35 protein-coding genes and 2 pseudogenes (2 of these 37 cut by a window edge) are annotated in these 57,671 nt (G+C 53.9%); 23 read left to right on the top strand and 14 right to left on the bottom strand.

From position 1 onward, the window contains the following. Both BLT38_RS08580 and BLT38_RS08585 read left to right on the top strand, forming a co-directional pair. Nucleotides 1-866, top strand: partial view of a DUF2252 domain-containing protein gene (locus BLT38_RS08580; RefSeq protein ID WP_083344790.1) — the 3' portion only. The gene continues 544 nt to the left of window position 1, outside the view; only the last 866 of its 1,410 coding nucleotides appear in the window; its start codon lies beyond the left edge, outside the window; it ends in the stop codon at nucleotides 864-866. 44 nt (nucleotides 867-910) lie between these two features. Further along, on the top strand, nucleotides 911-1,675 hold the full coding sequence (locus BLT38_RS08585) for a hypothetical protein (protein WP_083344791.1): 765 nt from the start codon (nucleotides 911-913) through the stop codon (nucleotides 1,673-1,675). Nucleotides 1,676-1,689: 14 nt separating this feature from the next. Here the strand turns inward: BLT38_RS08585 and BLT38_RS08590 are convergent, their stop codons facing one another. Continuing rightward, nucleotides 1,690-2,925 carry a hypothetical protein gene (locus BLT38_RS08590; protein ID WP_083344792.1) on the bottom strand — a complete coding sequence of 412 codons (1,236 nt, stop codon included), beginning with the start codon at nucleotides 2,923-2,925 and terminating at the stop codon, nucleotides 1,690-1,692. Between the two features lie 230 nt (nucleotides 2,926-3,155). Beyond that, nucleotides 3,156-5,915 carry an MGH1-like glycoside hydrolase domain-containing protein gene (locus BLT38_RS08595; RefSeq protein ID WP_083344793.1) on the bottom strand — a complete coding sequence of 920 codons (2,760 nt, stop codon included), beginning with the start codon at nucleotides 5,913-5,915 and terminating at the stop codon, nucleotides 3,156-3,158. Between the two features lie 146 nt (nucleotides 5,916-6,061). On the opposite strand from BLT38_RS08595, the gene BLT38_RS08600 reads away from it, so the two are divergent. The 12 genes from BLT38_RS08600 (at nucleotide 6,062) to BLT38_RS08655 (ending at nucleotide 21,614) form a co-directional block, all read left to right on the top strand. Beyond that, nucleotides 6,062-7,006 (top strand): transporter, encoded by a 945-nt coding sequence (locus BLT38_RS08600; protein WP_083344794.1) that lies wholly within the window; start codon nucleotides 6,062-6,064, stop codon nucleotides 7,004-7,006. A gap of 112 nt (nucleotides 7,007-7,118) precedes the next feature. Next, complete coding sequence (locus BLT38_RS08605; RefSeq protein WP_083344795.1) at nucleotides 7,119-7,724, top strand: DNA-3-methyladenine glycosylase; 606 nt, start codon at nucleotides 7,119-7,121, stop codon at nucleotides 7,722-7,724. A gap of 548 nt (nucleotides 7,725-8,272) precedes the next feature. Further along, the gene (locus BLT38_RS08610; protein WP_172838192.1) at nucleotides 8,273-9,232 is read left to right on the top strand and encodes a polysaccharide biosynthesis/export family protein; all 960 of its coding nucleotides are present in this window, start codon (nucleotides 8,273-8,275) and stop codon (nucleotides 9,230-9,232) included. A gap of 173 nt (nucleotides 9,233-9,405) precedes the next feature. Beyond that, a complete protein-coding gene (locus tag BLT38_RS08615) occupies nucleotides 9,406-11,574 on the top strand; it encodes a GumC family protein (RefSeq protein WP_083344797.1) in 2,169 nt (722 codons plus the stop codon). Continuing rightward, entirely contained in the window at nucleotides 11,574-13,187 is a 1,614-nt protein-coding gene (locus tag BLT38_RS08620; protein ID WP_083344798.1) for a lipopolysaccharide biosynthesis protein, read from the top strand. Before BLT38_RS08615 ends, BLT38_RS08620 begins: the two co-directional genes overlap by 1 nt. Beyond that, nucleotides 13,184-14,500 (top strand): glycosyltransferase family 4 protein, encoded by a 1,317-nt coding sequence (locus BLT38_RS08625; RefSeq protein WP_083344799.1) that lies wholly within the window; start codon nucleotides 13,184-13,186, stop codon nucleotides 14,498-14,500. The genes BLT38_RS08620 and BLT38_RS08625 overlap by 4 nt, the downstream gene beginning before the upstream one ends. Beyond that, nucleotides 14,500-15,888, top strand: a complete 1,389-nt coding sequence (locus BLT38_RS08630; RefSeq protein ID WP_083344800.1) for an O-antigen polymerase — start codon at nucleotides 14,500-14,502, stop codon at nucleotides 15,886-15,888. Before BLT38_RS08625 ends, BLT38_RS08630 begins: the two co-directional genes overlap by 1 nt. Before the next feature lie 61 nt (nucleotides 15,889-15,949). Beyond that, nucleotides 15,950-17,110 (top strand): glycosyltransferase, encoded by a 1,161-nt coding sequence (locus BLT38_RS08635; RefSeq protein ID WP_172838193.1) that lies wholly within the window; start codon nucleotides 15,950-15,952, stop codon nucleotides 17,108-17,110. Between the two features lie 3 nt (nucleotides 17,111-17,113). Continuing rightward, complete coding sequence (locus tag BLT38_RS08640; RefSeq protein ID WP_083344802.1) at nucleotides 17,114-18,355, top strand: glycosyltransferase; 1,242 nt, start codon at nucleotides 17,114-17,116, stop codon at nucleotides 18,353-18,355. Then, nucleotides 18,352-18,948 (top strand): WcaF family extracellular polysaccharide biosynthesis acetyltransferase, encoded by a 597-nt coding sequence (locus BLT38_RS08645; protein ID WP_083344803.1) that lies wholly within the window; start codon nucleotides 18,352-18,354, stop codon nucleotides 18,946-18,948. The genes BLT38_RS08640 and BLT38_RS08645 overlap by 4 nt, the downstream gene beginning before the upstream one ends. Further along, a complete protein-coding gene (locus BLT38_RS08650; RefSeq protein ID WP_083344804.1) occupies nucleotides 18,945-20,171 on the top strand; it encodes a glycosyltransferase family 4 protein in 1,227 nt (408 codons plus the stop codon). The genes BLT38_RS08645 and BLT38_RS08650 overlap by 4 nt, the downstream gene beginning before the upstream one ends. A 171-nt stretch (nucleotides 20,172-20,342) precedes the next feature. After that, a complete protein-coding gene (locus tag BLT38_RS08655) occupies nucleotides 20,343-21,614 on the top strand; it encodes an MraY family glycosyltransferase (RefSeq protein WP_172838195.1) in 1,272 nt (423 codons plus the stop codon). Here BLT38_RS08655 and BLT38_RS20485 read toward each other — a convergent pair. After that, on the bottom strand, nucleotides 21,501-23,429 hold the full coding sequence (locus BLT38_RS20485; RefSeq protein ID WP_172838196.1) for a hypothetical protein: 1,929 nt from the start codon (nucleotides 23,427-23,429) through the stop codon (nucleotides 21,501-21,503). The two genes, BLT38_RS08655 and BLT38_RS20485, sit on opposite strands and share 114 nt — an antisense overlap. Nucleotides 23,430-23,705: 276 nt before the next feature. Between BLT38_RS20485 and BLT38_RS21155 the strand changes: the two are divergent. Together BLT38_RS21155 and BLT38_RS21160 are read left to right on the top strand one after the other, a co-directional pair. Continuing rightward, nucleotides 23,706-23,903, top strand: a pseudogene (locus BLT38_RS21155) (hypothetical protein); the annotation flags it as partial. Nucleotides 23,904-23,993: 90 nt separating this feature from the next. Beyond that, nucleotides 23,994-24,164: pseudogene (locus BLT38_RS21160) on the top strand (DapH/DapD/GlmU-related protein); the annotation flags it as partial. Here BLT38_RS21160 and BLT38_RS08665 read toward each other — a convergent pair. After that, nucleotides 24,161-25,339 (bottom strand): glycosyltransferase family 4 protein, encoded by a 1,179-nt coding sequence (locus BLT38_RS08665; protein WP_083344807.1) that lies wholly within the window; start codon nucleotides 25,337-25,339, stop codon nucleotides 24,161-24,163. The pseudogene BLT38_RS21160 and the gene BLT38_RS08665 overlap by 4 nt on opposite strands. A 167-nt stretch (nucleotides 25,340-25,506) precedes the next feature. Between BLT38_RS08665 and BLT38_RS08670 the strand changes: the two genes are divergently transcribed. From BLT38_RS08670 to BLT38_RS08680, 3 genes are all read left to right on the top strand, one after another. Continuing rightward, nucleotides 25,507-26,577, top strand: coding sequence for an acyltransferase family protein (locus tag BLT38_RS08670; RefSeq protein ID WP_083344808.1), 1,071 nt, complete (start codon nucleotides 25,507-25,509; stop codon nucleotides 26,575-26,577). A gap of 226 nt (nucleotides 26,578-26,803) precedes the next feature. Then, complete coding sequence (locus BLT38_RS08675; RefSeq protein WP_083344809.1) at nucleotides 26,804-27,964, top strand: hypothetical protein; 1,161 nt, start codon at nucleotides 26,804-26,806, stop codon at nucleotides 27,962-27,964. Between the two features lie 93 nt (nucleotides 27,965-28,057). Next, a complete protein-coding gene (locus BLT38_RS08680) occupies nucleotides 28,058-28,837 on the top strand; it encodes a class I SAM-dependent methyltransferase (protein ID WP_083344810.1) in 780 nt (259 codons plus the stop codon). Between the two features lie 75 nt (nucleotides 28,838-28,912). Here the strand turns inward: BLT38_RS08680 and BLT38_RS08685 are convergent, their stop codons facing one another. Together BLT38_RS08685 and BLT38_RS08690 are read right to left on the bottom strand one after the other, a co-directional pair. Next, complete coding sequence (locus tag BLT38_RS08685) at nucleotides 28,913-31,063, bottom strand: heparinase II/III domain-containing protein (protein WP_083344811.1); 2,151 nt, start codon at nucleotides 31,061-31,063, stop codon at nucleotides 28,913-28,915. 90 nt (nucleotides 31,064-31,153) lie between these two features. Then, nucleotides 31,154-34,516, bottom strand: coding sequence for a TonB-dependent receptor (locus tag BLT38_RS08690; RefSeq protein ID WP_083344812.1), 3,363 nt, complete (start codon nucleotides 34,514-34,516; stop codon nucleotides 31,154-31,156). A gap of 289 nt (nucleotides 34,517-34,805) precedes the next feature. Between BLT38_RS08690 and BLT38_RS08695 the strand changes: the two genes are divergently transcribed. Next, entirely contained in the window at nucleotides 34,806-36,146 is a 1,341-nt protein-coding gene (locus BLT38_RS08695; RefSeq protein ID WP_083344813.1) for a hypothetical protein, read from the top strand. A 1,053-nt stretch (nucleotides 36,147-37,199) separates the two neighbouring features. Here BLT38_RS08695 and BLT38_RS08700 read toward each other — a convergent pair. Beyond that, nucleotides 37,200-38,510, bottom strand: coding sequence for a cytochrome P450 (locus BLT38_RS08700; protein WP_172838197.1), 1,311 nt, complete (start codon nucleotides 38,508-38,510; stop codon nucleotides 37,200-37,202). Between the two features lie 71 nt (nucleotides 38,511-38,581). Further along, on the bottom strand, nucleotides 38,582-39,685 hold the full coding sequence (locus tag BLT38_RS08705) for a fatty acid desaturase family protein (protein ID WP_172838198.1): 1,104 nt from the start codon (nucleotides 39,683-39,685) through the stop codon (nucleotides 38,582-38,584). A gap of 418 nt (nucleotides 39,686-40,103) precedes the next feature. Here BLT38_RS08705 and BLT38_RS08710 point away from each other — a divergent pair, with 418 nt between their 5' ends. Then, the gene (locus BLT38_RS08710; protein WP_083344816.1) at nucleotides 40,104-43,421 is read left to right on the top strand and encodes a thioester reductase domain-containing protein; all 3,318 of its coding nucleotides are present in this window, start codon (nucleotides 40,104-40,106) and stop codon (nucleotides 43,419-43,421) included. Here the strand turns inward: BLT38_RS08710 and BLT38_RS08715 are convergent. Next, nucleotides 43,408-44,280: a hypothetical protein gene (locus BLT38_RS08715; RefSeq protein WP_083344817.1), complete on the bottom strand. Its 873-nt coding sequence runs from the start codon at nucleotides 44,278-44,280 to the stop codon at nucleotides 43,408-43,410. The genes BLT38_RS08710 and BLT38_RS08715 overlap by 14 nt on opposite strands. Nucleotides 44,281-44,372: 92 nt before the next feature. Here BLT38_RS08715 and BLT38_RS08720 point away from each other — a divergent pair, with 92 nt between their 5' ends. After that, entirely contained in the window at nucleotides 44,373-46,595 is a 2,223-nt protein-coding gene (locus tag BLT38_RS08720) for an MMPL family transporter (RefSeq protein WP_172838199.1), read from the top strand. 751 nt (nucleotides 46,596-47,346) lie between these two features. Here BLT38_RS08720 and BLT38_RS08725 read toward each other — a convergent pair. Continuing rightward, nucleotides 47,347-48,117 (bottom strand): SDR family NAD(P)-dependent oxidoreductase, encoded by a 771-nt coding sequence (locus BLT38_RS08725; protein WP_083344819.1) that lies wholly within the window; start codon nucleotides 48,115-48,117, stop codon nucleotides 47,347-47,349. Nucleotides 48,118-48,410: 293 nt separating this feature from the next. Between BLT38_RS08725 and BLT38_RS08730 the strand changes: the two genes are divergently transcribed. Next, nucleotides 48,411-51,890, top strand: a complete 3,480-nt coding sequence (locus BLT38_RS08730) for a TonB-dependent receptor (RefSeq protein WP_083344820.1) — start codon at nucleotides 48,411-48,413, stop codon at nucleotides 51,888-51,890. Between the two features lie 72 nt (nucleotides 51,891-51,962). Here BLT38_RS08730 and BLT38_RS08735 read toward each other — a convergent pair whose 3' ends face one another. The 4 genes from BLT38_RS08735 to BLT38_RS08750 all read right to left on the bottom strand — a co-directional run. Further along, the gene (locus BLT38_RS08735) at nucleotides 51,963-53,846 is read right to left on the bottom strand and encodes a glycoside hydrolase family 2 protein (protein ID WP_231966828.1); all 1,884 of its coding nucleotides are present in this window, start codon (nucleotides 53,844-53,846) and stop codon (nucleotides 51,963-51,965) included. Nucleotides 53,847-53,954: 108 nt separating this feature from the next. After that, nucleotides 53,955-55,439, bottom strand: a complete 1,485-nt coding sequence (locus tag BLT38_RS08740) for a hypothetical protein (RefSeq protein ID WP_083344821.1) — start codon at nucleotides 55,437-55,439, stop codon at nucleotides 53,955-53,957. A gap of 53 nt (nucleotides 55,440-55,492) precedes the next feature. Beyond that, nucleotides 55,493-56,989, bottom strand: coding sequence for a hypothetical protein (locus tag BLT38_RS08745; RefSeq protein WP_083344822.1), 1,497 nt, complete (start codon nucleotides 56,987-56,989; stop codon nucleotides 55,493-55,495). Between the two features lie 233 nt (nucleotides 56,990-57,222). Further along, on the bottom strand, nucleotides 57,223-57,671 hold the 3' portion of the coding sequence (locus BLT38_RS08750) for a DUF1254 domain-containing protein (protein WP_083344823.1). The gene runs 142 nt beyond the window's last position; only the last 449 of its 591 coding nucleotides appear in the window; its start codon lies off the right edge, out of view — the gene reads right to left on this strand; the stop codon is at nucleotides 57,223-57,225.

Here is a 57,671-nt window from a genome sequence, read left to right on the forward strand (position 1 = left end):
GGTTGCAATCTATGGGTGTTCTGGATATCTGGTATCTGCATGCATACCCCGGGCAGAACAATCCAATCGTAAAGGCCGATGCAAAGTCGAAGGCGGTCATTCGCAAGACACTATCGAAGGCGCTGCATACCGATAATAAGACCCTTCTGCCGAAGGTCGCCGATCAGGATAAGGACGGACTATGGGTATTTCGTGACTCTCCGCCTATTCTCACGCGTCTAGACAAAGCGACAAAGAAAAAGGTCATCGATTCCCTTGATGCATATTCTGAAACTCTCTCAAGAGAACGTCGCATCATGCTGGCCCGGTATCACGTCGTAGACGTAGCACATCGTGTGGTTGGGGTGGGATCCGTAGGAACAAGAGCATACCTTGTGCTGCTTTTCGGCAATGGAAATGACGACCCTCTCTTTTTGCAAGTAAAGGAAGCCACCACGCCTGCCCACGCGCCGTACCTTCCCAAGCTTGACAAAGAGTTTACGCATAACGGCAAACGAGTAATCGTGGGGCAAAGAGCGTTACAAGCGTCTTCAGATCCTATGCTAGGCTACACAACCATTGACGGTCGAGATTTCTACGTCCGTCAAATGAAGAATCTGAAAGCATCCATACCGATCGAATGGCTTACAGGTCCTTCATTCAACTTCTATGCTTGGGCATGCGGAGCCATTCTGGCACGCGCACATGCAAGAACAGCTGATCCGGCACGTATTGCTGGTTACTGCGGCAACTCCTCTGCTCTCGATAAAGCAATCGCAACATGGGCAGAAAGCTACGGCGACCAAACGGAGAAAGATCATGCAGCCCTTGTAGACGCGATAAATCGCGGTACTGTCATAGCAGACCTCTCCGAAGGCGAAGAGTGATGCGGATGGGCCGCAGTATCGAACTAAGGAGATAAACAACATATATGGACAACATGCGCCCTGTGGTTTTCTTCGTCATCACGTTCGTCCTGTTATGGCTCGGCGTGAAACTGGGTTCATACCTCAGTAGACATCTGAAAGAGAAAATCAATAAGGAGGAAAAGCTTGTTTCACTCCTTGGAGGAGCACTTCTTACATTCTTTGGGCTTCTCGTCGGTTTCACCTTTTCTATGGCGGTCAGCAGATACGACGCAAGAGTGCTGCTGATCGTGAAAGAGGCGAATGCGATTGGGACGACCTGGCTCCGAACTTCCTCACTCGAAGAGCCGGCCAAGACACAATCGCAACAACTACTGAAGCAATATGTGCCGGCTCGTATTGGTTTTTTGAGCTCAGGCCATGATGCAAAACAATTGCAAGATAGTTACGCGTTAACTTCCGATCTGCAAAACCGCCTCTGGTCTGTTGCGAGCGCTTACGCAATAAGCCATCGCGATCCGATCACTTCTCTCTATATTGCAACGCTCAACGATACGATCGACGTAACAGAAGAGCGCAGGGCGGCTCTGGAAGATCGCATCCCAAGCGAGGCATGGGGCCTACTGCTTTTCATTGGATTTGCGGCGATGGTTATCGAAGGCATGAATGTGAGCACGCAATCTTCGGTGCTGAGAATTCTGCTCCCTTTTGTTTTGGCTGGCGCCGTTGCTATGACGTTGGACATGGATAGCCCACGCTACGGCCTCATCCGCCTTACGCAGGGCAGCATGGAACGTGTTCAGCAGCAAATCACTGGTAATACCCCTTAAGATAAACGGCTGTTCTACATTAGGACCTTCATTAGAAGTTTGAAGACATCCTTGAGCGGCATGACCGTTAAAAGCAAGCTTGCCATGGGGATGAGCGAGAGCACAACGATCTGCAGAAGCGATTTCGGGTTGATCGGGATCGGTTTCATGCGCTCAATGAATTCGTAGCTATTACCAAGATCCGCAAGAGACTGAATATCGCCGGTACCGAGTAAGGTCTCATGCTCAGGATTGTCACCTTCAATCCATTTGCGATCGAATGAACCGGTATAGGTGGTGGCGAACGCTCCATACCTATGGAGGCCCTCTCGTTTACATACGAGTAGCTTTCCTGCGAAAACGATGAGCGGCACTGTCGTTAATAGAAGTGCCACAATCACCCACGCCACAAGAATCGCGGTGAAATGCTGCAGCGGAAAACCAGCATAGACCACTTCATTTGCAATAACGCCAGTCACGGCGCACGAATAGGCAAAGAGCAAAATACCGAAGAATCGCTGCCCTTCTCCGATAAAACCTAGACCGCCGGCTGCATCAGGATGCGTGGGAAAAAGCCGAAGGTCCAGTTTGCTCACCGTAGCGAGAAATTGTACCCAGAGAAAAATGCGCCACAGCCAGCGGAAAACAAGAAACTGGAGTAAAGGAACGGCAATCAATAACTGCCACCATCCTGCACCTGTCAACTCAAAAGAACCATTGCCCACATCTGTCAGGTACCACGTTGACGCGTGCACAGCAAGCTGGCGATACGTAATCCATGTTATTGAGTAAGCGATCAAAGCGATTATGACTTCGGCAGTAACTGAATCGCGAAGACGTAAGCCTCTCTTGATGGCAAGGTTAAAACGCTCAACATCCTTGTCATGAATAATTCTCGCCAGCAGGAACTGTTCGGCAGTTTCGGCGATACGGGGAGCAAGGACTAGCTCCGCCAGCATTAGCAGCGGAATCCCGAGGAGGAATCGACTGTGGACGCTGAAATCTCGAAGGAATGGAATACGCACACCATCGAACGCGGTTCCATGCATTAGCGTGAGAACCAGCAAAGGAACCCAGGTCAGGCAAGCAGCAAAAACGGCGCGGCGAATTGTAAGAGGAGCGCCTTTTCGAATCAGACCAACGCGCTGTTCAAGATAGTAAAACGGCCCACCCTGCATCAAGAGGAACTTTGGGGATGCAGGAACCGTTGACCTGTCCGAAGCTTCTATGCCCGATTGCTTTTGAGTGACCGAAACGTTTGTAGATTCCATGCTTCCACTCCACCGTTGGCTCATCATGCCGTTTTTTTTTCGACAGATGGAGTTTCCATGTTCCTGCGCATATCGGTCATTGCGCACCTGAGAATAGTGACAGTCGAGGCTTAAGAAATCTCCAAGATAACGACGACGCTGGATGCTTGCGCATCCAGCGCCGTCGCTTATGCATGTCAGTTTCGCCAACCACTCACTCTTATCGATGCCGCTTCACAACGAAATGACGCTTAGCTAACCGGGTTTGATGGCACACCTGCGACTTGATCTCGTGTCATATCCGCCATTATTGACTTCGGTGCCTTCAGCAAAGCTTCCGGCTGCAGTCGAGCGAACAAGTCTAGGGTCCGAGCCACTAGTCCAGTCCAACCCGTCTGATGGCTCGCCCCTAGGCCAGCACCGTTGTCGCCGTGAAAATATTCAAAGAATAGTATGTAGTCTTTCCAATACGGATCTTCCTGGAATTTCTTTGTCCCTCCATATACCGGCCGCTTTCCGTTCTCATCCCGTAGGAAGGTTTTTGACAACCGATCTCCGAGTTCTTTGGCAACTTCAAAGAGGTTCATGTAGTTCCCTGAACCCGTGGGACATTCCACTTTGAAGTCCGGACCATAAAAGGGATACATCTGCAGCAGTCCCCGAATAATAAGCGCATTCACGGGCATCCACACTGGTCCTCGCCAGTTGGAATTTCCACCAAACATTCCCGTGTTTGATTCGGCAGGAAGGTACTGCACCTTATACTCCTGGCCGCCGACGTACATCACAAACGGGTGCTGGAGATGATACTTGGAGAGTGAACGTATGCCGTACGGCCCAAGAAATTCATTTTCGTCGAGAGCGTATCGGAGGACACTGGATAGCTTCTTCCTATTGCACGTTGTGAGCAGGCGCCGTTCCAAATATCCGCCCTTGTCGAGATCTTCCGCGGAAGAAATCTTCTCAATCACCTCGGGGTGACGTTTGCGGAAGAGTTGGATAAGTTCAATCATCCGCGGGTGCTTTTTCACTGTGTCATGTTCAAGGACAGTTGAAGCACAAAGCGGCAACAAGCCAACCATAGAGCGAATTTTTAGCCGCATGGAGTCGCCATTTGGAAAATGCAACAGATCGTAGAAGAAGCCATCCTCTGAATCCCACATCGAGTCCTGATTGTTGCCTATGCGATCCATCGCGAATGCAATCCAAACAAAGTGTTCGAGGAATCGGTATGCCATGTCCTCATACATCGGGTCATACTCGGTGAGTATGAGAGCAATCTCCAACATGCATTGGCAGAAAAAAGCCATCCAAGCCGTGCCGTCCGCCTGGTCCAGGTTTCCACCAGTCGGAAGTGGCGCACTGCGATCGAAGATACCAATGTTGTCTAACCCCAAGAAGCCACCGGCGAATACGTTTCGTCCCTGAGGGTCCTTGCGGTTCGACCACCAGTTGAAGTTCAGCATGAGGCCCTGAAAGGAACGTTCCAGAAAACGCAGATCGGCACGTCCCAGTTCGCTCTCAATCCTGTAGAGGAAAAGTGTCGCCCACGCATGGACTGGCGGGTTCACATCACCGAAATTCCATTCGTATGCGGGGATCTGTCCGTTGGGATGTGCGTAAAGATTACGCAACAACAGGAGTAGTTGCTCCTTTGCGAAATCGAAATCGACGAGTGAAAGCGAGATAGTATGGAACGCCAGATCCCACGCTGCATACCACGGGTACTCCCATTTGTCCGGCATGGAGAGGATGTCACTATTCAGCATGTGAAACCATTCGCTGTTGCGGCAGGTCCCAGTCATGTTTCCTACGAACGGATGCGCATCATGCTCGGTCAGCCATCTATCCAGGTCAAAATAGTAATACTGCTTACTCCATAACATCCCCGCAAGTGCCTGACGCTCAACGCGACGTTGGTCTTCATTCAAACTCGGAGGCGTGATTCGATCGTAGAACTCATTTGCGTCCGCTAGCCGGGACTCAAAGACTTGGTCGAAAGTGTCGAACCCTGCTGGCATCGCACCCAACCGCAGACGCACCACCTGACTACCGCCTGCAGGCACGTCGAGCCTATACAGTGCGGCTGCCTTGGTGCCAGTCTTCGACGAATTCACCGCGCCGTTGTCACCTGAGATGACATAGCGATGAAAAGCATCTTTCACATATGGCGAGGCGTTAGGTTGTCCCCATAACCTTTCATTATTGGACTCGTTCTCGGTGAATAGCAGGTCGCTCGCATTTTCGCATTCCAGAACGTATTCGCCGAGATCTTGGTGAGATGCATGAATCTTTGTGTTTTCGATTTGACGAATGACAGGTTTCGCAGCGTCCTGTTCCCACGTCCATGTGTTGCGAAACCAAAGTGTGGGAAGAAGATAGAGCTGTGCATCCTCCGGACCGCGATTGTGAATCGTGATACGCACCAAAGTATCTTCGGGACTTCCCTTTGCATATTCGACGAACACGTCGAAGTAGCGGTCTTCGTCGAAGATGCCTGTATCAAGCAGTTCGTATTCGAACTCTTCACGTGATCTGCCGCGATTCGTTTCAATCAAATCATTGTAGGGATAAGCAGATTGCGGATATTTGTATAAGTACTTCATGTAGGAGTGGGTGGGAGTGCTATCTACATAGAAGTAATATTCCTTTACATCTTCTCCGTGATTGGACTCGCTGTTCGTCAGTCCAAACATACGCTCCTTCAGGATCGGATCCTTGCCATTCCATAGAGACATACAGAAGCAGAGCAACTGCTTGTCGTCGCTATATCCCGCCATCCCGTCTTCGCCCCAGCGATATGCACGCGATCTCGACTGATCATGGCTGAAGTAATCCCAAGCATTGCCGTCTTTGCTGTAGTCTTCCCGCACTGTTCCCCACTGGCGTTCACTGAGGTAGGGGCCCCATTTTTTCCACGGAACTCCTGCTTCACGAGCTTCGTTCAACCTCTTCTGCTCTGCCACTTCTTCATATTGAAATGGCGTGGTCTGCTTCTCCTGATTCGGCATCGCGGATCTCGATTCGGTGGGAACTAACGTTGATGGTTGATGGTCGACGAAACAGGCTCATGCTAGCCAAATCCTGAATGGTCTAGAACTGGCAGAAGTGACAGAACTCACGAAGTGGGCGCCATGCAAGAATTCGACTTGCCTGTATGAAAATCAGGTTCGCCAACGCGCTCTTGTTTCTCGGCTTACGCTTTGTCGTGGCCAGTTCCTGCAGCCCGCAGAGCCTGAGCCCACGAGCTTACGTTGTTGTACCGGTTCATTCGAATGCGGTCACATTGACCTACTCGTTGAACGCAGGCAATGTAGTGTTCAATGACTCGCTTCCAGTCACAAACTCTGGAGGAAGAATTGGAAGTGAGATCTTCAGCTACTTTCATACATTTGGTTTCTTGGGGCGCTCGGCAAACGTGACTTTCCTATTGCCTTATGAAGTAGGGCATTTTCACGGCGATGTTAACGGAACCCAACAACAGCTCTATCGCTCCGGCCTCGGCGCATTTGCAGGAAGAGTTTCGGTAAATCTTGTCGGCGGTCGCGCAATGAATATTCAGGAGTTCAGCCATTGGAGCCAAAAGACGGTGATCGGAACCAGCCTGACAATACAGACATCAACGGGACAATACGACGACGCACGTTTGATTAACGTGGGACAACATCGGTGGTCTTTTAAGCCTGAGATTGGACTCTCGCGCCGCTTCGGCCACTGGGTGGTTGATGGTTATGGCGCAGTATGGTTCTTCACGCCCAATAACGACTTCTTTACGAACTCACCGGGATCCAAAGGACCTAACCTGCAGACGCAAAACCCAATGGGAGCTGTCGAGGCGCATTTAAGTTATGACGTTAAGCCTCGTTTGTGGGTGTCGATAGACGGCAACTACTGGCATGGAGGCGCAACGAATCTTAACGGCATTGAAACCCCGACAACGCTGCAAGCCAACTCTAGGATAGGTGTGACTGCAGCGATACCGGTGTCAAAGCGTCAATCGTTAAAGTTCAGTTACAGCAATGGAACCTATACAACTTTTGGAGGAGACTTCCAGAATGTATCGGTAGCCTGGCAGTACTCATGGATCGGCCATCCCCGGTAAGAATGTCGTTCAAGAATCAGTTGTTTAGCTCGGACTAATCTCGATCGAAAGTAACGGGAAAATCAACCGGAACGCGCCAGAGTATGATTTGACTTCTACAGATTGCCTCTCAATGCAGAAGCAAAGACGTGCGACAGCACGGCTCATTCCGAGATCATTCTTCGCGCGGTCATCCGACGTGGTTGCCCCCGACTTGCTCGGAAAGATCCTGGTCCACGAGATCCAAGGCACTCGTGTGAGTGGACGGATCATCGAAACAGAGGCATATCTTGGACTCGACGATCCTGCGTCTCACGCATATCGAGGACAATCTCCCGCCAATGCCATACTCTTCGGCCCTCCAGGTCTCGCACACGTCTACCTGATCTACGGTCTACATTATTGCCTCAGTATCTCGGCGCATCAGGAACGGCACGCCGGAGGCGTTCTGATCCGTGCGTTACTTCCAATGACTGGTGTGGAACTAATGGCCGAGTTGAGGGGCAAGCCCGGAGCTACGAATGCGCAGTGGCTTACCGGGGTGCCTGGTCGCGTCTGCCAGGCCTTTGGTATCGACCGGAAAACATATAACGGCATCGATGTAACACGTAGGCCCTCGCCCCTTCGAATCATCGAGGATGAGTACAAGTGCACATCGGTATCCGTCACAAAACGAATCGGTATCACTAAAGGAGCGGATCACCCACTGCGTTTTGTTTGCGATCTCTCGCGCTCGTAGCGCATTTCGGAGTCATGACATGTCAATCCAAACCCAATTGGGGTTGTTTTAGGTTGATATGCAGGAACAACTGTCGCTTGTCTTAGCTATAACGCGTTTTCCCAAAACCTCTACGCCTCGCCTCCTGTTAGAGAAATCACATGGCATTCTCCATTGATTCAGTAGCAGTGGCTCGCCGCCCTAATCTCGTCCTAGGCTGATCGGCTTAACGCTCCGTTGAATCCCAACCACTGGCGAAAAAGAAGATTGTGTGCAGTATTTTGCATACTTTATGCAAAATACTGCACAGGAACTATCAAGGATTCTCAATCCCTTCTTCAGTTACTTCCGATAAATATAATGTCATGCGAAGCATCGCAGCTTTTTCTGTTGACATGATGGAATTCTTCAAGCAACCAGTCGCATATTGGCCTGCTACAGGATTGGACTTACACATGCTGCGACTATTGCTAGCTGCCCCTGGCTGGAATTCAATCCCCTAGATCGTCGAACGCGGGCTGAGTGAGCCGTATTCCGACACATGGTCCGTTATGAGAGTGCCTGCTCTTGTGAGTTGGATTCTTGCAACGAGTATGTGCGCCTATGGACAGTCGCTTGCGCCGCAGGCGATTCCACCTGTAGATCGGACCACGCAATTGGACGGCACGACCGAGACCGTCGCCAGCGGAGATCAACTCCAGGTGAACGTTGAGGATCTGGATGAGGTGCATAACCTCAATGTTCGAATTGCTTCCGATGGAAATCTTGATCTTCCGCTTGTAGGTTTAGTACCCGTAGACGGACTGACTATAGCTGGATTGCGGGCCAGATTAACGGAGCGCTACTCCAAATACGTCCGCCAACCCGTGATCACGGTATCAGTACTCACCAGCCAGAGCAGAACCGTTTCTGTGGTGGGCGAGGTGAATTCGCCGAGCGTGCAGGAGATTACCGGCACTCTGACAGTAGTCTCGGCCATCACCAAAGCGGGTGGAATACGCCCGGACGCTGGTCCCAAGGTCATCCTCACAAGAGATGCCAAGGCTGGCATACTCCCCCTGCCAGGTGCCACCGTCACTCCTGACGGACATTCCCGCATTGCTTTGTCCCTAGATGATCTTCTGGCGGCCAAGGCCCCTGAAAATAACATCTCGCTTCGAGCCGGCGACGTCGTGTCGATTCCGAAGGGCAGCTTAGTTTACGTAATCGGCAACGTACACCGCGCCGGCGGATTTCCGCTTCGCTCCAGTGGCAGCATCTCCCTGGTTGAAGCTCTGGCGCTTGCAGAAGGCTTGTCTCCGAACGCTCGCAGTCAAGACGCCAAAATACTGCGCCTTGTGAACCCAGGCGGTGAGAAACGACAGGAAATACCGGTCAATATCAACCAGATACTGGCTGGCAAGCAAGCCGACCCAATGTTATTCGCAGATGACATTCTCTTCGTTCCCAACAGTGCGGCAAAGTCCGGCGCGCGCAGAACTGCAGAGGCCATTCTGCAGGTCACAACCGGGATCCTGATTTACCGCTGATTAGCTTTCTCAACCGTGAGTGTTTGGCAGGGGGAGATTTGAAACTAAGACGCAACGATGGCGGAATCGAAACGCGGCTTAGGTCGCAACATAATCGTGACCTTTCCTGGCAAGATTCCGCGGATGACCCATATTTGGCCGACTCTCAGTCTGAGGAACATCATAGGCCGAGTATGCCAGCGGAGTATCTCCAGACTGTGTTGCGCCATCGCTGGCTCATCGCCGCCATGATGCTCGCGGGAGTTACGCTCAGCGTGCTTCTGCACCTAACCACTCAACCTCTATATGAAGCGCGTACTTCCGTTGAGATCCAACCCATGAATAGCGATTTCATGGATGCTCGCAGCGTCGCACCCACCGCCACTTTACCTAGCGATACAGTCCTCCAAACGCAAATCAAGTTACTCAGCAGTGAGTCGCTTTCCGAGCGCGTGCAGAAGCAATTCAATGGCGAAAGCCATCCTGACGTTGTCATGCAGAACGATTTGCTATCGCGCTTGTTGCGAACCCTTCATCTGCAATCCGGCAGTCAGATCGCGTATGAAAAGCTAATCGAGGACACTGCCAAAAATGTAAAAGTTAAGCCCAGTGGCATATCTCAATTGATAGAGGTCACCTGCCGCTCGTGGGATGCTGCGTTTGCTGCGCGCTACTGCAACGCGCTGATATCAGAGTTTCAAGAGATCGATCTCGAAAGCAGAGCCACGCAGGCCAAACACATCAGCGACTGGCTTGTGCAACAGGCGGCTGACGTTCGACAGAAGGCTGAGGACTCGCAACATCGCCTAGAGGTTGCCACTGGCGGCAATGGTCTTCTTCTCAATACCCCTACCGACGCCATGGGGGAACAACGTCTTCGTGAGATGCAGACGGAGCTTGTGCGAGCGCAAGCTGATCGTATGCAGAAGCAGGCTGAATTGACCGAGATGCAGGACGGCTCGGCCGATGCTTCTCCGGATAGTCCAGCTTACATAGCTCTTAAGTCGCGCTTGTCTGACCTGCAGGCACAGGAAGCGGCGTTATCAAACCTAACGGACGCTAATCCTAAAATGATCCATTTGCATGCCCAGATGGCGGAGACAGAGCGGGCGATGCAACATGAGAAAGGTGTCACTACCTCCAAATTGCAACAAGCGTTCCAAGCTGCGAAACATCGCGAAGACCTTTTGGGATTGAGTTATCGCGCGCTGGAAGGTACTGTATCCTCCACCCTGGAGAAGAGTTCCGAAATCGAAATCCTGCGGCGTGAGGTGCAGTCGGAACAGCAGCTCTATCAGACATTGCTACAGCGCGCCAAAGAAGCAGGCTTTGCATCGGCAGTGCCCGCGTCTACGATTCGCATTGTCGATACCGCGCGAATTCCTCGAATCTCTGTCTATCCGCAACGTGGAATGAACGCTATCCTGGGAGCGTTCATTGGCCTGGCAATCGGCATCGCAATCGCCTTCGTTCTGGAGCGGCAAGTACCTCGGCTTCGCCTTCCCGGTGACATCGGTCGATTCATTAAGTTGGACGAGCTTGGTGTAATTCCCTCACCGCATGTCGAACTCGAGCTAGCGGCACACATTAAGCCGCCTCTGCAAGGTGCCCTCACACTCTCTACCTATCGCACTGGGGCTACGTCTCGCGACACCAGCACTGTCTGGCGCGATGAGGCGCTTGTGGCGGAAGCATACCGAAACACTACCTTCTCAGTGTTGCTGTCACAACCAGATCGACGTTCCCGTGTTTTTGTTGTCACTTCACCTGAAGCAAACGAAGGCAAAACCACAGTCGTAACGAATCTTGGCATTGCTCTTAGCAAAGCGAAGCTGCGCGTGGCACTGGTGGACGGCGATCTTCGCAAGCCGCGTTTGCATGAAGTGCTTGGAGTGGACAACAACAAGGGGTTGAGGAATCTGTTGATCGATGGCGTGGCGGCTCATGAGGATCAGTTGGACCTGTTCTGGAAGCCAACTAACTATGAGAACCTGTTCCTCATTCCGTCTGGTACTGGCAAGGCGTCCATCTCTGACCTGCTTCACTCGGCACAACTGGATGTTTTGTTTGGAAAACTATCCAATGCGTTCGACGTGGTTCTGATTGACTCACCACCGGTATTGCACATGTCAGATGCACGCATCCTTGCAGGCCACGCGAGCCGCACCATATTGGTGTTCCGCTCAGGCGTTACCAAGAGGGCAAATGCAGTCACGGTACGCAATATGCTGCAACGAGACCGCGTGACGATCGCCGGGAGCATTCTGAATGACTTCGATCCGAGACGAGAAGGTCAGCGGGCGTACTACAAAGGCTATTACGAATATCGCGGAACGGGCGCGGATCGCGAGGCGACCACCTGATGTCGAATGCGCTCGCAGAAGAACCGTTGCTTAGCGAGGAGTTCCTCGTTCCGTTGCCCGCTGCAACGCGTGAGGGGATTCCGTCAGAGGTCGCGAAGCACGTGGCGAAAGGCGTCTCGGTCCTGAGCGCCGCAGTCTTCATCGAGCGTGGAGCGACCTTTCTTGCGAACGTACTTGCGGTGCGCCTTGCCGGGCCAGCAACCTTCGGCGCTTACTCAGTCGGCATCACTACTGCGAACAACATTTCGGTGTACGCGGCAGGCGGCATCGGCACCACCGCGACGCGCTTCTCAGGAAAGTATCCCTACGATGGCGGCAGCTATCGCGTGTTCGCGCAAGTAATGGCTACCATCTCACTCTGCTCGGCTGCCTTGGCAGCATTGGCACTGACGCTGGGAGCATCGCCCATCGCGGCTCTGTTACATCGAGCTGATCTGGCCGGGCTATTGCGCATTGCAGGTATCACCGCAGCGGGCATGGTGCTGCTGGAATGCGCACGCGGATTCTTTGTGGGACAGCAACGCCTGGTGGCGCTTGCAGCTCTCTCGCTGTTGGTGGGACTTGGCATGCTGGCATTGATCCCGGCAATGGCAATGACTGGGAACGCGAAGAGCATGGTTGCATCGCATGGTGCGGTGACTATCGGTGCAGTACTTCTCTGCTGCGTGATGGCCGCACGTCTTCATCTACAACCTCCTATCGGACGTGATAGCGGGATAGCATTCTTCCCTCTTATGCGCGAGGTGTGGAGCTACGGTCTTGTGCAGCTTTCAGGGCTTGTTAGCGCAAATGTCGCAGGATGGTGGGTCACGGCTCTGGTGGCACGCGGCGACTCTACCCTCGCACAAATCAGCTTCTTCTCCATTGCAAGCCAGCTAAGAAACCTCATTGGCCTGATCCCTTCTCTGTTAACGGAGGGCAGTTTTTCAGCAATGGCTACACCTGGGGAAGGAACGGGTACAGCCCAGCGCGTGATGATGCTTTGCACCTTTGCTTCAACAGCCGTGAGTTTTGTTGTAGCTGCAATCACGATGGTTGGTGCTCCACTACTGCTGCGCCTTATCTATGGGCAGGTCTACGCGAACGCTGCACTTGCGGTATGCATTGCCGTGGGAGTGGCCGTCATTCAGATGGGAAATGCACCGCCATCGGCGCGCCTCAGCGTAGTGTCGATCCGGTTGACTGCCGTAATCAATACAGCATGGGCGGTAACAACCGCACTTCTTGGAACTGCTCTTATGTTGCACGGCGGCAACGCTGCTCAAGCTATGGCAGTGTTCCTCGCGGCACACATCCTGATCGCATTATTAGTGCTGATTGGACTGCAACGACGTGACCGTCTTCCCTCTGGCATGGTTTCGCTCTTCATCATAAGCACCAGCGGGATTGTTTCTCTTGCGCTACTAAGTGCTGTACGTGTTACACATCCGGCCGACAGTGGTTTGTTGTCGTTGCTGATGCTGTGCGTCGTCACACTTTGCACAATGCTTCTATATCGACTTGGCAAGAAACAGTCCTGCCTGCCCAGCCAGGCAATGCTGCTAAGCCTTCGCCATCGGATTCTGTCCTCCCTGCGCCGCCTTCCTTCCTTCACGGCAGGAGGCAAACAATGAAGACGCCCTCCAATGCTCCTACCACCTTAGAGTCTAGTAGCGCCGGATCGACCAAAGTAGTCGTAGTACACAACGGTGCCCGTGACCGCTACCAGGTAGCACTTGCGCTATCAAAAGCAGGGCTACTCGAATGCCTTGTCACCGATTTCTTCTGGTCGGAAGAGACCGCCTTCGGTCGCATGTTGGCGGCATGGCTACCAAAGCGAGTGCTTGCTGTTCTTAGACAGCGCAGTGCACCAGGCTTGCCTAAGTCACAAGTCAAAACCTGTGTCAGCGCAGGTATCGGCGGTTTTTTTCTCGATAAAGCCCGCTTTGTGCCCTTCAATGCACGACGCTGGCTCACACGAAAGGCTGACGCTCGTCTTGGGCGCCTGGCAGGCCATATTGCTGCGCGCAGTGACGCAGAGTTACTGAGCTACAGCTATTACGCGTTCGATGCATTTGAAGCGGCTGGACGCGCGGGCATTTTGTTTCAGCTGCACCCCCACCCTGAAACCATGCGCTCGTTGCTGCAAGCGGAGTTAGTGTCACATCCGGATTGTGCTCACTCGCTTCAACAAGAATGGGAGCTGAATCTACCGCAGGACGACTTCGAGCGGCTCGTACATGAAACAAGGATGCCCCATGCTTCTCTGGTGGCTTCTTCCTTCACAAAGCGCAGCCTAGTGGCTCATGGCGTAAACGCGAATTCTGTACGAGTGGTTCCCTACGGAATTGACCTTGAGAAGTTCCGTCCCGATCTCACATTGCAGCGCGACCCATTGAAGCCGCTGCGCCTGTTATTTGTCGGTCGCATCAATCAACGAAAAGGCATCAAGTATCTGCTACAGGCGCTCGCTCTTCTTCCTGATGCACCAATTGAACTCACAGTCTGCGGTCGCGTTCTTGATGGACTTGAGCTGTTCGAACGCGAAGCACGTCGTGTAACAGTTCGCCCATCCGTAAGCTCAGAAGAGCTCGTGAAGGCATACCAGAGCGCAGATCTGTTCGTACTTCCGTCTGTTGGAGAAGGCTTTGGGCAAGTATTGCTTGAGGCGCTCGCATGTGGACTGCCTGTGCTATCGACAACAAACACCGCAGCGCCAGACCTGATTCACAACGGTGTTGAAGGCTTTATCGTCGACGCGCGCAGCCCCGAACAAATTGCAGAGCGACTTGAGTGGTCATTGGCACACCGTGATGAGTTGCTGGCCATGCGACTAGCGGCACGATCATGCGCAGAGACGTTTCCATGGGCGCGTTTTCATGAGGGAGTTGTGCGGTGTGTTCGTGACGTTATGGCTGGCCACGCAGCGTACGAGGAGGCCGCCTAATGTTTGTCGCTCTTTTGGTTGCCACCGGCGTTATTGCTCTCATCGGAACCGTCTGTGTTTTGGATGGAAGCCACGACATTTTTCATCCACTCGTGCTGATCGGTCCGATGATGGCATTTCTTTACACGTGGATGCCGTGGAAGCTCTATATGAACGACGGCCTGTCGCGCTTCTTCGACAATAATCAACTGCTATTTGTCGCTACCTTGAATCTACTGGGCGTAGCCACATTTGTTGCCTGTTGCTTATCTGTGGGCGTACAGTCCGTGCCCCGAAGAAACATCAAGCGAAGGCTGTCGCCCACCATTGCCAGGCGCCTCCTTTTTGGTGGATGCGTCGCTGGCTCATTAGGCCTCCTTTGCTGGGCGATCACAATCGTCAATGTTGGTGGCTTCGTGAATGCCTATAGCGCGTCGTACTCCGGTGGTTGGGACGATAGCGGCTACATTCGCGATGGCAGCATCCTTCTACTGCTGGGCATTATGACGGCTCTTTTATCGAGGAGTGCCGGCGGCCCCCGCATACCCGCTTACTGCATGTTGGCAATCTTTGGAGTCCCATGGTGCGCGTCTGCTGTCCTGATGGCGCGTCGTGGACCGACGTTCGAGTTAGTGGTCTTCATCTTCATGAGTTGGTACGTGAATCGGAAGAAACGGCCGCCCGTCATAGCGTTGGCGGTCGGCGGTATCTGTCTTGGATGGCTTGTTTTGTTTCTCGTTACAAATCGAAGCTCAATCTATATCGGTTCTAACTTTGATGTGAAGACGGATGTCAGCAACATCGTTGAATCGGCCGATACAGGTAACGAGTGGATCTACGGCAGCGGCACGGTGCTGAGTTCCGAACGACGAGAACACTACTTCTGGATGCGCCGTTATCTTGCGCAGATTTTGGTGCGGCCAATTCCAAGTTCGATTTGGCCCAACAAATACGAGGATTTTGGCATTCCTGAATTACTGCACAATGCCGGCACGGGAGAAGGATTTGGTGATGCCTTGGGCTGGAAGGGAGCTGACGGCTCCGCTCCGGGAATCGTGGCAGACCTTTGGGTTGAGGTCTGGTGGCTGGCTGTTCCCTTCATGGGCGTCCTGGGATGGTTCTACGGTTGGGTGTGGAAGAACAGTGTCACCAAAGGCGGCTACTGGGTTAGTCAGGCCATCATTCTCAACGCCATTTCCATTTATCTCGTAATGCAGACCATGGAAGCCGTTATCTTTCGTTCCCTGCTTCTATCAATTCCGTGCTGGTTTGTTTGGCGTTATGCGGAAAAACGCGTGACGCACCACGTTGCATGGCGAAGAGAAAACTTCGCCCGGCCCCATATCTTGCGTTTGCGAAATGTAGAGAACATCCGGGATTTCGAGGTTAGCCATGCAAACGAAAGCTGAATCACTAAACGCTGCCAAATGTCGCGCCGTCGTGATCTGGATCGACTGGTATTCATACCACGTGGCCAGATTCAAGGGGCTGCAGGCTGCATTCGGCGTTCACGGGGAGGTCTACGGGATTGAACTCATCGGCGGAGTAGGTGTTCACAAGGGCTATAACTTTCGGGAAGGTGTTCAGGGGCTGCCTGTTGAAACTCTCTGCGCTACGAAAGGATGGCATGACGCGAACAAATTCACCTTGTCGATTGCATTGATCCGGCGACTCTCAAAGTTAAGCCCCGAGCTCGTTCTGGTTCCGGGCTATTACACGCTACCTGGAATTGCTGCAGCCATTTGGTGCAAAACCACTGGACGCATTAGCGTGCTGATGACCGAGACAACCGCCACGGATCATGTACGCAAAGGGTGGCGAGAAAAGTTTAAGTCTCTACTGATTCGCTCGTTGTTTGATTGGGCGGTGACAGGTGGAGCAGCGCACGACCGTTACCTATTGCAACTTGGTTTTTCGCAGCAGCGTATCACTCACTTTTACGATGTGGTTGGAAACAGACACATTCAGGAATCAGTATCAGACATCCGCCTGAACTCTTCTCCTGCACAACACGGGCTCCCCGACCATTACTTTCTGTTCGTTGGTCGCCTGGCTCCGGAGAAGAACGTTACCGACCTGTTGGATGCATGGCTTGAGTATCGTGCACGCGGCGGTCAGTGGTCGCTCGTTTTAGCCGGCGATGGCCCTGATGGTCCAACATTGAAGGAGCGACTGAACGCTAGCGTCTACAAGAAACATGTTTGCTTTCTTGGACACCGTAGTGCGCGGGAGTTGCTACCTGTGTATGCATTTGCATCGACCTTCGTTTTGCCGAGCAAACGTGAACCTTGGGGCCTTGTGGTGAATGAAGCGATGGCGGCCAATCTTCCCGTGATTGTTTCAAAACGTTGTGGATGCGCAGAAGACTTGGTCCGCCCCGGTAAAAATGGGTTTGTCTTTGATCCGTCAAACCCCGAAATGCTTACGGACCAACTATCTTTGATGTCCACTTATTCTGAACAAGAGCGAAGCCGTATGGGGCACGTTTCGCTGACACTCATCGAGCGCTACACACCACAAAACTTCGGCCAACAGATCGTAGGCATCGCTGACGGATTCGTGCGCGATCAGGAAGTCAGCGCGAAGGTGATAGCGATCATGGAATCGGCGGCCAGGATCAACGGAGATTAAACGATGTGGACGATGGAACACAGGGGAATTTCCCCGGATTCATCAACGGAGCCGACGACAGCCAAAGGTATCTGGCTGGAAGTGCTGTCCCACATCGATCCGCGGTTCGGCGGTATGAGTGCGGCTGTTCCAAAGCTCGCAGAGGAGTTACGTAAACGCCAGGGTTACGACGCACGCATTGTTTCCTTCAGCTCGCCAGAAGAGATTCGCGAGTTAAATTTACATCCCCATGTCCCACTCACACTCTGGCCACCGAACCGGTCAAAGTGGATGACCGACGGCGATCTTCGCAGACGGTTTCAGACAACGGTACAGGCATCGTCGGGAGTTCATATCCACGGTCTATGGGAGGCGAGTACTCTCGCCGCATCCCTCACAGCACGGCGTAGCCAGATACCCTATGTCATCTCACCGCATGGCATGCTGGAGCCTTGGGCGCTTGCAAATAAGCGCCGCAAGAAGCAGGTTTACGCTTCCTTGTTTGAACGGCGGAATCTGGACGGCGCCGCGTGTGTTCATGCGTTGACCAGATCGGAGGCTCTGGACTGTAGGCGATTCGGTTACAAGGGGCCAATCGCGATTATCCCGAACGGCATCGACGTCCCCACGACATACGATGCTTCCCTTTTCCGCGCACGATTTCCTCGAATCAAAGGTAAGCGCGTTCTGCTTTTTCTGGGCCGCGTCCATTACAAAAAAGGCGTCGACCTTTTACTGCATGCGTGGGCAAAGCTCTCTGATCGACATCCAGACGTCGTACTTGTAATCGCTGGGCCTGACTCAGAGGGAACCGTCGCGAAGGTGGCCCGACTTCTGGTTACGCTGAACATTTCCTCACGCGTCTTGCTTACCGACATGCTGAAGAGCTCTGCGAAGTGGAGCGCTCTTGCCGCCTCTGATTACTTCGTACTGCCCTCTTATTCCGAAGGTTTAAGTGTTGCGACGCTTGAGGCTTTGGGCTGCGGTTTGCCTGTCATCATCTCCGAACAGTGCAATCTGCCGCAGGTCCAGGCGAATGGTGCAGGCTGGCAGGTCAAAACGGATGTGGACGAGTTAGCACAGACCCTGATGACAGCATTGGCTGTTCCACCTGAAACATACGCCACGATGAGTTCACGCGCAGAAGCTCTTGCCCGGCAAAGTTTCAGCTGGCAAAGAGTCACCGATTGCATGGACCAGCTCTATCAATGGATTCATGGAGGCCCACACCCACACAGTGTGGAGTTCCTCGAGGATGCCGTATGAGCCAGCATATTGATCTGAAGTCATATGACAATTCGTGGTATGAGCCCGGCCGCTCCTTCCTGTGGCGCGCAGCATGGATGTTATTGGGACTTCCATTGTTTCGGTCTCCGTTGCTTCCGTCGTCACGACTACGAGTTACATTGCTGAGACTCTTCGGGGCTTGTGTCGGAGAAGGCGTCGTCATCCATTCTGAAGTGGTCGTGAAGTATCCGTGGCATTTGCGAATTGGAGATTACTGCTGGATCGGAGAACGCGCATGGATCGACAATCTGACAACAGTGACGTTAGGCAATAACGTCTGCCTATCCCAGAGCGCGTATATCTGCACTGGGAATCATGACTGGCGCGACCCGTCTTTTGGCCTGATGATAGCCCCCGTCACATTGAGCGATGGTGCGTGGGCCGGTGCTCGTAGCGTACTTCTGCCGGGAGTCACTCTGAATGAAGGTGCGGTAGCTGGCGCGGGGAGTGTCGTCAACCAGAACATTCCAAGCTGGCAAATCTATGCAGGAAATCCAGCACTGTTTGTGCGTAACCGCACCATCCGCGAACGGCCAGTACGCAACGGCGTGCTGGAGGAGGTCGCCGGATGAGAGTGCTGTTAATGAACCAGTTCTTCTGGCCAGATAGCGCGGCGACCAGCCAGTTGTTAACGGATGTGGCGCGTGATCTTGTCTCGCGTGGCTACGAAGTTCATGTCATCTGCGGCGGAACGTATGCCGAGACGGACCCAGAATCTAGACCTGATGTTGTTGTTCATCGGGTACAAGGCTTCCGCTTTTCGCGGTCTGCTGCTGGCCGTATTCTCTCGTATGCCACCTTCTACATTGGCGCGACTTGGAAAGCGTTTCTCGTTCCGAAGCCCGACGCTGTTCTCACATTGACCACCCCTCCGCTTCTTTCAGTAGTGGGGGCACTTCTGAAGGTATTCAAAGGATCGCGCCTCTGCATCTGGGAGATGGATGTTTATCCAGATGTCGCCGTTGACCTCGGCTACATCAAAGCTGGCGGAATCATCCATCGAGTTATTGGAATTGTGGCGGACTGGTCTCGCAGAAATGCGGATGCAGTCATAGTGCTTGGTGAATGCATGCGTGCTCGTTTGCTTGCACGTGGCATCCCTAACGATACGATCGCCACTGTCGAGAACTGGGCTGACAGCACACAGATCGTGGTTGCTCCGCGCAATATCAATCCCAATTCCCTGCTTATGGTCTACTCAGGCAACCTGGGACTTGCGCACGACGTGGAGACGCTGACCGGAGCGATTCGTAGGCTTCGCGATGATGCACGCTTTCGTTTTCTCTTTGTTGGAGGTGGCTCAAGGCGTGCTGAGCTCGCATCGTTCCTCCAAGCCGAAAGCATCAACTCGGTTGATCTGAGAGCATATGTTCCGAGAGCTGAACTTGGTTCCAGTCTGGGCGCCGGCGACATAGGCGTTGTGACGCAAAGAGCGGCCTGCTGTGGTTCAGTAGTACCCAGCAAAGTGTACGGCCTACTCGCGGCCGGCCGCCCTATTCTGTTTGTTGGTCCCGGGGCTGCAACTCCCGCCTCGATTGTGCGGCGTCATGCCTGCGGATGGCATATAGAAAACGGGGACGTCGAGGGGTTGGTAAGCCTTCTTAACCATCTAGGCAAACATCCTGAGGAAATTTCAGCGGCGGGTAAAAATGGCCGGTTGGCCCTGGAAAGGGAGTTTGATCGTCCTCTCGGCACTGCCCGCATTATCAATCAACTTGTAGGAACCACGTCCTTCCATCACAGCACGGCAAACAACGCGTACGCGGAACAGGTACCACCCATCTCCGTCCCCTAGGAGAAAGATATGTCTCTTGCGCTTCTGCTCGGTGTCGTAAGCTTCGTTATCTGTTTCCTGTTCACTCCCGTGTGCAGAATCATCGCGCTGCGTTTGAACCTTGTAGACAAACCCGACGAGACACGCAAGAAGCACATAGCGCCCACGCCTCGAGTTGGCGGTGTTGCGATCATGCTTGCCTACACTTGTACGATTGGCCTCGTGCTGGCGATAGATGTTCACGGAGAGCAAATTCATATCCAGCATCACAGTTTGCTGCAGGTACTGTTACCCCCAGCGGCTCTGATCTTTCTTGTTGGCCTGCTCGACGACCTGTTTGATCTCAAACCGTTGATAAAACTCCTTGGACAGATGGTTGCGTGTGTGATGGCCTCCGTTCTGGGGTACATACATGCTCCCGAAAGCTTCGCCTTCGGGACATCCCCGCACCCCTGGCTGAGCATCGTCATCTGCACGTTTTGGCTTGTGGTCTGTACAAACGCCATCAATCTCATCGATGGAATGGATGGCCTGGCTTCGGGTGTGGGTCTGATGGGTGCGTTTGCGACACTTGCAGTTGGTTTGTATCAACATAATGTCGGTCTAGTTGTCGCAACCATGCCTTTGGCTGGCGCTCTTCTTGCGTTCCTGTTCTACAATTTCAACCCAGCTTCAATTTTTCTTGGTGACTGCGGGAGTCTGACGATAGGCTTCATGCTTGGCGCCATCTCGCTTACATGGCAGCACCATGACGGTCCCACGCTGGGGATGTTCGCTCCAATCAGTATTCTGGCGCTCCCATTGCTTGACGTTTGCATCGCGGTTGCACGCCGCTACCTTCGACACAAACCGCTCTTTTCTCCAGATCACGGACATATCCATCATGTGATGCAGGATCGTGGACATCATCCAAGAACGGCAGTTCTTCTGTTGTATGCCACATGCGCAATTACATCCACGCTGTCGTTCCTGGCTTCTGTGACATCGCGAGGTTTCAGGATTGGCGTCATCGCCGCATTCACCATCCTCATACTGGTGGCCATACGCTACCTGGACTATGTTGAGTTCCGCGCGGCACGTGAAGTACTTTCTTCGCGACATATGCGAAGGCAGGTTGACGAAGAGATCTATGTCAGGGAGTTGGAGATCGCTCTCTCCAATATGAAGAACATCGATGAATGCTGGGAGTTGGTGAAAGCATCTTGCCAGAAACTAGAGTTTGCAACCGCAGAAATGTATTTCAGAAATCACTACTTCGAAGCAGTTCTTCAGGAGCAAGTCGAAGAGCGGGACTGGTGGATGACACTGCCCGTGGGCGAGTGCGGCTATCTCCGTGTAAGCCGTTCCAACCTACTCGGAGGTAGCAACATTATGATGGCTGCTCTTGACCGCTTGCAGCGCGGGCTCGACAAGTGGGACCGGACTGCCACTCCCTCCGACCGAGTTTTCGACACTGCCGCGTAGTCGCTTGGCATCGTGATCTTGGCCACCCGGAGACCTTCCGGCGCTGCCGTACATGGCGACGATCCTCGTATTAGCCGGATCCCAATAATCAGCGTGAGCCATGAGGATATCGCCTGCAGCAACGGCAGCGACCAATGCTGCCCGTGACTGCAGCAGGCGTTTGGCATCGGAATCGTTCACAAGAATGCAGCTAAAAGCGTCCGGGTAGTAGGTTCTGATGTCTGCGTTAGTCGCCGTCTCGTTGTGAAAAAGAAACGACTTCAACGGTGCTGTATAGGCATAGTGTCTGGGCGTGCTTTGTTCCGGTATAAGAAGGCTGTCCGGAAACGCGGCCGCCAGGCGTTGAAACATCCCCGCATCCAGGGGGCGACCATTCTGCTCAACCGTGCTATCCAGGTAAAACAGCGTTGCCCCCCATCGATCGTGCGCGTACCTGATCTTACGGAGCATATCTGCTTCCGCGTCTTTTTCGCTCAATTGAACTTGTTGAGCGCCGCCTCCCGGCAGCAACGTAAATCGTTGCGGACGCACACACACGCCGACTCGAAACCCTGCATCACGAATGATGCTGAAGTATGCATCATCAAGCTTCTTACCCACGTATGGCGGCGTCGTATCCATGACTACCGACTCCATCTCCGGAGCAGCCTTCGCGATCTGATCCGGAGCGCAAACGTAGCTTGTATTCTGCGGGTATTGTTGTCCCTCGATGTCCCAGGTGATCACTCCCTGAGCATTCAACTTTCTGAGATTGCGTACGATCTCTCCGGCCTTCGCCAGGATGCGCGATTGGAAGAGTCTCTGCCCCTCAGGTGTTCGAAGATCCATTCCTGAGCCGAGGTAGTGACGAGGATTGGCTCCATCCATAGCATCAGCGGGTTGATCCACCTTCGGCGAACTTGCAAGATACGCGGTGCCGATAACACGTCTGTCGGTCCACTTTATTTCTGCGGGGTATTGTCGCGACCAGTTGGAATACGCATCGGACGCCAGCGTACTCGCTGCAACCCCGTGGGGCGCGAAACGTAATGCGATGCGAAAGGAATCTGTCTGTCCTGGCAGGACCGGCCGGTCGTGTCGAGGGTAGAACTCCGGCAGTCCATCAGGCGTTGTCGTGCTTACCAATACAGAGTATGCGGCATCTCCAGTGCCCGTTGGCCACAACATGCTGTACAGAGGCTTCGATGCATCGGGTGCAACGTCGACGACCTGTCCCGTTCCGAAGTCAGCGACTGTAACGGAAGGCGCCGATGTATTCGAAGTGCCTTGAGGGTAATTAGCATTTACAAACCCACGAGGCAGCGTAGGAAAGTGCAATGTGAGCGGATACACAGACGCACCGTCAAAAATCACTCCTGAGTTTGGACGGTTCGATTCACTGATATTGATTTCCAACGCATCGGATTTCTGCGAGAACTGTATTTTGATCGTTCCCCATCGAAAGTTGTAAATTTCGGTTTTCGATGCGGCATCCCACTTCGTTCCTTGGTTAGTCTCACCCCAACCATCCGCGGTAAGCACGCGCCCGGAGCCATCAGTCAGCTTCATATGTCCGACGTGGATTTGGTCTTGCTGGAATCGAGACGCGTCTGCTAGGACAGTACCGTTGTATGTGAGACGATCTACTCCCTTCGAACCGTAGGTAACAAGCAATTGTGCATCACACGCATAGGAAGCAGCAAGCAGCAAGCAGAACAGATACGGGAGCATTCGTGCTGTTCGACGTGATCGGATGCTCATATCGTCGCCAACTGCGTTGTTGCTCTGCTGTCGCCACTGGAAGTATCTTGCAAGGTTAGAAATAAGATGTTCCATTCTTCTTTTAGGATTTGCTTCCAAGCCGAAAAGGATGCAGTCTTCTGAAGAGCGATATTCATCGTTGCTCGTTCAACTGACCTCCTCTGCCACCTACCTGATGACGTAGCACGCGAGTGTCCAAATACTTAGTCCTGAAGGAATAATGTCTTGGGTTTCGTGCGATCACAAAAGTTGCTGTTCCGTCTGCGTATGCATTGGCGTCCGAAGGTACTAAGTGCCGTGCGCAGGTTGTATTGGAAAGCCTTGGGAATGACGATAGGTGCGGACACACGCATGTCGCGCATACTTGTCACATGGCCACACCGTGTCTCGTTAGGGGAACGCGTTAGCCTCGAGCATGGGATTTACTTCAATGCGGCCGGTGCACACGCTTCGGGCATAGCGATTTCTCTCGGCGACGGCACCTTTGTCGGCAGTGGATGTGAATTTAATGCGATTGAGGGTATCTCTATTGGTGAGAACTGCCTGATTGCCAGCGGTTGTCGCTTCATCGATCACAACCACGGCATTCAAGCCGGCAAACTTATGAAGCTGCAAGACGAGATTTCGTCACCGATCAGGGTCGGCACAGACGTTTGGATTGGAGCGAATTGCATCGTCCTCAAGGGCGTTTCCATTGGAGACGGAGCGATTGTTGCTGCCGGATCGGTCGTTACGAAATCTGTAGAGCCCTACACAATCGTGGCCGGCGTTCCAGCCAAATTCATCAAGTCACGAGAGCTGGATAGTTAAACAAGCGACTGGAATGCAGCCAGAAGCTTCGACGCCGACTTATCCCAGGTGAACTCCGACGCACGTTCACGTCCTAGGGCCGCCAGCACCGCCCGAGCGCTTTCATCACGAAGCAGTTCAATAATGTTTCGGACGTGTGCTTTCGCATCGGTCGGTGACAGGAGTACTGCTGCGTTCCCTGCCACCTCCGGTATACCCGTTGTGTTGCTGCTGATGACCGGAGTGCCGCTGGCCATTGCCTCAATCACTGGCATGCCGAAGCCGTCATAGAGCGTTGGAAACCATACGAGTGTTGCTGCCTGGTACAGAGCAACGAGCTGTCGCTCGTCCTGGAAGCCGGCGAGGACGCACCGATCCCCGAGCGCTTTCGCGCGCGGAAGGTAGGTCTCGTCAGCATGGTTGATGATGACAAGGACTACGTCTGGGACCGCTGCCGCGATAGCCGGCCACGCATCAAGAATAAGGTCCGCATTTTTTCGAAACTGAAGGCCTCCCGGCACGAGTACGAACGGCCTGCCCTGCACTCCGAGCTGATGCAGTACTGCCTTCCCCTGCTCATCCGCAGGCGCAAAGAAGCTATCTGACGCGGCGTTTGGCACCACACGCAATCGGTCTCTGAGGTTTGGGAAAAAGTGAGCCGTTCGTTCTGCAGCAAAATGAGAAATCATCTGGAGCATGTCCACTTCTCGTTCGAGACGGGCAAACAGCAAACGCCACTTCAACCGTTGTTTCATCAACCACACGCTCTGACGATGGGCTCCCGCTTCGAAGTGCTGAGCATCATGGCAGGTGACGACGAGACGCGCTCTTCGCACTGGTACATACGACTCCGCCGTGCAGTGAACGAGATCGACGTCGTTCCAGTAATGCTCGGCGGCAGGCCGATTCGTCAGAATCCACCGCAACTGCTGTGCCGATGTCTCTGACTTGAAGAAGTGGTATTGGTACGCTTGCCACGGATTCCCGATAAGCGGGATTACACGAGAGTGGTCTGCAGGATCCGCAAGAACGTGCAGATTCACACCGGGTGTTGCATGCAGCCGCTCAGTAAGTTCACGGGAAACGCGCCCAACACCAGTCGATCGGTAGATGTTCCGCAGGTGGACGTAGGAGAGAATGTTCACCAATTCACCCGGATACGAGAGAGCAGCGACCTCATTATAACTTTGGCTCATTCAGCAAACAGCCAGCTCCGGAAGCCGTCAGATGGATAAATTCATTGCGCGCTGGCGGTATGTAACGTAGACTTGCGGCCACCTATCACCCTGATCGCCGCCGCTCATTTTGAATGAGCTACGGGTGTGCGGTGCGCTTTATCTAATCTCTGGAAAGACCAGGTGAGATGGACAACGGTTCACATCACAAAGCGGTGGTTTCGTTCTACCGACCTCAACTGGATGTCGTTCGTTTCTTTGCCTTCTTCGCAGTGTTTATCCACCACGCGATCCCTCGCACAGGCTCAGGGAGCGCTATTGAAATGTTCGCTGACGCAATGGGTTTTGGGTTGTGCCTGTTTTTCGTTCTGAGTGCATATCTCATCACTCTGTTGCTAAGTCGCGAGCATGATGCTACGGGCTCCATCAATATGGGCGCTTTCTACATCCGTCGCATTCTGCGTATATGGCCACTCTATCTGCTTGGCCTTTCCATCGGTGTCGCCCGTGCGTTCCATCATGGAGTCTTGCAAGAACAAAAGGCCTGGTTCATTGCCGCCCTTCTCTTTGCCGGAAACCTTGTCTTTCCAGGCAACATCCTCATGTCGCATTTGTGGAGCATCTCCATTGAAGAGCAGTTCTATCTCTTCTTTCCCACGTCCTGCAGATTCTTCGGACAACGCGGCATGTTGGTAATCGCGTGTGTCTTGATTCTCTTGGCGAACGTGACCTTAGTTCATTTCGCACAAATACACGCAGACCCCGACGTCACTATTTGGTTCAATAGCTTTGTCCAATTTGAAATGTTTGCAACAGGAATTCTGCTGGCACTTGCGGATCGCTGGCTGCCGCGATGGAGCATTCCAATGAGTCTGCTCGTTGTGCTCGGTTGTATAGGCGGGTGGCTGCTGGCCGCTGGCCATTTTCATTTGAAAACCATGGGAAGTAAAGCACAGTCGGCTGCCTCTCTATGCGCTGGTTACGCTCTGGTAGCTATCGCATGTGGACTATTAATCGTCGCCTTCCAGCAACTCCCGGCCCAGCGCCCTTTCATCTATTCTGGAAGAATCTCGTACGGTCTCTATGTGTTTCATCTTCCGGTCTTGGCGGCAGTCACTTCGCGCGTCCACGGTCTAGCCGGATCTGCTCTGACATTGATACTGACCTTCTGCGTCGCCGCAGTCTCTTACCGTTATTTCGAGACGCCCTTTCTCCGACTGAAACGTCGTTTCGAGCGAATCAAGACGTTCGCGCCATAGATAACGTCTCGCTCTGCATTCGTCAGATGAAACCCGGTCGATGCCAAATCAAATCCAGCTTTACCTCAATTCACGCACCCGTTGACATGCAGGGCCTTAGGTGAAATGCTGCTCGGTAAATTGATGGCCAGACGAAAAGTGGGCGTGTAAGCGCCATACTCGATCCTGGCTGATTGATTCGAAATAGATGCTTACTGCTAGGAGTCATCGTGGTGGTGCCATCTTTATGAATCCCGATTCCGTGCCGCTGTCGACCTGCATCCTGATTTCAGGATCTTCCGACCTGCTGAGTGCCGCACACCTCCTTGAAGAGATCGGACGACGATGCGGACAAGAGAACATTGAGGCACGACTTCGTTTCCTTCTGACAGTTCCCTATTTCGGTAATAAGATCCCCCACGCCGTCCTTATCTATAACCAGCACAAAGTTCTCTCAGCCGCGGTAATTGTTCTTGAATATCGTTGGCGACAATTAGGTCTTGGCATCTTCGTACCAATAGACCCTGAGGGCGACCTCACGGTACTCTCGGCTCCTGATCTCCAATCGGAAGCCGCCAGCCGGGCCGCGGCATTCTTAATGCAAAAGCAAGCACGCGCCGTATATCTGGTCGCCCATTCTGATAGCACTGGAACACGGGGCGCGGACACGCCGCCCAACACAATCCTCCATCGCGATCTGCGGCGAACACTTCCGCTCCTTGGCTCGCTGGACGAGACACTCGCTATGATGGGCCCTCGAAGTCGGCGCAATTTGCGCAACTTTGCCCGACGCGCAATAAAAGAGTTTGGCGCCATCTTCTATCCCGAGTGTGACATCTCAGAAAATGGCCTCATCGAGATAAACCGAGTGTGTGCCTACCCCGTCCCCGACTGGGTCTCCTCCTGGCGATATCACAGCACACACACTATTCCGGGCGGATTTATTGCTGGTTTGCGTGCGGAGAACGGCGAGTGGCTATCTCTGCTTGGAGGCCGTCGTTATGGCGACACAACCATCATTGATTGGCAGATGAACCGCATTGACCTTGGTTCCATCTCCATCGGCACCGCCATGCGCTACTTTCAGACGGAGCACGAGATTGCAATCGGCCGCAAGTGGTTGCAGTTCAACGGCAGCACAGCACATTCAATCCAGAACGCCTTCCAACAGGAGACCGTGACAGATCTTCTATGGATGCGTCCTCCGTACAGCCGCAATTTTATCCGTCGGCTCTGGGCAAAACTGCTTCCAAATTCAAATCGCCTGAAGGCGCTGCTCACTGGCAACGAGACATCGCTGAACACCATACCGCATTCACTGCCGACACAAACGAAAGCAACCTCATTTGAGGAGAACGAACAGTCAACTTCTACAGTTACCAGAAGCAGTGCCATTGTCGCGTCGTGATAACAAAATGCTCTTGGGGCGAGTTGCGAAAGCGCTCTGTCTAGAAGATGTGAGTCGTCTCACATAGATGATCGCTGCGAGGATATCTGCCACATGAAGATCAGCGATGCTGCCGCCCGGACAACACGCAAAATATTGGAGCCGCTCAAGGCTCCTCTACGTAAACTCTTGGGCAGACCTCAACCACCAAAGGTAAAACCGAAACACGACTTCGACGTAAAGTACGGCGTAGACACTAGCGGCCTGATAGATGCCCGAGATCTGCATTCCGGACATCAGAACGATCAATTCATTACCGCCTACTTCGGCGTGCCACCCTCGCGTCTCGCCAACGCATTCGAACTCTGGCAGCGAACAACAACCGAAAAACCAGCTTCTCAATACCGCTTTATTGATGTCGGTTGTGGCAAAGGCCGTGCGGTTCTGCTGGCATCGCAATTCGAATTTCGAGATGTTTTCGGAATCGAACTACAACCCAAGCTCGCTGAAATCGCAAGTGAGAACGTGCGAGGGTACCGTGAACAGAACAGCGTTCCTATGGATATTTCTATCCTGTGTGGTGATGGCCCATCCCTACTTCCTGAACTTCTCGCAGGGCCGGTTTTGATCTACCTCTACAATCCGTTTCAGGCGCCTGTTCTTAGAACTCTGCTCGAGAGCATCATCAATCAGAGTGAGAAGCTTTCTGGCCCCATCGATGTGCTGTATCTCTATCCGGAATATGAAAAGGTATTTTCTGAATTCCCTCTTTTTCAGAAGATCTGTCACGAAGAGATCGGCATCTCCGAAGAAGACCAAGACGATGGCCTCTCGGGACCGCTAGATCCTTGTTCTCTGTACCGCTTGGAACCACAGAGACAGACTTCCCCATGAAACCCAATCGAACGCCTTCGAACTCATAACGTACAGCCATTCCGAGAAACACCGAGTGAAGTAGCAGCTATCGACCTATTTCGCTCTGTGTTGGAACTTATCCCCGTTGCCCGCGGAGAAGGTATCCATGCCTTCCGTCGTCTCAACTTGGAAGGTTCCGTCTGAAGTCTGACTAAGACGAGGTATCATCCTGCCGCTGGATGGCAAAGTGTCAGATGTGGCCAGGAGCGTAGCGAACGTAACGGAGGTTCCTTTTCTACGAACAACGATGAACGGGACAGCTAACTGGGATTCCCTGCTTGGTGCGTCGCCGGTAAAGATTTCGGTTCCCGGCCCGCCAAGCATCTGTAGTGCAAGTTGTGAGCGAGCTATTTGCGTAGAGATGTTTAGCGGTGCGGAATCATAAGTTGCTGGTGGACTGTTTGAGTCCGAGTTAGACGCCGATGGCATATGCTCTGCTACAAAGCGCACCTTGACGTCAGTCTCGGTGCTGCCATGCAGCACGTGCGAGAGGTGCTGATACCCGTTGGATGCAGTAAAGGTATATGGCTTCATATCCACTGGGCTGAGCATAGATTCCGTGCCGACGTTGTGATACGCCCAATCAAAGTTATGAGCCTGTCCGTCCTTTGATTCGCAGTGGTCGATGATGAGGACATAGCCCGGTGTGAGAAGCATGGTCCGCTGCAGGCTTGCATTGGCGTATGCAGGACCAGCATCTGCGCGTACTACCGTCCAGCCATCACCCACATGCCAATCCAGTAGCTTACCGGTAGCTTGTGCCTGCCGCTGACCGTCGACCGAGATGGTGTTGTGTGCAATGGTCATCGCGTCCCATTCCTTATGAATGGGCAGTCCGTAAAAGTGAGTGCCGGGATCTTCTGCAAGGGTGATGCCGTGCGAGTACAGGACGAAGTTCAACTTGTCATAGTGGCCATGTCCTCCGCCATGCGGTCCAAATTTCATGATGGCGGTGAGGTCGCTCGTTGACGAACGCAGTGTGGCGTAGCCAGCCTCGGGAAAGACAGCACTTGCAAGTCGGGGAGCCGCGGCTTTGGGAAGTTGGGGCGCGCCAAAGAGGAAAGCCTCGCGATCGCCACGCGCGCCGTGTTCGATAACGTTGAGAAGCATGGGATCATGAGTCGCGGCGTATGCCACTTCGTAGAGAAATGATTGCCCATACAAGTTGGGCGAACCGCTATCGTTGAATGCAGGCAGACTTCCATCTGGCAACAACACACCCAAGGGCGAGTGAAAGAGCGCGAGCAGATTCGGCTCCTGCTTCCACAGGTCCATGCCTTTGCGCGATGCCATTTGCGCAGTCATCGTGAGAGCACGCATGGCGTAGAACTGATAACCCCACGCCCCCTCTGCCCAAAAGCCTTCGTGAACAAAGTGCTGCATCTGATAACGGAAGCCAATGGGACCATCGATGGCTTCCGTGATAAGCGGCTTGTCGTTCAGTGTGAAGCCAACAGCAGCAGCACCGGCATTGATCCATGACTGAATGTTCATCGTGGGCTCTTTGTGCGCTTTCAACACAACTGCCGCGGATGCTCTCAATACATCGTGCTCTATGCTCTGCTTCTCTGCTGCGGTGAGCACACCCACATCTCGGATAAGGTCGTAAGTCCACGCGATTTTGATGAGCCAGATGGATTCATCGAGCGTCTGCGCGTAGGCCATGGCACCGTTCGGGCCGGGCTTGTTATTAATGTCGTGAAGTTTGTATGTGGGGTATACGCGTGCGTAATCCTTAAGGATGTTTGCGGCGGCTTTCGCATAGGTGAGCTTCTTTGTGAACTGATAAGCAAGCGCAGAGGCGATGGCAGCTTCACCCAACGCATCGTTACGGAGCTCATACACCACGTGGTCATATGGATAACCCGTAAAGTTCTTGCCTGTGTCTGGGCAGATGTTCTGATCAGGCGGATGGAACTGCAGCGGTCTGCCGCTTTCCGGACAGGCATACCAGTGCAACCATGCACCGCCTTCGGGAGGCGGTGCAGAATCGGGCGTGCCGAAGCGCTTGATGTACGACGCAGGAAAGTCGTCTGCCTCCTTCAAAAGCAAATTGAGGCTTGCTTTTGCCCATGGTTGTTGCTCCGCAAGCTGTTTGCGTGCGGCAATGTCTGCGGGCGATAGAAAGAGGGATTGCGCTTTGGCACAAGTCAATTCGCAAGATGCGAGTGATAGGAGAACGACGAGCTTAAGCAGACGATGCATGACGGGACAACCCTACCGTGGCGGCGGTCCCGCCGTGATGACCATTCACAGCGTATGGCCGAAGTGAAACTCCGGCCATACGCTGTGAAGTTAGAAGTTGATACGAGTGACGATCTGCAGGAACCGGTTGGAGACCGAGCTGGTAATGAGACCGAAAGACGGTGCGTTGAAATAGGCGTGGGTGGCATCGGTGGTAAGTCCGAGCGATGTGCCCGGGTTGCCGAGACTGTTGTGGTTCAACACGTTAAAGGCATCTACACGGAAGACGAATGCGACTTCCTTATAGATCGGGAAGCTGCGTTGCGCGGATACGTCCAGATCCACTTCTCCCGGCGCGCGTACGCTGTAACGGCCTACATTGCCGAGCCCGGTTGCAACAACCTGTGTACGGGCGGCGCCTGTGCCAATGAAGACCGGGCCGCTGGGCGTGAGAGGAAAGTCTGCCGCGCTGGTTGGTTTGAAGTACTGCAAGCCTGCTCCATTGCGATAGGGCGTGACCTTCAGCATCTTGTCATTGCCATTTGGGCGTTGGCTGTTGACGCCTGGGAACTGGTTAGATTGCGTAATCGTGAGCGGCAGACCGGTGCGGCCTGTGAAGATGGGACTGATTTCAATGTTGCGCGTGAACCAGGGGCCGCGCGTCTTGTATGAGATAGCTAGGGTGTAGTTGTTCCGCACATCGAAGGCAGAGTTGCTGCGTTCCTGTGTGCGGCGAATGTTCGAGTCAGATGGATACTGCCCTGCATTCAAGCCATTCGCTTGCGAGAAGTTGAAGATACCCGAACCGTCGTCGATGGTGTGCGACCACGTGTACGAGCTTTGCATGGAGAAGCCGCTACCAAAACGCCGACGTGCCGTGACTTGCAGGCTGTTATAGCTGGACGAACCCACGTTGTACGATCCCGGCAACGAGCCCAGGCTCGAAAATTGGCGAGCATTCTGCGTTGCCAATGTGGTGTTCGCATATGCCACGGCTGTGGCTTGGTTGAATGCGGGGAGATTGTCATTGAGATAGAGCGGCAAGTGAACGGCATGACTGCCGACGTAGCCGATTTCGATGACTGTGCCAGCCCCAATAGATTGCTGAACGCTGGCATTCCACTGCTGGTTGAGGCTCAGAGGATTGATGCTCTGATAGCTGATACCAGGAGAGAACGGACTGGATGGTGTTGCGGATGCTAGTGCCGCTGCCGGATTATTCAGGTCCTGCACACCGATAAGCGGCATGCCTTGGTTGAGCGTGAAGGGCTGCGCCACGCGTGTGCCAAGGTTATTGAAGTTGACCGGCACGTCATAGCCAGGGAACGAAACCTGGCCACCAAGATTGGACATGATCTGTCCGTAGAAGGTGCCAAAGCCTGCGCGCATCACCATCTTGTTGTTAGGCGCGAAAGACAGACCGATGCGTGGTGAGAAGTTCAGCTTGGCCGCGTCGATATTGAGCGTGCGAGAAGCGTTCTTGTTCGCCACCAGAAGGACGCCCGTCCGGTTGTCAAAGCGGCTGTAACGATCAGTGGCGATATACATGGGCGACTCATAGTCGTAGCGGAGGCCGATGTTCGCGGTGAGCTTAGGAGTGATACGGTAGTCGTCCTGAATGTAGACGCCGATGTTGAAATTGCGACGACCGAGTAGCGGCTGCGGTATGGCGTAGCTTGAAGTTTTAACGGAACCCAGCAGGAAGTCTGCCAGAGCATTCGTAGCTTTGCCGCCAGACCCGGTAATGTCTGTGACGGCACCAGTGAAGCTATAGGACCCCTGGAAGGACGAACCGGTATTGAAGACGTTCACCTGGTCCTTACGCAGGAGGGCGCCAACCTTAAACGTATGCGGACCGATCACCTTGGTGACAGAGCCATAGGGTGTGAACGTGTTGCTGTAGGTCTGGCTGGTCGATCCGTTGGTTGCTCCAAAGGTACTGTAACTGGAGATGTTGATGGCGGGCGTTTCCTTGTAGGAATAGCGCTGAATGCCTACCGTCTGTGACGGATCAGTCCCCAAGCTGGGAGCGGTACGTTCTTCCACCCAGCGGTTGAAGCCAAAACGAACGTCCACCACGGTGGTCGGATTCACAGTGACTGTGCCACCCACAACGGCCTGCCATCCTTGATCGCAGTTGCAACCGGGAGCAGTAGCCAGGATGGGGTTATTGAAAGCCTGTTGCGCAATGGTCGCTGCGATCCAGCGGTTCACACTTCCCAACAGACGGATGTTGTCACCAATGGCATGATCAATGCGGCCTGAATAACGTGGAGCCGTATAGGGTGGCGAGTTCTGGAAGGTGTAATTGTTCGTGTAGCGGTTACTCACACTGTCAAAAGTGCCGGTCGTATTCGGTAACGGCAGCAGAGCCATGTATGCAGCCGCGGTCTTGTCGATGCGACCCGCCGGGATCTTGTTTCCAGCAAACGGCAGGTTGGTAAGCGGGTCGTAGACGATGACAGGCGACGCGGAGAAATCACCGGAACGGAAAGCTGCACTTGGCACACTCTGCGTTTGCGAAGCGGCTGCACGCTGCAAAGTCTGGTCGTAGTTCAGGTAGAAGAACGTCTTCTCTTTGCCGTTGTAGACCTTGGGGATCCAGACAGGACCGCTAAGCACAACACCGAACTGGTTGTAGTTGTTGGCAGGACGCTTTTGTACGGGCGTCTGCAGCTTGTTACCAAAAGTGTTGGCGTTCAGGACGGCGTTGCGGAAGAGTTCGTACACACCCACATGGAATTTGCTGGAACCGCTGCGGGTCAGCATGGTGACCACACCGCCGGAGGTGCGGCCGTATTCCGCTGGAGCGTTCGAGGTGATGACGCGAAACTCGCCGATCATGTCCGGTGAGGGCAGACGGCTGATCTGACCGGTGACCCCTTCGACGACCGAGTTGCCGTCGAGCAGCGTTTCGGAGTTGAGGGTACGGCTGCCGTTAATGGACAACTGAGCGGAGTTCACGTTGGTGGCATTGCCACCATGCACTACTCCGGGCGCCAATGCGATGAGGTTGGTGATCTCGCGATTTGGCAGAGGAAGGTTCTGGACGTCGCTGGGGCTGATGAGGGTGGAGATCGTCGCGTCGCTGCGATTTAGCTCCTCTGCCTTGGTGGTCACGATGACCGTCTCTCCGACATTGCCAAGAGCGAGGGTGATGGGCAGGTCAACGCGCGAGGCGACGGAAAGCTGTACCTGGGTCTCGGTGCGCTGGAAACCGGGTGCTTCCACTGAGAGCGTGTACGTTCCAGGAGGTAGTTGGAGAGCGTTGTAGACGCCGCGTTCGTCACTGGTGGCGTGGGCGACCTCTGCCTTAGTAGCGGGATTGGTCAGGGTCAGCTTTGCGCCTGGGATGACGGCGCCGGTTGGATCACTCACAGTGCCGGAAAGCCGGGCGGAGGTGTCCTGCGCAACTAGAGTAGCGGCAGGTAAAACAAGAACGGCGGCAATGGCCAGATGCCGGGAACGAAACATAACAAGGACTCCTTTGTTGTTCCTCGCCCGCTTCTGGATCGTGGTTTGGCTTCGATGGCAGGGCTGTTTTCGGAACAATCGATACAGTCGTTATGGCCGCTAACCGTTGCCAAGTGCTTAGCCCAGAAAACATTGTTAAGACATTGTTAAATATTGATAGAGAAGCACTTACATTGGATGATCAACTGAGCAAAGCACGGTTTCGGGCCGCAAATCGATAAGCCCCGCTTGCGACTGTAGGTGCGGTTTTTGTACCGTTGGCTAGCAACCGAAAGTGTTTTGAAGAAGTATGGCGACCGTCCTTCCCCCCATTCGTGAAAACAACGACGTCCCGGCGCCCGCCGCAAGCGTGCCTGCGCACGGCAGCGAGCATCTGCCGTTGGTGGAGAGGATTGCCAATAGTGAGCCGTTCCAAAAGTCGAGCCGATTGCCTGTACTGCTTCGTTATCTGGCCACTTGTACCCTGCAAGGTGATCGTGCAGGACTGACCGAACAGGCCATTGGGCGCGCTGTATTCGAAAAGACCGCCGACTTTAGCCCGACGGAGGACAGCTCCGTCCGGGTGTACGTAAGGCAATTGCGGCTGCGACTCTACGAGTACTTCCAATCCGCCGGAGCCGACGAGCGCACCATCATCGAGATTCCTAAGGGTGGTTATGCATTGGCATTCCAGCCGAGGCATGTGCTGTCTTCGGATGCTGGAGCAGATCCGACGCCAACTACCACCTCTGCCCCCGCTGCTTTGGAGCAGGCAACCGGAAAGCAAACACTATCAACATGGTTTCCATGGGCCGTGGTTGCGGTCATGGCTCTCGTTGCGATTGCAGGATGGACGCGATGGTATCGTTCCGCATCGGTCGCGTTGCCGCCTTGGCCGCTGAACGAGGTGGTGGATCGGCAGCGACCGACCACTGTCGTGCTGGCCGATGTCAGCTATGTGCTGCGCCTACTCGGGGATCGGCAGGTCACGTTGGATGAGTATGTCGACCACAAGTACACCAAGGGGCTGATCCCAGAGAATGCTTCCCGTGGGGAGTTAAGCCTGTTCCACTACCTACAGGACTCGCAGATCACGTCCATGACGGACGCACGTGCCGCCTCAGTCCTGACCCTGCTTGCCGGATCGCTGCATGACAAGTTGGTATTTCGCTCTGCTAAGGAAGTAAACGGCGAGACGATGCTGACTGGAAACTTCATCATCGTGGGCGCCAAGAACTCGAACCCCTGGGTGGAACTATACGAACCGAAGATGAACTTTCGCTTCATCGAAAGTGGCCCTCACGGATCCAGGTACATTGACAATCGTGTGCCAAGACCGGGCGAACAGGCGTTCTACGCTGTGCATGAACCTACTGGGTACTCCGGCGAAGACTATGCCACCATTTCCGTCATGCCAAGTGTGACCGACCAAGGCTCCACTTTGCTGGTACAAGGTCTTCGACGCGAAGGCACCGAAGCAGCGATCCAGTTCCTGAACAGTGCAAGTCGTCGTGATTCCCTGGCGACAAAACTCCGTGCGGCAAACGGGGGAAGACTTCCAAAGTATTTCGAAGCCTTGATCCAATCACATGCAGTCGCAGGTTCCGCCACTTCGATCGACTGTATAGCCGTTCATCCGCTGCACCCATAACGCCTCGCGGACGTCCATATAGGCGGGATAGACGGGCCGCCGTCTGTGAATATTCGCTGGACTCAAGGGATACTTGCGCACTTCCCACCTGGTGGAACTCGTTATCGCTTGATTGCCGATAGCGATACTTCGGCATCTGGTGGTATCGGAGTGCATAGCAATCCTACGTTGGAAGGCTTGGCCGCCATCGTTAGACCACCTGCTTCCGCCCCTACAATCAATAACATCAGTCTTCAGAATTCGCTTCCGTCAATGTGAGACCACGAGGTTGAATCTGAAGAAGACTATCTTTGCTAACATACGGCGAACATAGCGGGTGCTATACGGAAGAACGTGTGGAAGTGCACGAATCCGGATTCCGAAAATGCACGCTGAGTCAGTCTCATTGCCGCCAACCTAATACGCCCCTCAAAGTAGCTGTGCAACCTTACCGACCAAGATGGCACGGTGAACGTGCAAAACATGGCTTCGAGAGTAGTTGCCTAACGTTTTCGAATCATGTACGACTCACCCAAAGCAAATGCCACAAGGCAAAAGATCAGTATGCCATCTCTGGCTTAGTCGATAGGCAACGCGACTCGACGATTGACGAGAAAAACTATCCTATGCGTTTTTCTGGTGGCAGTGTTTGGAATCACTTCGTGCACAAGTCTTGGAGAGTTTTCTCTCCAAAGCTCCAAAGTGTATCCAAATGAGGTTTCAACCACTCGCATGCAAACGCATAGTGAGCCTACATCCATCAACAGCAAGGTTCTGCAAGAGCAGCTTCGCGTTGGCAAAGGCTCGGGCATATTGCCCGATTGGAAGACTGTTGGTTAGCGTATGCGAATAGCATCCAGCCACACCAGGTTCTCTTCTGAAACCGCTGGTGCTCTCATATGCCCTACAACGAGGCATCGCAATGATTCGACCAACCAAGTGCATCTATCTTAATTGGGAATCTAGCTACGTAGAAGCAACTCAGCTAAAGATTTAATCCTGTTATAGCGGGCAGTTTAGAGCTAGCCTAAAAGGAAAATCCTATGCTTACAGAAGCAAAGCTCGATGCATGGCTTAAGCAACGCATGTCGCGGGTTCAGTAATTCCGTTAAAGCTCATGCGAATACCATGCTTCGGGCGCAGGATCACCATGGCGCGCGGCTCGATAGTCTGGCCCGGAGGTACCTCGAAATCGTACTTCGTAAGAAGCTCTTTGAGGATCATGAGGATTTGCAGCATGGCGTAGTGCAAGCCAATGCAGCCACGGGGCCCGCCGCCGAACGGGAAGTACGTGAAGGGCGTTCGCAGCTTGTCGCTGCCTTTGACGAACCGTTCCGCATCGAACTCCTCTGGCTTCTGCCAGTGGGCAGAAGCATGATGTGCACCATAGACGTACACGATGACAGTCGATCCGGCCGGAATCACTGTGTCTCCCACGCGGTCGTCAGCCACTGCAATGCGATCAATCATCCAGAACGGAGGGTAGAGACGCAAGGACTCCTGAACGACCTGCGTAGAGTATTCGAGCTTCGGCACATCTCCATGACTCACCTGACGATCACCAAGGACGGAATCAAACTCCTGCCTCATTTGTTCCAGGACATCTGGCCGTGAACTCAGTAGATACAACAACCATGACAATGAGTTGGACGATGTCTCATGACCGGCGACGAGTAGCTGCATGCTCTCGCTAAGGATGAGTTCGTCACTCATTCCTTCACCGTCGGTATAACGAGCATCCATCAAGGTCTGCAGCAGGTCGTCACTGGGTGGTTCATCGCGACGCTTTTTGATGTAGCTCATCAGAACAGCGTCAGCACGAACGCGCATCTCCTCGTGCTTGCGTAGTTCCCCCGACACCTCGAACCACGGATTCAGATACGGCTGCAGCGTCTGCTTAACGATGAATTCCTGAACGGTGCAGATGGTATCGCTGACAAGGGAAATATCCTCCGCTTTCAGACGCGCTCCAAACAACGAACGCGCAACCATCGAGAAGGTAATCTCCATCATGTGCGGATAAATATCAACCGGGCCCTTCTGAATGTGGCTGTCGAAGATCCGCAGCGAATCGGTCAGCGAGTCCTGCATGATGGTGGAGAGCGCATCGAGTTGCTTCGGAGAAAAGCCCTTCTGAATAAGGCGGCGCTGAGTCTTCCAGGCCTCGCCGTGCGTGGTCAGCAATCCCTTACCCAGAAAATGCCCCATCCGCTTTACCTGAATGTCTGACTTCTCATAGTTCTCATGGTTCGTCTTCAGCACGTGCTGAACAATCGCGGGATCGATAGTCACGATCGCCTCTTTCAGGCCTCCTAAATAGAACCGGAAGGTATCCCCAAGAGTGTCGTGATACTTGCTCAGAATCTGAAGCGGATTCTGAAACATAGCGCGAGAATCCGCGAAGGAGCGAAACCGGGAAACAGCAGGAATAGATGTCGGTGTGTTCATATGCAGAATCAGTTCTCAGTTCCCAATTGCTTCAAAAGAGTCAGGTGATACCAAATGGCACGCCACATCGTGGGATGCTGCCGGTACGGGACACCGAATTCTTCGGCCGTTTCTTTAATAATCCTGGTCAGCGGCGCGTAGTGGGTATGGCACACATATGGGCAAAGATGATGTGCGACATGGTGATTGAGTCCGCCGACAAGCCAGCCAACCATCGGATTCTCCGTCGCATAGTCAGCCGTCGTGGCGAACACGTGATACACGCCATTCTCAAATTCGCCACGATCCAACGGAAAGTAGGTGTCCTCAATGATATGGGTCGTCTGAAAGACCAGCACCACACTGATGCCGACGACCAGATGCACCATGAAGAACGCTGCCACAACCAGTAGAACGGGCTCCTGCATCACCAAAATGGGCAGCACCAGCATGTAAGTCAGATAGAACGCTTTACCTGAGAACAGGATGACGTACTCGCGGACAGGATGCTTCGTACGCGTGAGGTAATCATGGGCCGGGAAGAAGAAGCTTTGGAAATCGCGGACAAACACATATTCCAGCGAAAACAGAGCATAAAGGAACAACGCATAGATGTGCTGGAACCGGTGCAGGGCTGTGCGCGGATCATGCGGCGTAAAACGGAATAGGCCACGCCCTTCGATCGCATCGTCTTCGCCGTGAAGGTTGATGCAAGAGTGGTGGCCGCGATGGTGGAGGATGCGCCACATGTACGAGCTAATGCCGCACAAGTCGAAGACATAGTTTAGGGTCTTGTTGACCGCCGGACGAGTCGAAATCGCATTGTGGTTGCTGTCGTGGGCAATATTCAGCAAAAGAAACGTCTGGGCAAGTCCGCCAAGAACGTAAAGGGATAGGAATTTCCAAGAACCTGGTCGGTGTATGTACAGCGTGATCCAGCTTGCAGCTAACACCGCCATTCCTAGGGCGATCTTGCCCCACATGGTGCTGTCAGCCTTTGGAGACACTTTTGCTTCAGCGAAAAAATTATTCAGGCGGTAGCGCAGCACCTTAGGAAAGGTCGCCATTCCGGCCGTTTCAGTCGCGAATGCTGCCTGGCTCTCTGCCGGAACAAGGTCTGCAGGCTCAGGCACTACAGCGACCACCGATTGTGTTGCGCACATCTCGGGGCGCCTCCGTCCGAAGTCTCAGTTCCCACTAAGAGCGATTGTAGAGGCACATCCCCAGACAAGCCAGACGGCAAAACGTGTGTATCTATGTAAACTTGCTTTGCTACCATAACGTCGATTGAACTGTTCTGAACCTAGTCTCCGTTCTGCTCATATGCGCTCAGTTGAGCTGCGCGTCCAATTCCACACCCGCAGTACTGGCAGAAACCACTGGCTGCCTGCAGGTGAAATGGCGTGCATGCTGAAGAAAATGAACGCGTATAGTCACAGTCGTCCTCTATGTTCCGTCCGCAAGTTTGCGAAGCAGTTGCATTCACCCCGCTTCTGGCGAGGGAAGTTTCGTTCTACAAATTTTCGTTTCGTCGTTTTGGGAGATTGCTGATTGACCACGCCATCGATTTTGGGCCAACTGCAGCTATTGGCAGCTGAACACCCGGATAAACTTCTGTATTCGTTTCTCGATGTAGATGGCGATCCGCTTGAGAGCTACACCTACGCCTCGTTCCTCGACCGAATTCGAGCCGTAGCCGGACACTTGTTGAACGACGGCCGTTTCACGGCGGGCGACCGCTTGCTGCTTGCCTACCCCCCGGGACTTGAAATGCTTTGCGCGTTTTTTGGTTGCGTACGCGCCGGCATGATTCCCGTGCCCGTCTACCCGCCAAGCTCTCGCGGCTTCCAAAGTGCCCTGTACAAGATGGTTCATATCGCCAAGGACTGCCAGTCAGCTGGCGTTCTGACGAGCCGTGACTACCACGCGTCACTGAAGACCAATCTCACTCGGAGCGGCGTTTCCACCTCCGGCGTAGACGTGGACTACATCTCCGGCCTGCCCTGGGTCACTACAGAAGACTTCATCGACCCCACAATCGACGTGCCGATTGTGGAGCCATCGAAGATTCTGTTTCTGCAGTACACCTCAGGCTCAACCATGGAGCCCAAGGGAGTCGTCGTATCCCATGAGAACATCCTGTCGACAGCTGCGCTCGTGGTTGAGAACGAGTCTCCGATCGTGGTGTCATGGCTGCCGCAGTACCACGACATGGGGTTGATCGGCTGCTACCTGTACCCAGCCTTGCGCGGAGGCACCACGTACGGATTCGCGTCCATGGACTTCATTCAACGCCCGGCGTTGTGGTTCGAGACGATGTCCAAGTATCGTGCCACGTCTACGGCCGCTCCAAACTTTGCCTACGACTATTGCCTGCGCAAGGGCCGGCTGCCAAAGGAAACGCTGGAATCCTGTGATCTGAGTTCGCTGCTGGTATTGATGTGCGCAGCCGAACCGGTCAAGCCCGATACCTACATCCGCTTCCTGGAAACCTTCCAGGCATATGGCCTGAAGGCCGAGGCTTTCTATGTTGCGTATGGACTGGCTGAGAATACGCTTGCCGTTACCCTGCATGGACGCAATATCGTCTCGGTGAACAAGCGCGCTCTGGCGCTTGGCAAAGCTCGGATGACCACCGAAGTCTCCGAGATCGACAATGCCAAGCAGATCGTAAGCTGCGGAAAACCGATTCCTGGTCTCGATTTGAGAATCGTCGATCCGGAAACGCACCTTTCGCTACCGGACGGACGCATTGGCGAAATTTGGTTGGCTGGTGCGGGCAAGTGTCAGGGCTATTGGAACAACGCTGAACTGACGCTGAAGCAGTTTCGTGCGCGCATCGTCGACGACACACCATACGACGACGGCTTCCTGCGCACCGGCGACCTTGGCTTCATGCACGCGGGTGAACTCTACGTTTGCGGGCGCATCAAGGACATGATCATTCTCCGTGGGCAGAATTACTACCCGCACGACATCGAAAACGTCGTGGAGAAGTCTTCCAGCCTGGTTCGCCATAATTGCGTGGCTGCCTTCCAAATTCACGAGGACAACGAACCGGCACTCGCGATTGTTGCTGAAGTAAAGAATCCGAAGGTCTTTCCGGATGCGCGCAAGATCGCCACTGCTGTTCGGAATTACCTCAACGTGGAAGTAGCCGTAATAGCGCTCATTGCGCCACGCGCCATTCCCAGAACGAGTTCTGGGAAGATCATGCGCAACAAAGCCAAGCAGATGTGGCTGACTGGCGAGTTCAATGTGCTGTCGGACTTCTCGCGTGACAGCGATGTCAATACAGACGAATCGTCCGTTGACATGAATACGCCATTTGCGGAATTGAAGACGCGTTATAACCTGACCGGCCAGGAGTCATACAACCTCATTGAGGCGGGCCTGGATTCACTGGATTTAGTCACCTTCATGCACGAACTGAAGGAACTGCTCAAGGATAAGGGCGCCGAACTGCTTGCACGGCAGGTGGATATTGGCCTTGTGCAGCGAGTCAGCGTTGCAGAGCTATTTGGCCTGGCAGATCAGCTGGAAAGCGCTCCTGAAGAGGCTCTTGAGCATCTGAGAACATTCCTCGCCGCATTCCGTGAAGAGCAGGCAGCTCTGGAACGTGACATGATGCGCAATGACTGCAAGCTTCTCTTTGATCCGCCTGCACCGTTGCCCGTGCCGGAAGTTCCAGCACCCAAGCAGATCCTGCTTACGGGAGGCACAGGCTTCATCGGGCCGTTCCTGATGAAGAGCCTTCTGGAACAGACACATGCAACCATCCATGTGCTGGTTCGCGCTTCCAACGAGATCCTAGGCAAGCAGCGCCTGAAGACGGCGATGGAGTCCATGGGAACCGTCGCCCCAGAGTTGATGGAAATGTTTGAAGCGCGCATTGTGCCTGTTTGTGGCGATCTTGGGCAACCGGGCCTTGGACTCATGCAGGATGCGTGGGATTTCCTTACCACCGAAATCGACACCATCTTCCATAACGGCGCGACCGTAAACTACCTGTTCAACTATGACATGATGCGCGACGCGAACGTGTTGGGCACCAACGAAATCCTTCGCATGGCCTTTGAGGGGCGTTCGAAAGAGTTCAACTACGTTTCGACGACGTTCATCCATGGCTGGGCCCACAAGGCATCTCTATTTGAGACCGACTGCAATGCTGAGATGGCATTGTTGGATTTCGGCTACAGCCAGACAAAGTGGGTGGCAGAACAGGTGGTCTTCGCCGCACAGGATAAGGGCTTATCGGTCCGTGTCTTCCGTCCGGCGCTTGTCAGCCCTTCTGTCGATGGCGGCGGCAACAACTTCGATATCGCTGTCCGCCTTGTCGCCTTCATGGTGAATCATGGTATCGGCGTGGACACGCTCAATCAGGTCAGCTTCGTTCCGGCGGACATTGTGGCGAACAACATCGTCGCAATTTCCATGACGCCAGGTACAGCAAACCAGACGTATCACGTGGTGCGCGACGAATACTCCAACATGACCGACATCACCCGTCTGATCACAGAGTCGACGGGCCGTCAGTTCGACGCATTCCTGCTGCCGGATTTCGTACCAGAGTTGATCCGCCGTTGCCGCAAAGAAGATCTGCTCTTCCCGCTTCTGGACTTCCTTGTGGGCTCTGTCGACAACATTTCGGCAATGGAATTCAAGCGCTACGAGAGCTCGACGTATCAGGCAGCACGTAATGCCTCGGCGTGGGGCCAGCCGGATCCTTCGCTGGAAGATACCGTCAACGGCATCCTGAAGTTCATGAACCGCAAGGGCATCATCTCCGTCACGGTGCGTGAGGATGGCGCGGAGCCGATGAGCGAACAACTCATCGACTCCAACGCACTTTCGGTTACTGCTTCTTAAACACCAGCTTCTCGGTCACATGTTGGCCGGTCTCCAATGTAGCCGTGGTGGACAGCGTCATCTGCTGTCCATCACTGGAGACCTGCCACTTGTCCTTTTGCGTCACCTGGTTGTCACGGCGATACGTGGCATCCACAGTGTGCGGATCGGCCAGAGAAAGCGCGACAGTATCGTTGCGCGAGTTCTTCACATCGTAGGACTTTCCATCAAAACGCGCGGTGTAACTGTATTCCCCAAGAAAACGGACCCCACCGCTGCCATCCGACTCAATCTTGAGCACGGAAGCCTGCTTCATCCGTGTCTTGCTCTGGTCCTGCGTCCACTCACCTGCGAATGGGTCTTTCGGATTCTTTGCGCCACCGGTGCGTGTCCACACAGTGATCTGCGGTGCTTTGCCAGGAGCCGTTGTGGTGCTCGTTAACTCGTTGCCGTCATTCGAGAGCTTCTCGTGCACCGTAGCCACCAGCGCCCCGTCTTTCTTCTCCAGAACATCCGCACTCTTCCGGCCGCCACGATGCAATTCGATCTGGTTAAAGCCCAGGTTACCGGGCGCAGCAGCCTGATGTCCGTTGGTGTTCGCTGTGAAGTCGAGGTGGGCTTCTCCTGACATCACCACGTGCATTCCGTTCGGCACAGGTGTAATGGAGAGCTTATTCGCTGGATCAATGCTGGACTGTGCGGACACGAGAGTCCACGAGCCAATGCGAGGATCGGTGCTTCCCGGCTGGAAAGCGGCGAACAGGGCGAGAAGTGCAATAGTACGAATGGTGCCTCCTGCGTCGAAGGGGTAAATGTGCAGCCAACGCTGCCAAACCTCCGCGAGAGTATACCGCGGTAAGATGCGCACGCTGGGGTTCATGTTGGAACACCGCTCAATCTCTCGTTATTTTTTGCCCCGAAGGCGTTTTATTAAAAGAAGTCGGCGTCTATGACATGATGGGTTCCATGCATATGCGTCGGTTTTGGGTGGCTGGGATCGTCCTGGCAGCAGCTCTTGTATTGCTCCCATTCTCCTTCCACGCAGAACGCTCGCTTGAGACGGCAACCCGTGTGGAAGGCAGCCAGGCTGATACCGTTCGCAATGAGTTGGCAGACCGCTTCCATTCGCCGTTCGTCGATCAGGTGGTGCTGGTAGTGCAGGGACTTCCCTCCGCGGACTCGGCCGAGGGCGCACAGACATTAGAACCAATCGTGACCGGATTGAAAGCGCAACCTGGTGTCTCCGGTGTTGTCTCCTACCTCGACTTGCACGACCCTGTCTTTCTCGGTCGAGGCGGCGGAACCTACGTTCTGATCGGTCTATCGTCAGCCGATGGACCAGTCGAGTCGCTGGTACCCGGTCTGCATCAACTGGCGTCTTCCCTTCAAGACAAGCTCAAAGCACATTACCCCGCAATCAAGCTCCAGCTTTCCGGCGAGATTCCGCTGAACTTCGACATCCGGAAGGCCAGCGCGGACGATGTACGCCGCGGCGAAAGCCTCGTGATTCCCGCGACTCTTGCGTTGCTACTGGTGGCCTTCGGCAGCCTTGTCGCTGCGCTGATTCCTCTGGCGATTGGTGAACTGGCCATTGCCACCACGCTTGCGATTACAGGCTTCCTGGCGCATCGCTGGCACCTGTCGATTCTCGTACAGAACCTTGCCACTATGTTGGGCCTTGGGCTTGGCATCGATTACGGTCTGCTGATGGTCAGCCGCTTCCGTGAAGCAATCTCATCCGGATTGAATGGCTCTGAAGCCGCAAATGTCGCAGCCCGTCAAGCTGGTAAAACGCTGATCATTTCCGCATCGACGGTGGGTATCGGTTTTCTTGCGCTACTGACTGTTCCTATCAGCGAAATCCGTTCCATTGGCATTGCAGGATGTGTGGTCGCAAGCTTGAGTGTTCTGTTGACGAATACGCTTGTCCCGGCACTGCTATCGCTGCTTGGCCCACGCATCGATCTTGGCAAGATGCCGTTCACGCCGAAGCTGGACTCCCATCGTGCGGAATGCATCGGTGTTCGCTGGCGGCTATGGGGACAAGTCATCGTGGCGCACCCCTGGATCGCTCTCGTGCTGGCTGGCATCCCATTGCTGCTACTTGCGATGCAGGTCCGGCATCTGGACACCAGTGTTCCTGAGGGCGACTGGCTGCCGCAGTCCGCGGAATCAGTACAAGCATTGCATGCGCTTGAACACATGGACCGCGGCGGTATTGTGGAATCCTTGCGCATCATCGTCGAGTTTCCAAAGGATTCTATCGCCCAAAGCGATACGGCATGGAATGCGCTGGACAACATGACTAAGCGCCTCGAAAAAGATCAACGCGCCGATCGCGTCATCTCGCTCACAACCATCGCGGAGAGCAACCGTGCTTCTTTACCGGAATTGTCGCGCGAGACACGTAGAACACTTCTGAGCAGCGATGGGCATGCTGCCCTGATCCAGGTGTTGCCAAAAGGTGCGGTGACATTGCGTGAACAGGTCGATTGGGTTCGTGAACTTCGCAAAACCGGCGCACCTGCTCTAACAGGCGTCCCAGGAACCACCATGCTCGTGGGTGGCATCCCCGCCCTTAATGCTGACTATGAAACGATCATCCGTGACCGTTTCCCATCCGTAATGGCGTTAGTGGTGGGCGGAACGTTTCTCGCACTTCTGTGCGGATTCCGATCCATATTCGTTGCGGTAAAGGCGATTGCCTTAAACCTTGTCTCAGTTGCCGCTGCCTTCGGAGCGCTCATCATCGTTTTCCAACACGGCTACGGCAGCCGATTCCTGGGCGTCCCCGGCGGTACAGGCAGTATCTTCCCGCTGGTGCCCATCGTGACCTTTGCAATTGTCTTCGGACTAAGCATGGACTATGAGGTCTTTCTTGTTGCGCGGGTGCTGGAAGCAAGACGAAGCGGTCTCAATGAAGTGGAAGCGATCCCAGAGGGAATGGCCCGGACCGCTGGGCTGATTACTAGCGCCGCTGCCATCATGATCGTCGTCTTTGCTGCGTTTACCTTCGGCGGATTCCTCGTCGTCAAGATGATCGGATTCACCCTGGCTGTCGCAGTGTTGATCGACGCAACCATTGTTCGAATCGTGGTCGGTCCAGCGCTCCTTCGCCTAGCCGGAGACTGGAACTGGTGGCCCGGAGGACTTGCAACCAAGCCAATAGACTCTCATCTCCTCGATAAATCCTGAAAACCAAACCAATGTTGGGATAAGACGGGTGTCCAAACCGACGCCCAAACAGCTCGATTGCAAAGGTACTGACAGAACGACCAGCAGGAGGGATTCGACGCCGCATCCAGTGCGATGGTGATGCTGGCCAGCACCTATCGGAACGCTCAGACGGTAAAACGACATTCCGGGCATACTCCTGTTGATTCTTCATCCCATGTGAGTGCGTCAGGTGTCAGAGAGCGATTTTCGGTTTCATCTAGCGCGTTTGATGATTGCCCCAACAAAATGACTTGGGATGAATTCTCTGTTTTGATCGTTCTCAACAGCGTTTGTTGTGGCTTGATCATGATCCATGAAATACAGATTCAGGGAAGGACCAGAATCCTTAAAATCAGAGGGCTTTGAATCGTAAACCCAGTGTTTGCGGCAGGCTGTGCAGTGACTTGCGCTGAGGCCCCCTGTGACAAAAAATTCATGAAGACTTTGGCAGCCTGCTCAATCGACGGACTGTTGACTGGTAGATCGGACATGTCCGTCTATGCACCCATCCACTTGTAGTTATCCCACTTGTTATTGGTTATTGTGCTGCTCGCAACATACTTTCCGGTCAGGTAGCCGACGTGCGTGAAATCAGTCTAGAACCAGTTGTGGAGATCCCGTGTCATGATGTGCAATGCAGCCAAAGCATAAACTTCTGGGACGCCAGAATTTGTGAAGACGCTCCTTCGAGCTGTAGCGTAGTTCGATCCCCGCGGGCCAGCGGGTGGCGCTATGAACGCTTGCTCGTGCGCAGGCTTTGCCAGCTACCATCGGCTGTCCAACCACCATCAATTGCCACGGCCTGACCGTTGATGAAGCCGCTTTGTACTGGATCAGCGAGGAAAAGGATCGCACGAGCGATGTCGTCAGAACTGGCGAAACGCCCCATAGGAACACGATCAGTAATGTCATCGTCGGTGTAGCCAGCGCTCGCCTGATCGGCGAGATCCATCTCTGTTTTCACCCAGCCCGGACACACAGCGTTGACTCGAACCCCACGGCCTCCCCACTCTCCGGCAAGAGTACGAGTCAGTCCGATCAAACCATGTTTCGAAGCGTTATAGGCGGTGCGATCACTCACACCTACCAGACCGGCGATGGAGGCAACATTCACAATACTGCCCTCACGCTGCGCGAGCATGATGGAGCCGAATGTACGCGAAAGAACAAACGGTGCAACAAGATTTATCTCAAGCACGCGTCGAAATGCGGAAGCTTCAATCGTCTCAGCGGGAGCGATGAAACTAATGCCTGCATTATTGACAAGAACATCGACTCGGCCCCAACGTTTCATGACGACCGTCATCGCCAATGCGATGAAAGTTTCGTCAGCGATGTCGCCGCTGAGTGCTTCAACGTCACAGCCCGCCGCACGCAGTGCGAGTAAGTTTTCGCAGGGCTGCAGATCGAGCAGCAAAAGGGCATAACCGGCCTGAGCCAAAACTTCGGAAGTGCGACGCCCGATACCCTGCGCTGCTCCAGTTACGATGGCAACTCTCACTCTCCCACTTTACCCGAGTGGATCTCAGCGAGGATCTGCAGGACGAGTTGCTGCGTACGAAGCCAACGTAACGGTACGATTTTCAACGAACGAGGCAAAGAAGGCTACCCCGGACGGTTCGACAAGATTCTCGGTTTTCCTCATTTCGCCACTCACTGAAACACCGTTCACGTTAGGTAGCTAGATCGCACACCCGACAAATATCGATGTTTGCAGTCTTTGCTTTGTGAGCGTAAATTGGCGAGGCGAAAAAACGTTTCAATATTCTGCGCCCATTTTCAGGAGAGCCATCTATGAACACACCACGCGGTCTATGGTGCACGGTAGCACTGGTAAGTCCCCTGCTTCTGATTAGTGCCTCAGCACACGCTCAAAGCAGCTTCGGTCAAATTTCAGGCGTCGTCACTGACCAGACCGGAGCCGCCATTCCCAACGCGAACATCTCCATCACTTCGGCAACAACTCAGGCGACACGCACGACAGTATCCGATTCCGGTGGGAGCTACATAGTCACAAACCTTCCCATCGGCGAATATGTCATCTCGGTCAAGCAGCCCGGCTTTCGCGAAGCGAAGCAGTCCAATGTCACCATCACTGCCGACGCGAAGGTGACCTCAAACTTCTCCCTGCAGCTCGGCCAACTTTCCGAGGTAGTCGAAGTTCAAGGTGGCGCGATCGAAACACTCAACACTACCTCCGGTGAAGTGTCCCGCGTCATCGACGCCAAACAAGTTGAGAATCTGGCACTGAACGGACGCAACTACACCCAATTGCTCACGCTCGTGCCCGGCGCGGTGGTGACCAACCCCGACATCTTTGCGGTTACAACATCTCTCGCTTCAAACAATCAGACCATCAACGGAAACCGCTCCGACTCCAACAACCTTACCGTTGATGGAGCCTACAACCAGGTGGCAGGATCCAACGGTTCTCTCATGAACAATGTGGGCGCCGACTTTATCAGCGAAGTTAAGATCAACACCTCGAATTCGTCTGCGGAATACGGTCGAACACAGGGACCGACTTTCAACATCGTCACAAAAAGCGGATCGAACGCGTTTCATGGTGGAGCTTTTGAGTTCCATCGCAACAGCTACCTGGATGCAACGAACTATATCGCTCGCAAGAAGACGCAGCTAATCTACAACGACTTCGGATTCTTCGTCGGCGGCCCAATTCTTCGAGACAAGCTCTTCTTCTTCGTAGGAGAAGAATGGAAGCGGCTGCGCCAGCAAGCCACCGCGAGCACATTTACAGTACCAACGACCGCCATGCTGAACGGCGACTTCAGTGCCCTTTGCTCGGCATCGAAAGATGCTGCCGGGAATCCCGGAGCGTTCAACGGCGCAGGCGTTTGTTCGGCCGTCAGCGGAACCTTTGGCCAGTTGTACTACCCAGGCACAACGACGCCTATACCGAACAACAACATCTCGTCGCTGATGTCGGTCGACGGAAAAGCGATTGCGAACATCTACAAAACGATCATTGCCGGCGGATTGAGCTATCGTGATGGCGGCATTCCATCGAACAATCTGACGCTTGCCCCTCCCAACCCTCTCAACTTTCATCAGGACCTTGTGCGGGTGGACTACGTCATTAACCAGAAGCACTCATTGTTTGCCCGCTGGATTCATGATCAGAACACCCTGATCGATCCCTTTGGCACGTTTGCCAATGGTGGCATTCTCAACACCACTCCAACGACGCGTAACCGCCCAGGACAGAGTTACCTCATCAGCGAAACCTGGACCATTCGTCAGAACCTGATCAATCAGGTGCAGGCGAACGCCAGTTGGGCCGCGCAGCGCATCCCGCCATATGGCGATAACTGGAAGCGCGAGACCTATGGGTTCGCCTTCAACAAGCTTTATCCGGGCGTGGGTCCATATCCAAACGGTATTCCGATCGGGAACATCACCAACTTTGCGGGCTTCCAGGGCCCCAACTTCTCGCTCATGTCGCCATCCACTGACATTCAGGTTGCAGACAATGTCACGTATGTGAAGGGCAGTCAGAATATAAAGTTTGGTGTCGTCTATATCCGAGATCGTGTGGATCAGAATGGCCGCTCCAACTACACCGGAACAGTAACCTTCAATCAGAATGGAACCGCGACCGCACGTTCCAGCAACTGCGGCCAGGCGACTTTTAACACTACCTGCTATTCCCTGTCCGATGCCTTCCTGGGCAACTTCCAATCGTATTCAGAGAACAGTGCGGATCCCGTGGGCCACTTCCGCTTCAATCAGATTGAGGGCTACATACAGGATCAATGGCGCATCACGAGGAATCTGAGCCTTGACCTTGGGCTTCGGTACCAGTGGCTTCAGCCCTTCTATGCTCAGGGAAACAACCTGACCAACTTTGATCCGGCGGTATATAACAGCGCGAACGCCGTAGCAGTGACTCCTGGCGGTACGTTAGCCAACCCCGGCGTAGGCAATCCATACAACGGTCTTATTCGTGTCGGCGATGGCGTACCCCAGGATCAGCAGAAGCGGGTGCCAAATGTAAACACTTCTCTTTTCGGTCTGATTCCCGCGGGTGCGCCTCGCGGATTCTACAAGATGAATGGAGCCGTCGGACCGCGCTTCGGCTTTGCCTATGCCGCGGATGACAAGACATCAATCCGAGGCGGCGCCGGCCTCTTCTTCTATCGTCCACAAGGCAACCTGGTTTTCAGCCAGCTCAACCTGCCGCCCTTCCTGCAGAACACGCAATTTGGCGTTGGCAACCTCGCAACACTGAACTCGCTTTCCGCAACCAGTACAGGATTGCAGGCAGGCATCAGTGCCGTAGATCCCAAGGGCAAGTCTCCCTACACATGGCAGTACAGCCTGGGTGTTCAACGGCAATTGCCGGCCAAGGTTCTAATCGAAGCAAGCTACGTAGGAAGCGTGGCACATCACCAGTTGCGCCAGCCAAACATCAACATTCCTGACTTGGCGCCAGTTTTTGCCAATCAAAATTCCACGTCACCAAATTCGTCGATCGCCGCGTTCAATCCTTACCTCGGATTCAATGCAATCAGCTCCAACCGCTTCGACTCCAATTACAACTACAACTCTATGCAGTTGTTTGCTTCCAAGCGTAGCGGGGCGCTCACAACGACACTCTCCTACACGTATTCCAAGGCGTTGGGAGACTCCTCGGGCAACAACATCACGCTAGAAAAATGGCGTGATCTCCAATACAACTACGGCCCGCTTTCAAACGACCGCCGTCACGCGTTCGTCGCAAGCTTTACACTGCAGACTCCTGAGTTAAAAGGCCGAAACTTCCTGCTGCGCGAGGTCGCGGGCGGCTGGCAACTGAGCGGGGTCGCACGACTTCAAAGCGGCGCGTACTACACCATCCAGCAGACATCCACCATTCAGCTCGGTACAACCCGTGCTGATTACACGCCAGGGCAAGGACGTGTCTACAACCCCCACGCGGGCCTCTGCGGCTATCTGAACAATGGCGGCGGTGGTACCTGCAACGACAGTGCAAAACCCTACGTGACCACCCCGAAGGCTCAGGCTAGTCACTACGGCAATGCGCCCGTAGGTGGGGTAGTTGGGCCGGGACTTGCACAGACAGACGCGACCCTCTCCAAGACGTTCCCTTTTGGCGAGATCGCGCGGCTCAAGTTGCAGGCCGACATGTTCAACGTTCTGAATCGTACAAACTTTAACGGCCTCAATCTGAACACCAGCAGCAGTAACTACGGCACCATTTCGTCTGCGTTTCCCCCGCGGCAGATGCAGCTTGGTGCACGAATTCTTTTCTAACCAAACAGCAGAAACTCAAAAGGGAGCGGCTCTTCAGCCGCTCCCTTTTTCTGCGTGGCCGATATGTGGCCGCTATTCTGCTTTACCGATGCTGTGTTCCGTGTAAGCTTTTCGAACTACGACGGCTGCCTTCTTCTTTTCCATGCGTTCGGAGAACAACCCTTTGCGGTTATATCCATCCTGTAGCTTCGGAATGTTGCGCGTGGTGGACCTGAAATCCATCAGAACCCACGGCGTGACGCCCCTCACCTGCGGAATCTTCTCCATCATCTTGAACTGATGTTCCAGGACATTGGCCTCTTGTTCTTCCGTCCAGCGATCATGATCACCACCGTGATTCCCGTACTTGGCCTCCGCTCCAAACTCTGAAAATATCAGCGGCTTGTTTACCGAGAACGTCCACGACTTGCGATCGGCATCTTCAGGCTGCCCTTCGTACCATCCGATGTATTCGTTCTGACCGACCACATCCAGCGCCTGCATCAGTTGATCATCCTGACGGACCTGATCCTCACTCACTTTCGGCCCAATCAACGCCGAGGTAATCAGGCGAGTCGGGTCTGTGCGGCGTGCCTCGTTTGCCAGATCGGTGAGAAACTTCGTACGCACCGGATTATTCGGCGTTTCATTCGATACAGACCAGAGTATGACCGATGCCTTGTTGCGATCGCGTCGAATCATCTCGTGCAGCATGATCACCGCCTTGTCATACACATCGCTCTTGTCGAAAGAGATGCGCTGCCACAGAGGAATTTCGGACCACAGCATAATCCCTGTTCTATCCGCGTATCGTTCCATACGTTCATCGTGGGGATAGTGACAGAGACGCGCAAAATTGGCATTGATCTGTTGAAGCATGCTGAACAGGTTCTTCACATCCTCATCCGTTGTGACGCGTCCACCACGGACTGGTGCCTCTGCGTGCACGTTCGCTCCCTGGAGGAAAACAGCTTTGCCGTTCAGCAGAATCTTCGTACCATCCACGCGAACATCGCGGAAACCTATGTCATCGGTCACCTCATCCGCACCCGACGCAAGGACGACTCGATACAGTTTGGGCGATGCGGGTGACCACAAGCTTAGGTTGGTGGCATTGACCGTGAACTCCGCCCGTCCGTCCGCGTTGGTTGTGAGTGTTTTCTCCACGCCTGCCTCAGGAATCCGCAACGTCACGGATGTTCCGGCAGGCGCATCCTGCACATGAACGTAGCCTGTGAGCGTACGCGCATCCTTCGATGAGAACGTCCCGCCATGCTGCAGATGAACGTCATAGTCGTCAATGAAGTGAGCCGGTACCGTCACCAGCGAAACATCACGCGTGATGCCGCCATAGTTGAACCAGTCATAGGACACGCTGGGGATGTCGTCTCTGTGGCGAGTTGAATCCACGGCAATCACTACGGCATTGGTGCCGGCATGCGCCGCTCCTGTCACCTCGCAATCGAACGGCGTGAAGCCGCCTTCATGCTGACAGATGCGTTTGCCGTTCACCCAGACGAACGATCTGTAGTTCGCTGCTCCAACATGCAGAAAGGTGCGCATTCCCGGTTTCGGCTCTATGGGAACATCCCGCTCATACCAGACGACGCCTTCAAAACGGAACAGCGTCGGATCATGCGTGTTCCAATCCCCCGGAACCTTCAGCGTCGGAGCTGTGCTGAAGTCATACTCCGAGTTGTGAGGGCCTGACGTGATGTTCGGGTGGGTATTTTGTGCATAGCCTCCATCGCGCACGTTGCCTTTGTCGTCATACAGTTCGCGTGCCGGCGGCTGCTCCACCAGGTAATGCCAGTCGCCATTTAAGGATTGTGTATGTCGATGATCGACGCCAACAATCAATGTCCGCAGAGGCTCTTGCGCGGAGCCACAACGTAGTGTCATTGCAAAAACTAAGGCCGCTGTAGCGCCTCGAAGCAAAGGCTTCAAAGACCATTGGGCTGCGTGAAGACCAGGCATGATTCTCCCTCGTACTATCCGTGAATGACTGAAGCGGTGCTTCCAGCCAGCAAACAGTTCAGCCGCGAAATCAGTGACGCTGCTGTCCTTTGGATGACCGCGCTTACATTAGACCAATTTCAACCCGCGGATAGCTTCGCCGGCTGCACGCAGATTTGCAAGCTTCATCTCGGAATATTTGCGCGAGAGCAATACTCCATCTGCACCACCATTGAAGGCCGCCTCAACCACTTTCCGTGTGCCTTCTGGCGTGCATTTCGCGCTGCCATTGCCCGTGGGGATATCAATATCAATACCCGGCCAAAGCTTGGTCTGGGTGCCTGCGAGACCAGCTTTCGCTCGCTTCGTCTCGCACAACACATAGTCGGCCGAGAATCCCGCAGCGGCAAGGTGTTGCATATCAGCTTCAGGACCATAATCCAGCACGCGATAGTGGAAGTCGAGCAACTCCTGTTTCGGCACGTCTGCGAAATAAGTCGAGCCGACCGAATTGACATAATCAACCATGCGTTCACCAGCGCAGTTTTGATAGATGACAACCTTTAGAAAGTCGGAGTAGGGAGCCATCTCGGCGTAGTCCTGCGCTGCGCGATAGATCGGGCTAAACGAGTTGTTGTGCCAGATGTGCCAGCCCACTCCCATCTGTGGCTTGATGGATTTAACTTTGTCATACACTGCTTTCTGCGTATCACGAAGACTTTGATTCCATAGCGATTCCCATGCCAGTAACTCGGGATACTTCAGCATGAGGCGCCACAGCGTGACATAGTAGCCGTCCGCAGGCCGCACTCCCTTGCGCGAAGCGGTGACAAACTTTTCGAGGTCCTCATATCCCTTTCGTGCGCGCTCCGGGTTGATCCCCTGAGACTTCGCCTTCGCAATCGTGTGTTCCGAGAAGTCGCAAACACTGGATAAGGACGGATGCGAATGGCTCGCTCCGAGCGCGTTCGACAACGGCCCCTGCCGCTCCGATCCCCACATAATTCCATCCAGATCATAGTTGTGGGCCCAGTTCTCAACCATGCCCAGGATCCACGCACGATATTCCTGCGCGTTGAAATTCATGGTTGAGATCTTCTCTCCCTGCAGATTCACATCCTGCATGGGTTCGATGCCGGGAAGATTCTTTCCCATAACGTCTTCAAACCAGGCAATCGTTTTAACGCCATGCTTCCGGGCCTTGGGGATCACATCCTCCAGCACGTCGTAGTTGCCCAAGTCTGGCGCGCGAAAATTCTTGAGCGTGGTATCAGCGAAATATTTCTTGTCATAGTTCGTGTAGCAACCGCCGACAAACGTGTCCTTGTCATACTGCTGCTTTCCATGATCCGGCAGGGGTTGCCCCGGAATTTGCCGGCCACCGATACCACGGCCATACGTGAAGGTCGCAACAAAAAGCGTGTCGACGAAAGCATCGCGCTGGCATTCCTCAATGACGGCATCCGTTCCTTCGTCAGTGAAAGAAACTGCGCCAATTTGGATGCCGATCATCTTCTTCGGCTTGGGTACCTGTGGATTCATCACCTGAGCGGGCGCAACCGCCGCAGTCAAGGCTGCGCCTGTTGCTGTTTGGAGAAACTGCCTGCGATCCATATCTGGTTTCCTCGCCGTAAGAAGACTTACTCAGATTCTGAAACATTCGGGAATTAGATTGCCTTCATCTCGCGTAGTGCATCACCTACCGCGCCAAGATTGGCAAGCTTCATCTCAGAATATTTCCGCGAAATGACGATCCCCTTGCCGCCGCCTTCAAGGCAAGCCTTTGTACATGCCTTTATGGTTGGCGGAACCGTATGACTGTATTCGTCGGGCATGTTGGAGATATCGACGTCGAGACCGGGCCATATCTCGGTCTTCGTTCCCTCAACATCGGCAACACAACGCTTCGTCTCGTTTAGAACGTAGCTCTCATCCAGTCCCATGTACGGTAACTGTTCATAGCTGCGTCCTTGATAGCCCACCACCTTGTACTCAAACTCAAGGGCCTGGTCAATCGACATGTCACCGTACATCGTACGGTGAGCGCTTGTAATGTAGTTCTGCATGCGCCATCCGCCCAAATTGTTGTAGACCGTCATCTTCAGGAAGTCTGAATATTCGCCGAGCTTCTTCAGATCCGTTTGCGCGCGGAAGAACGCACTGTAACTGTGCGCATGCCACACATGCCAACCAACGCCCGCGGCAGGCTTCACGCCCTTCACCATCGTGTACATGGATTTGTATGTGTTATGTACGCCGTCGTTCCACATGGTTTCCCATGCAAGGACCTCAGGATATTGAAAGAGCACACGCCAGAAAGTTACGTAATGGCCGTCCGGAATCTTCGCACCACTGCGACAAAGATTGACCCACTTTTCGAGTTCGTGAAATCCGTCGATGGCCCGCTGCACATCAATACCGCGCCGCTTGGCTTCGGCCTTACAGAAGTCGCAGAAGCAGGTGACCTTCGTAGGATCATTCCCCTGTGGGTTATGGACCGATTCGACCATGTTGCCGAACGGACCGTAACGCTCAGACCCCCACAAGATGCCATCAATGTCATAGGAGCGAATGAAATCCTCCTGTACACCGAGGATGAAGTTGTGATGGTCAGGATTGTAAAAGCATGCCGTCCCTTGGGGGCGTCCGTAGAGATCGCGCTCCGCAATCACATCGAAGTTCGGGATGCTCTTATTCCATACATCCTCGCTCCAGGTGTACGTCTTCATTCCGCGTTTCTTTGCTCTCGGAATGACGTCTTCCAGCACGTCGTACCTGCCGCCATTGTCCGGAGCTTTCGTAGGCTTCATCCGGGTGTTCTTGTAGTACTGAGGATGGGGTGTAGCGTAATTGCCGCCAAAGAAGTGATCATTGAGATTCTGCACCCCGTGGTCCGGAAATGGATGATCTGGGATCATGCGACCGGCAATGCCGTTGCCGTATGTGAACGAGGCGATGAAGAGCGCGTTGATACCGCCCTTCTCCTGAAGTATGTCGAGCACCTTCTCGGTACCTTCGTCCTGAAAGGAGATCGCACCGATCTGGATGCCAATCGTCGGAACATCTTTTTTGACGCCGACCTGAGCCATGAGACCTCCCCCCAGAGTTGCCTGCGTTGCCGCAAGTACGGCGCCCCCACCAGTGATGAATTCACGACGATCCATTGTTGTGCCCTTCCGTTTGTCTAGAAAGATCTTGATTGCTCTCTACGGCGTACCGCCTGCATGAAGAGTAGATGTCACCGGTTCCATAGATGCGGGACCACTAGCCACGCTGCGTTCGCGAAATTTGAATAGCTTGCCATGTTGAACGCCATCTTCGAAGAGGATGTTACGCCGGGACGCGGTGTAGGTATACAGTTCCACTACCTTCCGGTCTCACCCATGTCGGGTATATGTTATTCAGACTGCCGCAGGTTGAGTGGCCTGATCTGAATTTGCCTGGCGAGCGCGTAGGCGCGCGAAAGATCGCTTTCGTTTTCTACCAGTGTGCGGACGATGACGAGGACCGAAGGGCTGGGTGAAGGAATGTGCGTCATCCCCTGAGGGATCGAGCCTTTCCAGCGGCCTCCGCTAATCACATACTCTCCGGCATCAGTACCAGTAGTGCGTGTTCCCACATACGCAAAGTTCTCGTTCTTCGACGGATCAACGAACTGTACGCTGTAATACCGACCGGTCATATCGGGCACACACAAGCATTGAGGCCCTCTTGCGAGATCCAGCCATCCCACTGAGAGCAGTGTGTCGTGGTTGACGCCTCTTGTCATGAGTTCGGAGTCGCGAAGGGACTGAGAAGTAATCGGTTCTGCAAACATCTTTTCGGGTTGTGTATAGAGCGTATTCA

Origin of the sequence: Terriglobus roseus, from assembly GCF_900102185.1 — a bacterium.
Lineage (GTDB): Bacteria > Acidobacteriota > Terriglobia > Terriglobales > Acidobacteriaceae > Terriglobus > Terriglobus roseus_A.

What these genes read in the sequence shown, in the direction of transcription:
- BLT38_RS08675 (WP_083344809.1), top strand. Translation starts at nt 26,804, where the DNA reads ATGAATCCCGATTCCGTGCCGCTGTCGACCTGCATCCTGATTTCAGGA.
- BLT38_RS08730 (WP_083344820.1), top strand. Translation starts at nt 48,411, where the DNA reads ATGAACACACCACGCGGTCTATGGTGCACGGTAGCACTGGTAAGTCCC.
- BLT38_RS08655 (WP_172838195.1), top strand. Translation starts at nt 20,343, where the DNA reads ATGCTTGCCTACACTTGTACGATTGGCCTCGTGCTGGCGATAGATGTT.
- BLT38_RS08595 (WP_083344793.1), bottom strand. Translation starts at nt 5,915, where the DNA reads ATGCCGAATCAGGAGAAGCAGACCACGCCATTTCAATATGAAGAAGTG.
- BLT38_RS08585 (WP_083344791.1), top strand. Translation starts at nt 911, where the DNA reads ATGGACAACATGCGCCCTGTGGTTTTCTTCGTCATCACGTTCGTCCTG.
- BLT38_RS08735 (WP_231966828.1), bottom strand. Translation starts at nt 53,846, where the DNA reads ATGCCTGGTCTTCACGCAGCCCAATGGTCTTTGAAGCCTTTGCTTCGA.
- BLT38_RS08695 (WP_083344813.1), top strand. Translation starts at nt 34,806, where the DNA reads ATGGCGACCGTCCTTCCCCCCATTCGTGAAAACAACGACGTCCCGGCG.
- BLT38_RS08620 (WP_083344798.1), top strand. Translation starts at nt 11,574, where the DNA reads ATGTCGAATGCGCTCGCAGAAGAACCGTTGCTTAGCGAGGAGTTCCTC.
- BLT38_RS08690 (WP_083344812.1), bottom strand. Translation starts at nt 34,516, where the DNA reads ATGTTTCGTTCCCGGCATCTGGCCATTGCCGCCGTTCTTGTTTTACCT.
- BLT38_RS08665 (WP_083344807.1), bottom strand. Translation starts at nt 25,339, where the DNA reads ATGAGCCAAAGTTATAATGAGGTCGCTGCTCTCTCGTATCCGGGTGAA.
- BLT38_RS08670 (WP_083344808.1), top strand. Translation starts at nt 25,507, where the DNA reads ATGGACAACGGTTCACATCACAAAGCGGTGGTTTCGTTCTACCGACCT.
- BLT38_RS08640 (WP_083344802.1), top strand. Translation starts at nt 17,114, where the DNA reads ATGTGGACGATGGAACACAGGGGAATTTCCCCGGATTCATCAACGGAG.
- BLT38_RS08625 (WP_083344799.1), top strand. Translation starts at nt 13,184, where the DNA reads ATGAAGACGCCCTCCAATGCTCCTACCACCTTAGAGTCTAGTAGCGCC.
- BLT38_RS08680 (WP_083344810.1), top strand. Translation starts at nt 28,058, where the DNA reads ATGAAGATCAGCGATGCTGCCGCCCGGACAACACGCAAAATATTGGAG.
- BLT38_RS08590 (WP_083344792.1), bottom strand. Translation starts at nt 2,925, where the DNA reads ATGGAATCTACAAACGTTTCGGTCACTCAAAAGCAATCGGGCATAGAA.
- BLT38_RS08715 (WP_083344817.1), bottom strand. Translation starts at nt 44,280, where the DNA reads ATGAACCCCAGCGTGCGCATCTTACCGCGGTATACTCTCGCGGAGGTT.
- BLT38_RS08615 (WP_083344797.1), top strand. Translation starts at nt 9,406, where the DNA reads ATGCCAGCGGAGTATCTCCAGACTGTGTTGCGCCATCGCTGGCTCATC.
- BLT38_RS08650 (WP_083344804.1), top strand. Translation starts at nt 18,945, where the DNA reads ATGAGAGTGCTGTTAATGAACCAGTTCTTCTGGCCAGATAGCGCGGCG.
- BLT38_RS08720 (WP_172838199.1), top strand. Translation starts at nt 44,373, where the DNA reads ATGCGTCGGTTTTGGGTGGCTGGGATCGTCCTGGCAGCAGCTCTTGTA.
- BLT38_RS20485 (WP_172838196.1), bottom strand. Translation starts at nt 23,429, where the DNA reads ATGGAACATCTTATTTCTAACCTTGCAAGATACTTCCAGTGGCGACAG.
- BLT38_RS08740 (WP_083344821.1), bottom strand. Translation starts at nt 55,439, where the DNA reads ATGGATCGCAGGCAGTTTCTCCAAACAGCAACAGGCGCAGCCTTGACT.
- BLT38_RS08745 (WP_083344822.1), bottom strand. Translation starts at nt 56,989, where the DNA reads ATGGATCGTCGTGAATTCATCACTGGTGGGGGCGCCGTACTTGCGGCA.
- BLT38_RS08700 (WP_172838197.1), bottom strand. Translation starts at nt 38,510, where the DNA reads ATGTTTCAGAATCCGCTTCAGATTCTGAGCAAGTATCACGACACTCTT.
- BLT38_RS08685 (WP_083344811.1), bottom strand. Translation starts at nt 31,063, where the DNA reads ATGCATCGTCTGCTTAAGCTCGTCGTTCTCCTATCACTCGCATCTTGC.
- BLT38_RS08605 (WP_083344795.1), top strand. Translation starts at nt 7,119, where the DNA reads ATGCAGAAGCAAAGACGTGCGACAGCACGGCTCATTCCGAGATCATTC.
- BLT38_RS08630 (WP_083344800.1), top strand. Translation starts at nt 14,500, where the DNA reads ATGTTTGTCGCTCTTTTGGTTGCCACCGGCGTTATTGCTCTCATCGGA.
- BLT38_RS08600 (WP_083344794.1), top strand. Translation starts at nt 6,062, where the DNA reads ATGAAAATCAGGTTCGCCAACGCGCTCTTGTTTCTCGGCTTACGCTTT.
- BLT38_RS08645 (WP_083344803.1), top strand. Translation starts at nt 18,352, where the DNA reads ATGAGCCAGCATATTGATCTGAAGTCATATGACAATTCGTGGTATGAG.